Source organism: Methylomarinovum caldicuralii (assembly GCF_033126985.1).
Taxonomy (GTDB): Bacteria; Pseudomonadota; Gammaproteobacteria; order Methylococcales; family Methylothermaceae; genus Methylohalobius; species Methylohalobius caldicuralii.
In genome coordinates this window covers 2291781-2347224 of record NZ_AP024714.1, presented here as the reverse complement: position 1 = coordinate 2347224, position 55444 = coordinate 2291781, and the positions used below count along the sequence as shown (strand labels likewise).

General features: G+C 65.7%; 54 protein-coding genes (2 of these 54 only partly in view). 28 read left to right on the top strand and 26 right to left on the bottom strand.

The features are described 5' to 3' along the window. Both pheT and MCIT9_RS11850 read left to right on the top strand, forming a co-directional pair. On the top strand, positions 1-729 hold the 3' end of the coding sequence (gene pheT, locus MCIT9_RS11855; protein ID WP_317705087.1) for a phenylalanine--tRNA ligase subunit beta. 1662 nt of this gene lie to the left of the window's left edge; only the last 729 of its 2391 coding nucleotides appear in the window; its start codon lies off the left edge, out of view; its stop codon occupies positions 727-729. Positions 730-733: 4 nt separating this feature from the next. Then, complete coding sequence (locus MCIT9_RS11850) at positions 734-1060, top strand: integration host factor subunit alpha (protein ID WP_317705086.1); 327 nt, start codon at positions 734-736, stop codon at positions 1058-1060. A 43-nt stretch (positions 1061-1103) separates the two neighbouring features. Here MCIT9_RS11850 and MCIT9_RS11845 read toward each other — a convergent pair whose 3' ends face one another. The 3 genes from MCIT9_RS11845 to MCIT9_RS11835 form a co-directional block, all read right to left on the bottom strand. After that, on the bottom strand, positions 1104-1364 hold the full coding sequence (locus MCIT9_RS11845; protein ID WP_317705085.1) for a ComEA family DNA-binding protein: 261 nt from the start codon (positions 1362-1364) through the stop codon (positions 1104-1106). A 97-nt stretch (positions 1365-1461) separates the two neighbouring features. Then, positions 1462-2829, bottom strand: a complete 1368-nt coding sequence (locus MCIT9_RS11840; RefSeq protein ID WP_317705084.1) for a sigma-54-dependent transcriptional regulator — start codon at positions 2827-2829, stop codon at positions 1462-1464. Then, complete coding sequence (locus MCIT9_RS11835) at positions 2826-4430, bottom strand: two-component system sensor histidine kinase NtrB (protein ID WP_317705083.1); 1605 nt, start codon at positions 4428-4430, stop codon at positions 2826-2828. The genes MCIT9_RS11840 and MCIT9_RS11835 overlap by 4 nt, the downstream gene beginning before the upstream one ends. 65 nt (positions 4431-4495) lie before the next feature. Here MCIT9_RS11835 and sucC point away from each other — a divergent pair, with 65 nt between their 5' ends. From sucC to MCIT9_RS11820, 3 genes are read left to right on the top strand one after another with little or no spacing between them, the layout of a single operon-like run. Further along, complete coding sequence (sucC, locus tag MCIT9_RS11830; protein ID WP_317705082.1) at positions 4496-5668, top strand: ADP-forming succinate--CoA ligase subunit beta; 1173 nt, start codon at positions 4496-4498, stop codon at positions 5666-5668. Continuing rightward, positions 5665-6534 carry a succinate--CoA ligase subunit alpha gene (gene sucD, locus MCIT9_RS11825; RefSeq protein WP_317705081.1) on the top strand — a complete coding sequence of 290 codons (870 nt, stop codon included), beginning with the start codon at positions 5665-5667 and terminating at the stop codon, positions 6532-6534. The genes sucC and sucD overlap by 4 nt, the downstream gene beginning before the upstream one ends. Beyond that, on the top strand, positions 6531-8156 hold the full coding sequence (locus tag MCIT9_RS11820; protein ID WP_317705080.1) for an NAD+ synthase: 1626 nt from the start codon (positions 6531-6533) through the stop codon (positions 8154-8156). The genes sucD and MCIT9_RS11820 overlap by 4 nt, the downstream gene beginning before the upstream one ends. Here MCIT9_RS11820 and trhA read toward each other — a convergent pair. Next, positions 8123-8815 carry a PAQR family membrane homeostasis protein TrhA gene (trhA, locus tag MCIT9_RS11815; RefSeq protein WP_317705079.1) on the bottom strand — a complete coding sequence of 231 codons (693 nt, stop codon included), beginning with the start codon at positions 8813-8815 and terminating at the stop codon, positions 8123-8125. The two genes, MCIT9_RS11820 and trhA, sit on opposite strands and share 34 nt — an antisense overlap. Before the next feature lie 177 nt (positions 8816-8992). On the opposite strand from trhA, the gene MCIT9_RS11810 reads away from it, so the two are divergent. Further along, positions 8993-10114, top strand: coding sequence for an ISAs1 family transposase (locus MCIT9_RS11810; protein WP_317705078.1), 1122 nt, complete (start codon positions 8993-8995; stop codon positions 10112-10114). Here the strand turns inward: MCIT9_RS11810 and MCIT9_RS11805 are convergent. Genes MCIT9_RS11805 through MCIT9_RS11795 form a run of 3 tightly spaced genes read right to left on the bottom strand, consistent with a single transcriptional unit; the run spans position 10093 to position 12235 of the window. Next, on the bottom strand, positions 10093-10350 hold the full coding sequence (locus MCIT9_RS11805) for a hypothetical protein (protein WP_317705077.1): 258 nt from the start codon (positions 10348-10350) through the stop codon (positions 10093-10095). The two genes, MCIT9_RS11810 and MCIT9_RS11805, sit on opposite strands and share 22 nt — an antisense overlap. 1 nt (position 10351) lies before the next feature. Further along, a complete protein-coding gene (ssb, locus tag MCIT9_RS11800) occupies positions 10352-10840 on the bottom strand; it encodes a single-stranded DNA-binding protein (protein WP_317705076.1) in 489 nt (162 codons plus the stop codon). Positions 10841-10843: 3 nt separating this feature from the next. Next, positions 10844-12235: an MFS transporter gene (locus MCIT9_RS11795; RefSeq protein ID WP_317705075.1), complete on the bottom strand. Its 1392-nt coding sequence runs from the start codon at positions 12233-12235 to the stop codon at positions 10844-10846. Between the two features lie 106 nt (positions 12236-12341). Here MCIT9_RS11795 and MCIT9_RS11790 point away from each other — a divergent pair, with 106 nt between their 5' ends. The 4 genes from MCIT9_RS11790 to MCIT9_RS11775 are packed head-to-tail and all read left to right on the top strand — an operon-like array spanning position 12342 to position 17598. Next, on the top strand, positions 12342-12947 hold the full coding sequence (locus MCIT9_RS11790; protein WP_317705074.1) for a HupE/UreJ family protein: 606 nt from the start codon (positions 12342-12344) through the stop codon (positions 12945-12947). Positions 12948-12953: 6 nt separating this feature from the next. Then, entirely contained in the window at positions 12954-15833 is a 2880-nt protein-coding gene (gene uvrA, locus MCIT9_RS11785; RefSeq protein WP_317705073.1) for an excinuclease ABC subunit UvrA, read from the top strand. Next, positions 15796-16359, top strand: coding sequence for a Uma2 family endonuclease (locus MCIT9_RS11780; RefSeq protein WP_317705072.1), 564 nt, complete (start codon positions 15796-15798; stop codon positions 16357-16359). The genes uvrA and MCIT9_RS11780 overlap by 38 nt, the downstream gene beginning before the upstream one ends. 27 nt (positions 16360-16386) lie before the next feature. Beyond that, a complete protein-coding gene (locus MCIT9_RS11775) occupies positions 16387-17598 on the top strand; it encodes a glycosyltransferase family protein (protein WP_317705071.1) in 1212 nt (403 codons plus the stop codon). Here the strand turns inward: MCIT9_RS11775 and MCIT9_RS11770 are convergent. From MCIT9_RS11770 to djlA, 3 genes are read right to left on the bottom strand one after another with little or no spacing between them, the layout of a single operon-like run. Beyond that, positions 17595-19295, bottom strand: coding sequence for an alpha-amylase family glycosyl hydrolase (locus MCIT9_RS11770; RefSeq protein WP_317705070.1), 1701 nt, complete (start codon positions 19293-19295; stop codon positions 17595-17597). The genes MCIT9_RS11775 and MCIT9_RS11770 overlap by 4 nt on opposite strands. Further along, the gene (locus MCIT9_RS11765) at positions 19292-19621 is read right to left on the bottom strand and encodes a DUF6763 family protein (RefSeq protein ID WP_317705069.1); all 330 of its coding nucleotides are present in this window, start codon (positions 19619-19621) and stop codon (positions 19292-19294) included. Before MCIT9_RS11765 ends, MCIT9_RS11770 begins: the two co-directional genes overlap by 4 nt. Before the next feature lie 45 nt (positions 19622-19666). Next, positions 19667-20503, bottom strand: coding sequence for a co-chaperone DjlA (gene djlA, locus MCIT9_RS11760; protein ID WP_317705068.1), 837 nt, complete (start codon positions 20501-20503; stop codon positions 19667-19669). 65 nt (positions 20504-20568) lie between these two features. Here djlA and MCIT9_RS11755 point away from each other — a divergent pair, with 65 nt between their 5' ends. Continuing rightward, positions 20569-21462 carry a phosphoribosylaminoimidazolesuccinocarboxamide synthase gene (locus MCIT9_RS11755; protein ID WP_317705067.1) on the top strand — a complete coding sequence of 298 codons (894 nt, stop codon included), beginning with the start codon at positions 20569-20571 and terminating at the stop codon, positions 21460-21462. Here MCIT9_RS11755 and radC read toward each other — a convergent pair. Next, positions 21459-22136: a RadC family protein gene (gene radC / locus MCIT9_RS11750; RefSeq protein WP_317705066.1), complete on the bottom strand. Its 678-nt coding sequence runs from the start codon at positions 22134-22136 to the stop codon at positions 21459-21461. The genes MCIT9_RS11755 and radC overlap by 4 nt on opposite strands. 15 nt (positions 22137-22151) lie before the next feature. Here radC and coaBC point away from each other — a divergent pair, with 15 nt between their 5' ends. From coaBC to argB, 5 genes are read left to right on the top strand one after another with little or no spacing between them, the layout of a single operon-like run. Next, positions 22152-23372 carry a bifunctional phosphopantothenoylcysteine decarboxylase/phosphopantothenate--cysteine ligase CoaBC gene (coaBC, locus tag MCIT9_RS11745; RefSeq protein ID WP_317705065.1) on the top strand — a complete coding sequence of 407 codons (1221 nt, stop codon included), beginning with the start codon at positions 22152-22154 and terminating at the stop codon, positions 23370-23372. Beyond that, positions 23338-23796: a dUTP diphosphatase gene (gene dut, locus MCIT9_RS11740; protein ID WP_317705064.1), complete on the top strand. Its 459-nt coding sequence runs from the start codon at positions 23338-23340 to the stop codon at positions 23794-23796. Before coaBC ends, dut begins: the two co-directional genes overlap by 35 nt. A gap of 2 nt (positions 23797-23798) precedes the next feature. Further along, positions 23799-26249: a phosphohexomutase domain-containing protein gene (locus MCIT9_RS11735; protein ID WP_317705063.1), complete on the top strand. Its 2451-nt coding sequence runs from the start codon at positions 23799-23801 to the stop codon at positions 26247-26249. Positions 26250-26297: 48 nt separating this feature from the next. Continuing rightward, complete coding sequence (locus MCIT9_RS11730) at positions 26298-26981, top strand: zinc ribbon domain-containing protein (RefSeq protein WP_317705062.1); 684 nt, start codon at positions 26298-26300, stop codon at positions 26979-26981. Then, the gene (argB, locus tag MCIT9_RS11725) at positions 26982-27893 is read left to right on the top strand and encodes an acetylglutamate kinase (RefSeq protein ID WP_317705061.1); all 912 of its coding nucleotides are present in this window, start codon (positions 26982-26984) and stop codon (positions 27891-27893) included. On the opposite strand, the gene MCIT9_RS11720 is transcribed toward argB, so the two are convergent. The 7 genes from MCIT9_RS11720 to pilB are packed head-to-tail and all read right to left on the bottom strand — an operon-like array spanning position 27837 to position 35186. After that, positions 27837-28877 (bottom strand): DUF4124 domain-containing protein, encoded by a 1041-nt coding sequence (locus MCIT9_RS11720; RefSeq protein ID WP_317705060.1) that lies wholly within the window; start codon positions 28875-28877, stop codon positions 27837-27839. The two genes, argB and MCIT9_RS11720, sit on opposite strands and share 57 nt — an antisense overlap. A 31-nt stretch (positions 28878-28908) precedes the next feature. After that, positions 28909-29550, bottom strand: a complete 642-nt coding sequence (gene pyrE / locus MCIT9_RS11715) for an orotate phosphoribosyltransferase (RefSeq protein WP_317705059.1) — start codon at positions 29548-29550, stop codon at positions 28909-28911. A 47-nt stretch (positions 29551-29597) separates the two neighbouring features. Further along, positions 29598-30746: a radical SAM family heme chaperone HemW gene (gene hemW / locus MCIT9_RS11710; RefSeq protein WP_317705058.1), complete on the bottom strand. Its 1149-nt coding sequence runs from the start codon at positions 30744-30746 to the stop codon at positions 29598-29600. Between the two features lie 4 nt (positions 30747-30750). Beyond that, positions 30751-31359, bottom strand: coding sequence for a dephospho-CoA kinase (gene coaE / locus MCIT9_RS11705; RefSeq protein ID WP_317705057.1), 609 nt, complete (start codon positions 31357-31359; stop codon positions 30751-30753). After that, positions 31360-32226, bottom strand: coding sequence for a prepilin peptidase (locus tag MCIT9_RS11700; protein WP_422880179.1), 867 nt, complete (start codon positions 32224-32226; stop codon positions 31360-31362). It abuts the gene before it with no gap. Continuing rightward, positions 32226-33458 (bottom strand): type II secretion system F family protein, encoded by a 1233-nt coding sequence (locus MCIT9_RS11695; protein WP_317705056.1) that lies wholly within the window; start codon positions 33456-33458, stop codon positions 32226-32228. Before MCIT9_RS11695 ends, MCIT9_RS11700 begins: the two co-directional genes overlap by 1 nt. A gap of 3 nt (positions 33459-33461) precedes the next feature. Beyond that, complete coding sequence (gene pilB / locus MCIT9_RS11690; protein WP_317705055.1) at positions 33462-35186, bottom strand: type IV-A pilus assembly ATPase PilB; 1725 nt, start codon at positions 35184-35186, stop codon at positions 33462-33464. A gap of 89 nt (positions 35187-35275) precedes the next feature. Between pilB and MCIT9_RS11685 the strand changes: the two genes are divergently transcribed. Together MCIT9_RS11685 and MCIT9_RS11680 are read left to right on the top strand one after the other, a co-directional pair. Continuing rightward, complete coding sequence (locus MCIT9_RS11685; RefSeq protein ID WP_317705054.1) at positions 35276-36052, top strand: exodeoxyribonuclease III; 777 nt, start codon at positions 35276-35278, stop codon at positions 36050-36052. Further along, positions 36036-37265: an AmpG family muropeptide MFS transporter gene (locus MCIT9_RS11680; RefSeq protein WP_317705053.1), complete on the top strand. Its 1230-nt coding sequence runs from the start codon at positions 36036-36038 to the stop codon at positions 37263-37265. Before MCIT9_RS11685 ends, MCIT9_RS11680 begins: the two co-directional genes overlap by 17 nt. Before the next feature lie 48 nt (positions 37266-37313). Here MCIT9_RS11680 and nhaD read toward each other — a convergent pair whose 3' ends face one another. Beyond that, a complete protein-coding gene (gene nhaD, locus MCIT9_RS11675; protein WP_317705052.1) occupies positions 37314-38684 on the bottom strand; it encodes a sodium:proton antiporter NhaD in 1371 nt (456 codons plus the stop codon). A gap of 204 nt (positions 38685-38888) precedes the next feature. On the opposite strand from nhaD, the gene MCIT9_RS11670 reads away from it, so the two are divergent. Together MCIT9_RS11670 and MCIT9_RS11665 are read left to right on the top strand one after the other, a co-directional pair. Beyond that, on the top strand, positions 38889-40538 hold the full coding sequence (locus MCIT9_RS11670; RefSeq protein WP_317705051.1) for a nitrite/sulfite reductase: 1650 nt from the start codon (positions 38889-38891) through the stop codon (positions 40536-40538). Beyond that, entirely contained in the window at positions 40525-41019 is a 495-nt protein-coding gene (locus MCIT9_RS11665) for a DUF934 domain-containing protein (protein WP_317705050.1), read from the top strand. The genes MCIT9_RS11670 and MCIT9_RS11665 overlap by 14 nt, the downstream gene beginning before the upstream one ends. 77 nt (positions 41020-41096) lie before the next feature. Here MCIT9_RS11665 and MCIT9_RS11660 read toward each other — a convergent pair whose 3' ends face one another. Together MCIT9_RS11660 and MCIT9_RS11655 are read right to left on the bottom strand one after the other, a co-directional pair. Further along, positions 41097-42407: a S41 family peptidase gene (locus MCIT9_RS11660; protein WP_317705049.1), complete on the bottom strand. Its 1311-nt coding sequence runs from the start codon at positions 42405-42407 to the stop codon at positions 41097-41099. A gap of 93 nt (positions 42408-42500) precedes the next feature. Continuing rightward, complete coding sequence (locus MCIT9_RS11655) at positions 42501-43619, bottom strand: murein hydrolase activator EnvC family protein (RefSeq protein WP_317705048.1); 1119 nt, start codon at positions 43617-43619, stop codon at positions 42501-42503. A gap of 113 nt (positions 43620-43732) precedes the next feature. Here MCIT9_RS11655 and MCIT9_RS11650 point away from each other — a divergent pair, with 113 nt between their 5' ends. The 4 genes from MCIT9_RS11650 to MCIT9_RS11635 are packed head-to-tail and all read left to right on the top strand — an operon-like array spanning position 43733 to position 46015. Continuing rightward, positions 43733-44056, top strand: a complete 324-nt coding sequence (locus MCIT9_RS11650) for an ArsR/SmtB family transcription factor (RefSeq protein WP_317705047.1) — start codon at positions 43733-43735, stop codon at positions 44054-44056. Between the two features lie 25 nt (positions 44057-44081). Next, positions 44082-44537, top strand: coding sequence for a rhodanese-like domain-containing protein (locus MCIT9_RS11645; protein WP_317705046.1), 456 nt, complete (start codon positions 44082-44084; stop codon positions 44535-44537). 9 nt (positions 44538-44546) lie between these two features. After that, positions 44547-45002 (top strand): protein-export chaperone SecB, encoded by a 456-nt coding sequence (gene secB, locus MCIT9_RS11640; RefSeq protein ID WP_317705045.1) that lies wholly within the window; start codon positions 44547-44549, stop codon positions 45000-45002. A gap of 8 nt (positions 45003-45010) precedes the next feature. After that, positions 45011-46015, top strand: a complete 1005-nt coding sequence (locus MCIT9_RS11635; protein ID WP_317705044.1) for an NAD(P)H-dependent glycerol-3-phosphate dehydrogenase — start codon at positions 45011-45013, stop codon at positions 46013-46015. 150 nt (positions 46016-46165) lie between these two features. Here the strand turns inward: MCIT9_RS11635 and bioD are convergent, their stop codons facing one another. From bioD to tviB, 5 genes are read right to left on the bottom strand one after another with little or no spacing between them, the layout of a single operon-like run. Next, the gene (gene bioD, locus MCIT9_RS11630; RefSeq protein ID WP_317705043.1) at positions 46166-46801 is read right to left on the bottom strand and encodes a dethiobiotin synthase; all 636 of its coding nucleotides are present in this window, start codon (positions 46799-46801) and stop codon (positions 46166-46168) included. Then, positions 46794-48038 (bottom strand): molybdopterin molybdotransferase MoeA, encoded by a 1245-nt coding sequence (gene moeA, locus MCIT9_RS11625; RefSeq protein WP_317705042.1) that lies wholly within the window; start codon positions 48036-48038, stop codon positions 46794-46796. Before moeA ends, bioD begins: the two co-directional genes overlap by 8 nt. Then, positions 48022-48534 carry a molybdopterin-guanine dinucleotide biosynthesis protein B gene (mobB, locus tag MCIT9_RS11620; RefSeq protein ID WP_317705041.1) on the bottom strand — a complete coding sequence of 171 codons (513 nt, stop codon included), beginning with the start codon at positions 48532-48534 and terminating at the stop codon, positions 48022-48024. The genes moeA and mobB overlap by 17 nt, the downstream gene beginning before the upstream one ends. After that, positions 48531-49541: an NAD-dependent epimerase gene (locus tag MCIT9_RS11615; protein WP_317705040.1), complete on the bottom strand. Its 1011-nt coding sequence runs from the start codon at positions 49539-49541 to the stop codon at positions 48531-48533. Before MCIT9_RS11615 ends, mobB begins: the two co-directional genes overlap by 4 nt. Continuing rightward, complete coding sequence (gene tviB, locus MCIT9_RS11610) at positions 49538-50815, bottom strand: Vi polysaccharide biosynthesis UDP-N-acetylglucosamine C-6 dehydrogenase TviB (RefSeq protein ID WP_317705039.1); 1278 nt, start codon at positions 50813-50815, stop codon at positions 49538-49540. Before tviB ends, MCIT9_RS11615 begins: the two co-directional genes overlap by 4 nt. An 83-nt stretch (positions 50816-50898) precedes the next feature. Between tviB and MCIT9_RS11605 the strand changes: the two genes are divergently transcribed. The 4 genes from MCIT9_RS11605 to prsR form a co-directional block, all read left to right on the top strand. Continuing rightward, positions 50899-51357 (top strand): Crp/Fnr family transcriptional regulator, encoded by a 459-nt coding sequence (locus tag MCIT9_RS11605; protein WP_317705038.1) that lies wholly within the window; start codon positions 50899-50901, stop codon positions 51355-51357. A gap of 94 nt (positions 51358-51451) precedes the next feature. After that, positions 51452-52843, top strand: coding sequence for a TIGR03013 family XrtA/PEP-CTERM system glycosyltransferase (locus tag MCIT9_RS11600; protein ID WP_317705037.1), 1392 nt, complete (start codon positions 51452-51454; stop codon positions 52841-52843). Position 52844: 1 nt separating this feature from the next. Beyond that, positions 52845-54926 (top strand): XrtA/PEP-CTERM system histidine kinase PrsK, encoded by a 2082-nt coding sequence (gene prsK / locus MCIT9_RS11595; protein WP_317705036.1) that lies wholly within the window; start codon positions 52845-52847, stop codon positions 54924-54926. Next, a protein-coding gene (gene prsR, locus MCIT9_RS11590) for a PEP-CTERM-box response regulator transcription factor (protein ID WP_317705035.1) crosses the window boundary here: on the top strand, positions 54923-55444 show its beginning. It continues 834 nt past the right edge of the window; 522 of the gene's 1356 nt are visible here — the first part of the coding sequence; it begins with the start codon at positions 54923-54925; its stop codon lies off the right edge, out of view. The genes prsK and prsR overlap by 4 nt, the downstream gene beginning before the upstream one ends.

Here is a 55444-nt window from a genome sequence, read left to right as displayed (position 1 = left end):
TTGTTGCAGGCGCTGCGTCACAACCTCAACCGCCAGCAGAACCGGGTGCGCCTATTCGAGGCTGGTCTGCGCTTCTGTCGCGAGGGGGAAACAATCCGCCAGGAAAAGATGCTGGCGGGAATCGCCTGCGGCCCGGTGTGGCCGGAGCAGTGGGGGGCGAAGACGCGGCCGCTGGACTTCTACGACCTCAAGGGGGATGTGGAGGCCCTGCTGGCGGCCACCGGGCGGCGGGATTTCGCTTTCGAGGCCCGCCGGCATCCCGCCCTGCATCCCGGCCAAAGTGCGGCGCTAATCGAAACCGCCACGGGCCAGGTGGGCGGCTGGTTGGGGATGCTGCATCCGCAGATTGCAGAGACGCTGGGCATCGAGACGAACGTGTTTCTGTTCGAAATGGCCCAGGCGGTGCTGGAGGAGAGGAAGGTGCCCGCCTTGCGGCCGCTTTCCCGCTTCCCCTCGGTGCGCCGGGATCTCGCCGTCGTCGTCGGGGAGGACGTGCCGGCGGGCGCGGTGGTGGCGGCGGTGCGGGAGGCAGCCGGAGAATGGCTGGTCGATGTGGTGCTGTTCGATGTCTATCGCGGCGCCGGCCTCGAAGCCGGGGAAAAGAGTCTCGCCCTCGGTCTGGTGCTGCAGCATCCGGAATGCACCCTGACCGACGAAGAGGTCGACCGCACCGTGACCCGGGTGGTCGAGACCCTGCGACAGCGTTTCGCCGCCAAACTGAGGAGTTGACCCCATGACCCTGACCAAGGCCGACATCGTCGAGAAACTGTTCGAGGACATCGGGTTGCACCGCAAGGAAGCCAAGGCGCTGGTGGACCTGTTCTTCGAGGAGATCAAGCGGACGCTGGAGGCGGGGACACCGGTGAAGCTGTCCGGATTCGGCAACTTCGATCTGCGGGATAAGAACGAACGCCCCGGACGCAATCCCAAGACGGGGGAGGAAATTCCCGTCAGCGCCCGGCGGGTGGTGACCTTCAAGGCCGGTCAGAAACTCAAGAGCCGGATCGATGACTATTCGCGCCGGATCGCCGCGCAGCCGGTGGAGGGCGAGGACCGTTGAGGGCGGGAAGGTGAGGGGATGCCCCCACCTTCGCTTCCGAGCCTCAGAACTGCAGCCTGTCCTTGTTCTTCTTAACGGTCGCAGGTCCGATCCCCTTGACCCGGGCCGCGAGATCCCTGCCGTCCTTGAACGGCCCGTTCTTCTGCCGCTCCTTGACGATCGCCTCCGCTTTGGTCTTGCCGACCCCCTTGAGTTCCTCGGCGATGGCGGCGGCGTCGGCCTTGTTGACGTTGACCGCCAAGGCGAAGGGGCTGGCGAGCAGCAGCGCGGCCGAGAGCATAACGGACGGGATGATTCGACGCATTGCATTCCTCCTTTTCTGATTGGGTTCCCAAGGAAGGGTAGCCGCTGCGATCCGGATCTTCCGTGAAGCCCGTCACACATCGACCGTTTGGGTCTTGTCAGTCCTCCCCGCCGTCGAGCCCCCATTTCTGCAACCGGTATTTGAGTTGCCGCAGGGTCATCCCCAGGCGACGGGCGGCCTTGGAGCGGTTCCAGCGGGTCTGCGCCAGGGCGTCGAGGATGGCGCGGCGCTCGATTTCCCCCAGATAATCCTCCAGCGAGAAGGGACCCTCGGGCAGGGGCGTGCCCGCCTCTGAGGGGATGGTGGAGACAGGCGCCGAGGCGCTCGGAAGATGCAGATCGTCGGCGTCGAGGACTTCCCCCTCGCACAGAGCGGCGGCCCGTTCCAGGATATTTTCCAGTTCGCGGACGTTGCCCGGGAAGTCGTAACGGCACAGCGTCTTGAAGGCGCGTTCGGTAAGCTTAAGGGGGGGCAGGCCGTTATCGCGAGCGATACGGTTGAGGATGCGGTCGGCCATCAGGGGAATGTCCTCGCGGCGCTGACGCAGGGGGGGGACGGTCAGTTCGATGACGTTGATGCGGTAATACAGATCCTGGCGGAAGCGGCCCTCGTCCACCAGGGCTTTCAGATCTTTGTGGGTGGCCGAGAGGATGCGTACGTCCACGGGGATTTCCTCATGGCCGCCGACCGGGCGGACGCGCTTTTCCTGGATCGCCCGCAGTAGCTTGACTTGCAGGTGCAGAGGCAGGTCGGCAACCTCGTCGAGAAACAGGGTACCGCCGTCGGCGGCCTGGAACAGGCCGGGATGGTCGGCGACCGCGCCGGAAAAGCTCCCCTTCTTGTGGCCGAAGAATTCGCTTTCCATTAGTTCCGCCGGAATGGCGCCGCAGTTGACGGCGACGAAGGGCTTGCCGGCCCGCGGGCTCTTGGCGTGGATCAAGCGGGCCACCAGCTCCTTGCCGGTACCGGATTCGCCGTGAATGAACACCGGCGCCTGGGTGCGCGCCAGCCTGACGATCTTGCCGCGGATGTCGCGCATCGGCGCCGAATCCCCCAGGAGGACATCGCGGGAACGGCGGTCCCGGGGGGATTCGGCGTCGGTCAGCTGGATGGCGCTGCCCACCAGTTTGCGCAGGATCTGCAGGTCCACCGGTTTGGAGACGAAATCGAAGGCCCCGCATTTCAGTGCCCGCACCGCCGCCTCCATGTTGCCGTGGGCGGTGATGACCGCCACCGGGAGGTTGGGGAAGCGTTCCTGGATGTAGGCGACCAGGTCGATGCCGTCGCCGTCCGGCAGGCGCATGTCGGTGAGACAGAGCTGGAAGGGTTCCCGGCCGAGCCAGGTCTTGGCCTCTTCCAGGGTGGCGGCGCAGCGGGCCTGGACGTTCATGCGCGCGAGCGTCAGTTCCAGCAGTTCGAGGATGTCCGGTTCGTCGTCGACGACAAGGGCGGTGGCTTGATTCATGGCGCCAGGATGACCTCGTTAATGGGCGTGAGAAGAATGCGGAAGCGGCTGCCCCGGGGGCCGTTGTCGTATTCCAGCCGGGCCTGGTTGAGCTGGGCCAGTTCCCGGGCGATGTAGAGGCCCAGCCCGGTGCCGCTGCCGGAGGTGGTGAAAAAGGGTTCGAAAATCTGGGACAAGTGTTCGGTGGCGATGCCGGGGCCCTGGTCGATCACCTCGATGCAGGGATGCCGGTCTTCCTGGATCAGGCGTATCCGGACCGCGCCGCCTCCGTATTTGAGCGCGTTGCTGCACAGGTTGCTCAGAATCTGTTTGAGCTGGCCGGGATCGATCAGGGCGGAAATTTCCTCATCGGGCAGCTCCAGGTCGACGGATTGGCTGCGGGTTTCCTCCTCGAAGTCGGTGCGGAAGCGCTGCAGCCAGGCGCGAAGTTCCAGGCGCTGGCGTTTGGCCGCGCTGCGCCGAGAGAGCTGCAGGACATTGTCGATGGTTTCGTCCACCCGGCGGACGTGCTTGCGGATGATCGCCACCAGCCGCAGGTCCTGGGGATCCAGATGGGGGCTTTCCTCCAGGAGCTGGGCGGCATGGCCGATGGCGCCCAGGGGATTGCGAATCTCATGGGCGATGCCGGCGGTGAGGCGGCCCAGGGAAGTGAGCTTGCTTTCCTGGACCCGCTTCTGGTGCAGGCGGTCGTCCTCCAGCAAGACCAGGGTCAGGGTCTCCCCCTCCAGGGACAGGCGGCTGGCGCTCAGATGCAGCGGGCCGTGATCGGTCGTCAACACAGCCTGGTGCTCCGGATCGCCCCGGGCCTGCCATTCCCGCAGGCTGGCGCTGAGCAGTCCAGGCAACCCGCTGGCGTCGCCAGGTGGCTGCGCCAGTCCCAGCAGTGCTAGGGCGGCCTGATTGGTGAGGCGGAGGCGGCGCTGGTCGTCCAGAACCAGAATCCCCGCTTGCAGGTGTTGGACGATGGAGGCGTTGAGGCGCTGGAGATTGGCCAGGTCCACCTGGCGGCGTTCGGCCAGGGCGGTGCTCTCTTCGGCCCGCTGGGCGAGGGCGACGGCCAGTCCGGCGATGGCGAAATAGGCGATGCCGAGCATGGCGGCATAGGTGTAGTGGCTCGCCTCGAAGCCGCCGCGCCAGTCGGCGTAGCCTTCCACTCCAAGCACCGCCAGGGCGGCCAGGGCAGCATAACCCAGGGCGCAGCGGCCGCCGATCAGCAGCCCTGATGCGGCCACCGACACCGCCAGCAGGATGCCGAAGCCGCTTCCCAGGCCGCCGCAGGCATAGATGATGCCGGGGAGCACGACCAGGTCCAGTCCCAGGCGTCCGGCGGCCTGCCAGCGGTAACCGGGACGGTTCAGCCACAACAGCGGCAGGCTGAACCAGGTGGCGGCGGCATAGACGGCGGCCAAGGCTCCAAACAGATCCGGGGCATGAGCGCCCAGCTGGGTAGGGCCGCGATGGGTGAAAAACAGGATGCACAGCAGGGAAGCCGCCGTCAGCTGATACAGGGCGAACACGCGCAACAGCCGCCGGGCCGGCGCGGTTTCGATCCGGTAGGCCGAGTACGGGCAGGGTTGCAGATAGGCGGCGCTGTCGGTCATGGACTCGCCTCGATCCGGGTGTTGGCATAGAATGATGACGCTTTACAAATTATAGGCGGCTTGCCATGAACATCCACGAATATCAGGCCAAGTCTCTGTTGGCCGAATACGGCATTCCGGTACCGGCGGGGGAGGTGGCCGAAACTGCGGCGGCGGCGCGGCGGGCGGCCGAATCGCTGTCTCCCGGCCCCTGGCTGGTCAAGGCTCAGATTCATGCCGGCGCCCGTGGCAAGGCCGGTGGCGTGGTTCTGGCCCGCACACCCGAGGAAGTGGCCGAAGCCGCCGCCCGGCTGCTCGGCAAGCGTCTGGTGACCGCCCAGACCGACGCCCGCGGTCTGCCGGTCCATCGGGTGCTGGTGGAGCGGGCCACCGACATCGCGCGCGAGCTGTATCTCAGCTTGACGATCGACCGCAGCGCCGAGCGCATCGGTGTGGTCGGCTCGGCCTCAGGTGGCATGGACATCGAGGAGGTCGCGCGCCAGCAGCCGGAGGCGATTCAGCGTTTCCACATCCATCCGGCCGCCGGCTTTCAGCCCTACCAGGGCCGGGAGATGGCCTTCGCCATGGGGCTCGACGCCGCCCAGGCCCGCCGCTTCGTCCAGATAATTGACGGTCTGCAGCGACTGTTCCGGGACAAGGACGCCAGCCAGATCGAGCTCAATCCGCTGGCGGTGACGGCGGACGGCGATCTGGTGGCCCTCGACGCCAAGCTCAACTTCGACGACAACGCCCTTTACGCCCATCCCGACATCGAAATCCTGCGCGATCCCGCCCAGGAAGACGAGAAGGAACGCCGCGCCCGCGAACACGGCCTAAGCTACGTGGCCCTCGACGGTGACATCGGCTGCATGGTCAACGGCGCCGGACTGGCGATGGCGACCCTGGACCTGGTCAAGCAGTGCGGCGGCGAGCCGGCCAACTTCCTCGACGTGGGCGGCGGGGTGACCGCCGAGCGGGTCGCCGGGGCCTTCAAGATCATCCTCTCCGATGCCAAGGTCAAGGCCATTCTGGTCAACATCTTCGGCGGCATCGTGCGCTGCGATCTGATCGCCGAGGGCGTGATCGACGCGGTCCGCGAGGTGCACGTCAGCGTGCCGGTGGTGGTGCGCCTGGAGGGCACCAACGCCGACACCGGCCGCCGTCTGCTGCAGGCGGCGCATCTGGACATCGTCCCCGCCGCCGATCTGCTGGAGGCGGCCCGGAAAGCGGTCGCCGCGGCCAAAGGAGAACTGTCATGAGCGTGCTGGTCGATCGCAACACCCAGGTCATCTGTCAGGGGTTTACCGGCAAACAGGCCACCTTCCACAGCCGGCAGGCGTTGGAATACGGCACCCGCCTGGTCGGCGGGGTGACGCCGGGGCGCGGCGGTCAGACTCATCTGGGGCTGCCGGTGTTCGACACCGTGCGCGAGGCTGTGCGGGAAACCGGCGCCGAGGCCAGCGTCATCTACGTCCCGCCTCCGTTCGCCGCCGACGCCATCCTGGAAGCGGCCGATTGCGGCCTGCGCCTGGTGGTGTGCATCACCGAGGGCATTCCCACCCTGCACATGCTCAGGGTCAAGGCGGCGCTGAAGGACTACGACTGCATCCTCATCGGCCCCAACTGTCCCGGCATCATCACCCCGGACGAATGCAAGATCGGCATCATGCCCGGTTTCATCCACCGCCGCGGCTGTGTCGGCATCGTCTCCCGCTCCGGCACCCTGACTTACGAGGCGGTGTGGCAGACCACCCGCGAGGGATTGGGCCAGAGCACCTGCATCGGCATCGGCGGCGATCCCATCCACGGCATGACCTTCATCGACGCCCTGGCCCTGTTCGAAGCCGACCCGGAAACCCGCGGCATCATCCTGGTGGGAGAGATCGGCGGCGAGGAGGAGGAAATGGCGGCTGAATACATCCAACATCACGTCACCAAGCCGGTGGTGGCCTACATCGCCGGCCGCACCGCGCCCCCAGGCCGGCGCATGGGCCACGCCGGCGCCATCGTCAGCGGCGGGCGCGGCACTGCCGAAGCCAAGGTGGCGGCCCTGCACCGGGCCGGGGTGGCCGTGGTGGATCTTCCCACGGACATGGGCCGGCGCATGAAGGAGGCGCTGTCATGACCCGGCTGCGTGTGGCGCTGGCCCAGCTCAACTATCTGGTGGGGGACATCGACGGCAACGTCGCCAAAATCATCGCCGCCGCGGAACGGGCCCGCGACGCGCTGCAGGCCGATGTGGCGGTGTTCACCGAACTGGCGGTGTCCGGCTATCCGCCCGAGGATCTGCTGTTACGTGCGGATTTCATCCGCGCCTGCCGCGATGGCCTCGAGCGCATCCGCCGTCAGGTGGGCGGGATCGATCTGATCGTCGGTTTTCCCGAACGGCACGACGGGCGACTGTACAACAGCGCCGCAGTCCTGCGCGACGGCGAGATCCGGCTGATTTACCGTAAGCATTGCCTGCCCAACTACGGCGTCTTCGACGAAAAACGCTATTTCCATCCGGGCCAGGAACCGGGCCTGTGTCTCATCCGGGGTGTGCCGGTGGGGCTGTCGATCTGCGAGGACATCTGGCATCCCGGCCCTGTGGAGGCCAGTGTTCGCGCCGGTTCCCGCCTCATCGTCAACCTCAACGCCTCTCCCTTTCACGTTCGCAAGATCGCCGAGCGCGAAGCCGCGGTCCACGCCCGCATCGCCGCCACCGGGGTGCCGGTGGTGTATGTGAACCAGATCGGCGGCCAGGATGAACTGGTGTTCGACGGCGCCTCCTTCGTGATGGACCGGGAGGGCCGGGTGGTGCGGCGGCTGCCGGAGTTCGAGGAGGCGCTGGAGGTGGCCGAGTTCCGCTGGGAGGGGGAACGGGTCGTGCCGGAGGGTGGCCTGGTGACGCCGGTGGCCGAGGAAATTCCCAGCATCCGCCGGGCCATCGTCCTGGCGATTCGCGATTACACCCGCAAGAACGGTTTCAACGGCGCGGTGCTGGGCCTGTCCGGCGGCATCGATTCGTCGGTGGTGCTGTGCCTGGCGGTCGAAGCCCTGGGGGCGGAGAACGTCGAGGCGGTGATGATGCCCTCGCGCTTCACCTCGGAAATCAGCCTGGCCGATGCCAAGGCCCTGGCTGCCAACCTGGGGGTGAACTATCGGGTCATCCCCATCGAGCCGGCTTTCCAGGCGTTTTTGCAAATGCTCGAACAGGAATTCGCCGGCAGACCCTGGGACGTGACCGAGGAGAACATCCAGGCCCGCTGCCGCGGCGTCACCCTGATGGCGATCTCCAACAAGTTCGGCCGTCTGGTGCTGTCCACCGGCAACAAGAGCGAGATGAGCGTGGGTTATGCCACCCTCTACGGCGACATGGCCGGCGGCTATGCGCCGATCAAGGACGTGATGAAACTCAAGGTCTACGCCCTGGCCGAGCACCTCAACGCCGAAGGGGAGATCATCCCCGGACGGGTGCTGGTGCGGCCGCCTTCGGCGGAGCTGGCCCCGGATCAGAAGGACGAGGACAGCCTGCCGCCGTATGCGGTGCTCGATCCGATTCTCGAGATGTACGTGGAGCAGGATCTGTCGGTGGAGGAAATCGTCGCCGCCGGCTTCGACGAAGCGGTGGTGCGGCGGGTGGTCAGCCTGGTGGAACGCAACGAGTACAAGCGCCGCCAGGCCCCTCCCGGGGTGCGGATCACACCGCGGGCCTTCGGCCGTGAGCGGCGCTATCCGATCACCAACGGCTTCCGCTCCGGCTGACGCTGCGGCAGTCGGCTGTAGAAGAACCACCAGAAACAGCCGATTCCTCCCAGAACCCCCAGGTGCATGACCTCGTGGGGGCCGACCACGCCCGGAACCAGCACCGGCCAGCGGGCGAAGTCGGCGACGGCACCGAGGGTGTAGGCCAGCCCGCCCCACACCAGCGGCGCGATGAAGCGGAAGCCGTGACGCCGCCCTAACGCGATGCCCGATCCCAGTCCCAGCCAGCCCAGCCCCAGATACAGGCTCAGCCCCAGGGCTTCGGGGATGGCGTTGAAAAAGGTCACCTTCAGCACGATGCCGGCAATGGCCAGCGTCCACACCAGCACCAGCACGCCCCAGCGCCCCCAGCCGCTGCGGAAGAACAGCGGTTGCAGCGGGGTGAAGCTGCCGGCGATGAGGGCGAAGATGGCGGCGTGATCGAGGCGCAGGAACACCTCGTGGGCCGCCCCTTTGGTGGCGAGCAGGTGATAGACGCCGCTCATGGACAGCAGCAGCACCACGGTGAAGGAAAACACTGCCGTGGTGCTGCGGCACAGCCGGCAGCCGCCGCAACGGCGCCACAAGGGAACCGCCAGCAGGGCGAAAACCCCGGCGCCGATCAGATGGGTGAGGGAGCTGACCGGATGGGTGAAACCGGGAATTGGCTGAATGTCCATCTCGTCTGAATCCTAACGCAATTCGTCCTCCAGTTCCCGAAACTGCGCCAACGCCGCAGGGCAATCGCATGAATATACCCCACGAAGATGATGGTTTAAGATTCGATGACTTGCAGCAGATTACTTGCAGATTAGAGACTTCTTCTCTGAGGAGCATGCTTTTTGTGGGAGGCACAAATGTTGGAAAAGCCCCTGGCGCTGAGCGGGGTGTTCGTATCGATTCCGGACCCGCGACAATCATCGAAGGTAACCTACGATCTGGTGGAAGTGCTGGTGGTTGTGGTGTGCGCGGTGATCTGCGGTGCCGATACGTTGGTGGAGATTGAACTTTGGGGCAAAGAGAAGCTGGATTGGCTGCGTCGATACGTGCCCTTGCCGCATGGGATTCCGTCCCACGACACCCTAGGGAGGATTTTGGCGATGATCGATCCGGAAGCGTTCGGATCGGCCTTCCAGCGCTGGGCGGTGAGCGTGGTTCCGGCATTGGAAGGTCAGGTGATCGCCATCGACGGCAAGACCAGTCGGCGTAGCCGGTCCAAGGGGCAGGATCCCCTGCATCTGGTCAGTGCCTTTGCGGCTCAGTACCGGTTGGTGGTCGGTCAAGAGGCGGTGGCCGACAAATCCAACGAGAAGACGGCCATTCCCGCCCTGCTGGAGACCCTGGCCTTGAAAGGATGCGTGGTGACCCTCGATGCCATGGGGACCGATCCCAAGATTGCCAAGGCCATCCGTGACCGGGGGGCCGACTATGTGCTGGCGGTCAAGGACAACCAGAAAGGTCTGGCCGAATCGATCCGGGATTTCTTCCAGGCCTTCCAGGACGCGCCGGACAAAACCCCGCATCAGCAATGCGAGACGGTCGACAAGGCGCATGGTCGCCTGGAAGTGCGCCGCTGCTATGTGTTCGACCAGCTCGACAGCCTGGACCGGCCCCAGCGCTGGCCGGATCTGGCCTGCTTTGCCGTGGTCGAGTCCGAACGCACCGTCGCCGGCAAAACCACCCGGGAACGGCGTTTCTACATCAGCAGCCTGCCGGCCGATGCCGAACGGCTGGCCTCGGCGGTGCGCCAGCATTGGGCGGTGGAGAACCCGCTTCACTGGTGTATGGATGTCGTATTCAACGATGATCAGATGCGCCTTCGAACCCGACATGCGGCTCATAACCTGGCGCTGCTCAAACAGATGGTGCTCAATCTCTTTCGCCTCGACTCCACCAAACGCCGCGGGGGTATCAAGGCAAGACGGCTCCTGGCCGCCTCCAGTGACCATTATCGGGCTCAGTTGCTTGGATGGACGTAGCGTTCATGCGATTGCCCTGGGGTGACCCCCGCTTTCTTCGCCTCGATGACGCCGGCGGCCTTGCCGTCGACGTACAGCAGGTAATCCGCGAAGCCGTGGCCGGATTTGAGCGGAAACTCCCGGATGGCGACGCCGCGGCAGGCGTGGATGTTGGCGTTGGCTGCATCCACAACCTGCCAGCCGCTTTGGCACAGGAGGCGGTCGATGGCCTCTCTGGCCCGTCGTTCCGGGTCCATTTTAGAACGGAATGTCGTCGTCCTCGAAGCTGTCGTCCAGGGGCGGGGCGCTCGGGGCCGGTTGCGCCGCCGGCCGCTGCGGGGCCTGGGGACGCGGGGTGGTCTGGGCGGGTTCGTCCGCGGCGAACGGGGCGCTGCCGGTGTCGCCGCCGCGGCCGCCGAGCAACTGCATCTCGCGGGCGACGATTTCGGTGGTGTAGCGGTCCTGGCCGTCCTGGCCCTGCCACTTGCGGGTGCGCAGCTGGCCCTCGATATAGACCTGGCGGCCCTTCTTGAGGTATTCGGCGGCGATCTCCGCCAGGCGGCCGAACAGCACCACCCGGTGCCACTCGGTGCGTTCCTGCTGCTGGCCGGTCTGTTTGTCCTTCCAGGTCTCGCTGGTGGCGACGCGCAGGGTGGTGACCGCATCGCCGCTGGGCATGTAGCGGGTTTCCGGATCGGCGCCCAGGTTGCCGAGCAGGATGACTTTATTGACGCCTCTTGAGGCCATGGTTCAACTCTCCATCGGTTGAGGTTCAGGGGAGGGCGGGGCGAAGCGGGCGACCAGGGCTTCCAGGCGCTCGCGGTTCACCCGCTGTTTGTCGATCTTCAGATAGGCGACCCCTTCTTCCGGGACCACCACCGCCTCGACAACGCCGGGCAGCTTGCGCAGTTTGTGGGCCAGTTGCTGCGCCTGGCGCCGGTCGCTCACCTCGACGTGCAGCAATAGACTGCTCACCGGCCGGGGTGGCTTCATCCCCAGGGCGACCAGGCCCCACAGGCCCGCCAGGGCGGCACAGGCGGCGAACACCGCCGCCAGTCCGTAATGTTCGTGGACCCAGCCGCCCAGGGCGCCGCCGAGGAAGGCGCCGAAGAACTGGCTGCTGGAATACACTCCCATGGCGGTGCCCTTGAGATCCACCGGCGCGGTCTTGGAGATCAGCGACGGCAGCAGCGCCTCCAGCAGGTTGAAGCCGGTGAAGAACACCAGCAGCCCGGCGACGATGCCGGCCAATTCGGTGTGGTAGCGCAGCAGGCCGAGCTGGGCCAGGGCGATGAGGCCGATGGCGGTCAGGAACACCGCCTTCATCTTGCGGCGCTTTTCCGCCGCGATCACCAGCGGCACCATCAGCAGGATGGACGCCGCCATCACCGGCAGATAGACATAACTGTGGCGCAGCGGCGGCAGGCCGGCGTACTGTTTCAGAGCCAGCGGTACGGCGATGAAGGTGGCGGTGAGTATGGCGTGCAGACACAGGATGCCGAAATCCAGCCGTAGCAGGTCGGCGTTGGTGAGCACGCTGGTGAAGCGGGCCGGCTGGACCTCGGCATCGCGGTGGAAGCGCACCACCGCCGGTGTCGGCACCACGGTGACCAGAATGATCAGCCCCAGCACAGCGAGCGCGGCGGTGGTCCAGAACAGACCGGACAATCCCAGCCAGTGCCCCACCACCGGGCCGGCCACCATCGACGCCGCAAAGGCCAGGCCGATGCTCATGCCGATCATGGCCATGACCTTGGTGCGCTGTTCCTCCCGGGTCAGGTCCGCGGCCAGCGCCATGATCGCCGCGGCGATGGCGCCGCTGCCCTGGAGGGCGCGGCCGGCGATCACCTGCCAGATGTCGTGGGCCGCGGCGGCCACCACGCTGCCGGCGGCGAACAGCAGCAGGCCGGCGGCGATCACGGTCTTGCGGCCGATGCGGTCCGACAGCAGCCCGAAAGGAATCTGCAGCAGCGCCTGGGTGAAGCCGTAGGCGCCGATGGCCAGCCCCACCAGTTTGGGGGTGGCGCCTTCCAGCTCGCCGGCAAACAGGGCGAACACCGGCAGGATCATGAACAGCCCCAGCATCCGCAGGGCGAAAATCAGCGCCAGACCGACGGCGGCGCGTTTTTCGGTTCTTGTCATGGGTGTTCAGCTGGTGGATGGATTACGTCATTTTAACAGAAGGGGAACGGCACCGGTCCGGGACAGTCTTGTTAGAATGATCGATTTCGATGTAGGAGGACGGGTTGTGTTGAAACGGGATTTGCTGCGTACCGCGATCGTCTGCCTGTTGTGGCTGCCGGGGCTGGCCGAGGCCCATGCCGTCAGCGGCAGCGGCTTCACCTCGGGACTGCTGCACCCGATTCTGGGGCTGGACCATCTGCTGGCGATGGTCAGCGTCGGCATTCTCAGCGCCCAGCTCGGCGGGCGGGCGATCTGGCTGGTGCCAGCGGCTTTCGTCAGCTGCATGATTCTGGGCGGGGTCCTGGGCATTCTGGGGATTTACTGGCCGTTCGTGGAGCTGGGCATCACGATGTCGGTGATTCTGCTCGGCATCGCCCTGGCGGCCCACGGTCACATCCCCGTGGCGGTGGGGCTGGGGCTGGCCGGCTTTTTCGGCATCTTTCACGGCCATGCCCACGGCACCGAGATGCCGGAAGTGGCCGAACCGGTCTGGTTCACCCTCGGCTTTGTCACCGGCACCGTCGCCATGCACCTGACCGGGGTCGCCATCGGTCTGGCCGCCGAGCCCCTGCCTTCCGGGGATCAGTGGCTTCGCTACCTCGGCGCCGGGGTGGCCGGGATCGGGGTGCATATCCTTTACGAGCTGCTCATGCCCATGGAGATGCTCTGACCGGCGATGGATCACATCCGTATCCGTGGGGCCCGCACCCACAACCTCAGGAACATCGATCTGGATCTGCCGCGCGACAAGCTGATCGTCATCACCGGGCTGTCCGGCTCGGGCAAGTCGTCCCTGGCCTTCGACACCCTCTACGCCGAGGGTCAGCGCCGTTACGTGGAGTCGCTGTCGGCCTACGCGCGCCAGTTTCTGTCGATGATGGAAAAGCCCGATGTGGATCACATCGAGGGGCTGAGTCCGGCGATCTCCATCGAGCAGAAATCCACCTCCCACAACCCCCGTTCCACCGTGGGCACGGTGACGGAAATCTACGATTACCTGCGGCTGCTGTTCGCCCGCGCCGGAACCCCCCGCTGCCCCGAACACGGCATCCCCCTGGAGGCCCAGACCGTCAGCCAGATGGTGGACGCCATCCTCGCCCTGGAGGCGGGAAGCCGCTGGATGCTGCTGGCGCCGGTGGTGCGCGGGCGCAAGGGGGAATACGTGCAGTTGCTGGAGGAGCTGCGCGGCCAGGGGTTCATCCGTGCCCGCATCGACGGTGAGATCTACGACCTGGACGACCCGCCCCGGCTGGATCTGCGCAAAAAGCACACCATCGAGGTGGTGGTGGACCGTTTCCGCATCCGCGCCGATCTGGGCCCGCGGCTGGCCGAGTCCCTGGAAACCGCCCTCAAGCTCACCGGCGGCATCGTTACCGTGGTGAGCATGGACGATCCCTCCCGGGTGCTGACCTTCTCCGACCAGTACGCCTGTCCCGAATGCGGTTACGCCCTGGAGGAACTGGAACCGCGCATCTTCTCCTTCAACAATCCCAAGGGGGCGTGTCCGGCCTGTGACGGTCTCGGGATGCAGCCCTATTTTGATCCCGACAAGATCGTCCCCAATCCCAGGCTGAGCCTGGCCGCGGGGGCGATCCGCGGCTGGGACCGGCGTAACGCCTTCTACTTCGCCCTGTTGCGCTCCCTAGCGGCCCACTACGGCTTCGATCTGGAAGCGCCGTTCGAGCAGTTGCCCGAGGCCGTGCGCCGGGTGATTCTCTACGGCAGCGGCGGGGAGGTGATCGAATTCCGCTACTTCGGCAGCCGCGGCAAGGTCAAGCGCCATCCCTTCGAGGGGGTGATCCCGATCATGGAACGGCGCTACCGGGAAACCGATTCCAACGTGGTACGCGAGGAGCTGGCCAGGTATCTGGCCTCACGGCCCTGTCCCGAGTGCGGCGGCGCCCGGCTGGGGTTGGCGGCGCGCCACGTCTTCGTCGCCGACCGCAGCCTGCCGCAGCTGACTGCCCTGTCGATCCGTGACTGTCTGGCCTTCTTCGAGGCTCTGCGCCTGCCCGGCCGCCGCGGTCGGGTGGCGGAGAAGATCGTCCAGGAGATCCGCACCCGCCTGTCGTTCCTGGTCAACGTCGGCCTCGACTATCTGAGTCTCGACCGCAGTGCCGACACCCTCTCCGGCGGTGAGGCCCAGCGCATCCGCCTGGCGAGCCAGATCGGCGCCGGTTTGGTGGGGGTGATGTACGTCCTCGACGAGCCTTCCATTGGTCTGCACCAGCGCGACAACCAGCGCCTGCTCGACACCCTGATCCAGCTGCGCGATCTGGGCAATACCGTGATCGTGGTGGAGCACGACGAGGACGCCATCCGCGCCGCCGATCACGTGGTGGACATCGGCCCCGGCGCCGGGGCTCACGGGGGGCGGGTGGTGGCGGAAGGCCCGCCCGAGGCCGTCTGCGCCGTGCCCGAGTCCCTCACCGGCCGCTATCTGAGCGGGGCCGAACGCATCGAGGTGCCGCATTCCCTGACCCCTCCCGACCCCAGGCGCCAGCTGGTGGTGCGCGGCGCCCGCGGCAACAATCTCCAGGGCATCGACGTGGCCTTCCCCGTGGGCCTGTTCACCTGCGTCACCGGCGTTTCCGGTTCCGGCAAGTCCACGCTGGTCAACGACACCCTGTATCCGGCGGCGGCCCGCCGCCTCAACGGCGCCGACCTGACCCCGGCGCCCTGCGACGGCATCGACGGCCTCGAGCATCTGGACAAGGTGGTGGACATCGACCAGAGTCCCATCGGCCGCACGCCCCGTTCCAATCCGGCCACCTACACCGGCCTTTTCACCCCCATCCGCGAGTTGTTCGCCGCCACCCCCGAAGCCCGCGCCCGCGGTTACACCCCGGGGCGCTTCAGTTTCAACGTCAGGGGCGGACGCTGCGAGGCCTGCAAGGGGGACGGCGTCATCAAGGTGGAGATGCACTTCCTGCCGGACATCTACGTCCACTGCGACGTCTGCAAGGGGAAGCGCTACAACCGCGAAACCCTGGAGATCCGCTACAAGGGCAAGACCATCCACGAGGTCCTGGAAATGACCGTGGAGGAGGCGCTGGACTTCTTCGACGCGGTGCCGGTCATTGCTCGCAAGCTTCAAACGCTGATGGACGTGGGGCTGGGTTACCTCACCCTGGGGCAGAACGCCGTCACCCTCTCCGGCGGCGAGGCCCAGCGGGTCAAGCTGGCGCGCGAGCTGTCCAAGCGCGACACCGGCCGCACCCTCTACATCCTCGACGAGCCCACCACCGGCCTGCATTTCCACGACATCCGCCAGCTCCTCGCGGTGCTGCACCGCCTGCGCGACCAGGGCAATACCGTGATCGTCATCGAGCACAACCTCGATGTCATCAAGACCGCCGACTGGATCGTCGATCTGGGGCCGGAGGGCGGGGCCGGGGGCGGCCGGGTGATCGCCGCCGGAACGCCGTGGCAGGTGGCGGAAAACCCGGCTTCCCATACCGGCCGTTTTCTCCGTCCCAAACTGTTAGAATGGCGGCAAACGTCTGCGGAGGGGTGCGATGACCGCGGTCAAGCAAGCATCCAGGCCCACGGTTGAGGAATACCTCGACTTCGAGCAGAAAAGCTTCGAGATCAAGCACGAATACCTGGCCGGCGAGATCTGGGCCATGGTGGGCGGCACTGACCGCCACAATCTCGTGGCCTTGAATCTGGCCAGTTTCCTGAAGGCGAAATTGCGCGGCACCCCCTGCCGCACCTTCATGGCGGACATGAAACTGCGCATCGATGCCGCCGATGCTTTCTTCTATCCCGACGTCTTCGTCACCTGCGACCGGCGCGACCGCGACGAGCGCCTCTACAAGCGCCACGCCCTGTTCGTCGCCGAGGTGGTCTCCCCTTCCACCGAGCTTTTCGACCGCGGCCGCAAGTTCCATTGCTACCGCCAGTCGCCCAGTCTGCAGGAATACTGGCTCATCGATCCGAATCGCATCGCGGTGGATGTCTATCGCCGTTTCGGCGACGACTGGCTGCTGCACGGCTACGACGCCGACGACGGGGAGATCCCGCTGGCCGCCCTGGAACTGACCATCGGCGTGGGCGAGCTGTATGAAGACGTGTTGTGACCGGCTGTAAATGCAACGGAGGACTGAATGGGAGATTTCTTTCAGAACGGCGTCGTTACCACCCTGCACCGCCTGTCGGACCGGCCGCTGGAGGCGCTGGAGGAGGAGCTGATCCGCTTTTCCCGCCACCGGCCCATGTCGCTGGTGCTGCCGTCGCTGTATTCGGAGCTGGAAGGGCGGGCGCTGCCGGCGATCCTGGAGGAACTGGCCCGGGTGCCGTATCTGAATGAGATCGTCATCGGTCTCGACCGGGCCGACGAGGACCAGTTCCGCCACGCCCGGGAATTTTTCGGCCGCCTGCCCCAGCATCACCGCATCCTGTGGCATGACGGGCCGCGCCTGCGGGAACTGGACCGGCTTCTCGCCTCCCAGGGGCTGGCGCCCCAGGAGCCGGGCAAGGGGCGCAACGTCTGGTACTGTTACGGCTACGTCATCGCCTCCGGCAAGGCCGACGTCATCGCCCTCCACGATTGCGACATTCTCACCTACAGCCGCGAGATGCCGGCGCGGCTGTTCTATCCGGTGGCCAACCCGGCCCTCAACTACCGTTTCTGCAAGGGCTATTATTACCGCGTCGCCGGCGGCCGCATCCACGGCCGCGTCACCCGCCTGATGCTGACGCCCCTGGTGCGGGCCCTGAAGACCGTCATCGGCCCGCTGGACTATCTGGAATTCCTCGACAGCTTCCGCTATCCCCTGGCGGGGGAGTTCTCCATGCGCGTGGACGTGGTGCGGGAGATCCGCATCCCAAGCGACTGGGGCCTGGAGATCGGGGTGCTGTCGGAAGTCCACCGCAACCACGCCCACAGCCATTTCTGTCAGGTGGAGATCGCCGATGCCTACGATCACAAGCACCAGCCGGTGTCCCAGGACAATCCGGAGGCCGGTCTGGCGAAGATGAGCATGGACATCTGCAAGGCGCTCTACCGCAAACTGGCGACCATGGGCTGCGTCCTCCACCAGGAAACCTTCCGCGCCCTCAAGGCCACCTACTACCGCATCGCCCTGGATTTCGTCGACCGCTACTACAGCGAAGCTCGCATCAACGGCCTGGCCTTCGACCGTCACGCCGAGGAGCAGATGGTGGAACTGTTCGCCCAGCACATCTGGCTCGCCGGCGAACAGTTTCTGGAAAATCCGATGGAAACCCCCTTCATCCCCAGCTGGAACCGGGTGGTGAGCGCCTTGCCCGATTTTCTCGACCGGCTCTACCAGGCGGTCGAGGAGGACAACGCCTAGGCCTGCGCCAGCCAGGCCACCCCATAGGGCGGCAGGGCGATTTCCGCCTCCACCCGTTCGCCGCTCAACAGCTCATGCCACTGGCCGCCGGGCAGCGGGATCAGGCGGGGCTGGGCGGTGACGTTGTGGAGCGCCAGCAGGGTCTGGCTTTGCGTCTGGCGGCGGACGGCGAAGACGGCGGGCCCCAGGTCGAGGACCTGCTGCGGGGCGTCGGGGTGGAAGGCCGGTTGCCGGCGGCGCATTCCGGCCAGACGGCGCAGCTCGGTGAACACCCGGGCCTGGGGGGAGTGGGGATCGGCCAGGCGGGTCTGGAGCGCATTCCAGTCCCATTTGTGACGGTTGATGGCCCGGGGGGCGCCGGTTTGCTCGACGCCTTCGCGGTCGTTTTCGGTGCCCAGTAGGCTGAGGATGTAGAAGGCGGCGATGCCCTGCAGCGCCAGCATGATGGCGTGGGCGCAGCGGTGCCGTTCGACGGCCAGGCCGTCGCGGCCCTTGACGGTACCCTGCATGGCGCTGAACCAGGCGATGTTGAGCTCGTAGGGGGCGCGGCCGCCGTCGGGGGTGGCGCGCCAGGAAACCAGCCCGTCCAGTTCCTGCATCCCGGCCACCAGGCGGTCGATTTCCTCCGACGGGACGATTCCCTCCAGAGGCCGCAGGCCGATGCCGTCGTGGCAGGCGAGGAAGTTGAGGAAGGTGCAGCCCGGAGGCGGCGGTTCCAGATTCGCCGCCCAATGGTTGAGATAGCCGGCATCGCCGGTGTAGAGGGCGTGAAGCACCAGGGGTGGCAGGGGGAATTGATAGACCACGTGCGCCTCGTCCCCCTGACCGAAATAGCGGATGTTCTCGGCGTGGGGGACGTTGGTTTCGGTGATGAGCAGGGTGTCCGGGGCCGCCTGTTCCACCACGTCCCGCAGCAGTTTGACCACCTCGTGGGTTTCCGGCAGATGGATGCAGGGGGTGCCGATCTTCTTCCACAGATAGGCGATGGCGTCGAGGCGGATCAGCCGGGCGCCCTTGCCCAGATAGTACAGGAGGATGTCCAGGTATTCGAACAGGACCTTGGGGTTCTGGAAGTTGACGTCGATCTGGTCCGGGCTGAAGGTGGTCCAGACCCAGCGCGGGCCGCGCACGGTTTCGAAACGGGTCAGCAGTGGGGTGGTGCGGGGGCGGACCACCTGCGACAGGTCGGTGTCGGGATCGACTTCGATGAAATAGTCGCGGCCCGGGTCCAGGTCGCGCAGATAATTCTGGAACCAGGCGTGCCGGCTGGAGACGTGGTTGATGACCAGGTCCGTCATCAGGCGGAAGTCGCGGGCGATGGCCTCCACCTCGGGCCAGTCGCCCAGTGCGGGATTGACCCGCAGATAGTCGATGACCGCAAAGCCGTCGTCGGAGCTGTAGGGGAAGTAGGGCAGGATGTGGACGCTGCTGACCGTGTCGCCCAGATGCGCGGTCAAAAACCGGTGCAGGGTGCGCAGCGGCGTTTCATCCGGCTTGCGGATGCTGTCGCCGTAGGTGATGAGCAGCAGGTCGTGCTCGCGCCACAGCGAGGACGGCGCCGGGTGGGGTTCCGGGGCGAAACCGGCCAGCTTTTCCAGCAGGTGGTCGGTGAGCGCCTCGGCCTGCGCCTCGCCGTAGAGGAACGCCAGGCGTTTGCGGATTCGCTGGCGGTATTCGGAGGGGAAGCGGCCGTTCATTCGCGCTCTTCGTGGAAGGCGTCGTCATCGCCGCGGGCAGGGAAGTCCTCATCTTCCCATTCCTCGCTGCCTTCCTCCAGGCCCATCTCCGAATAGGGAATGTCGTCCGGCTCCACGTCGTCCAGGGGGGCGGCCCAGTCTTCCGGGGGTTCGATGGGCTCCAGGTTCAGCGCCTGCCAGGCGTCGAAGTCCAGTTCGTCGATGTTGCCGTCGTGGTATTGGATTTCGATGGCGCCGGAATCCTCGTCGACGGCGACGACCTCGAATTTCTGATCGGTTTCCAGGTCCAGATACCAGTTGCCGACGATCGGATCGAGTTCGTTCATGGCAGCCTCCGTAATCGAGGGGGGTTCCGCTTAATATAGCACAGCTCAGCGCCGTTGCCGATGGTTGCGGATGATCTCGTAGGCTTCGCGGATCTTCTGGGTTTTTTCGGTGGCGATCCTGACCATCTCCTCCGGCAGCCCCTTGGCCACCAGCTTGTCGGGATGATGCTGGCTCATGAGACGGCGATAGGCTTTCTTGATTTCGGCGTCGCTGGCATCGGGGGAGACGCCGAGCAGGGCGTAGGCGTCGCTCAGGCTGGGCTGCTGGCGCCGGGGGGGCGGACGGTGGCCGTGGCGCTGCTGGTACTGATGCTGGGCGTAAGCCTGGGTAAAACGCAACTGGGCCTCGATGAAGGCGCGCAGGGCCTGGAACTCAAAGCGGGAGAAGCCCAGCCGCTGGCAGATGTGCAGCAGCAGGCGCTCCTCGGTGGGGTGGAGACGGCCGTCGGCGTAGGCGGCCTGGAGCTGGATCTCCAGAAACAGGCGGATCAGCGACGAGCGCCGTCCCACTTCCTGACGGAACTGGTCGAGGGTGGCGTCGAGGGGAAAGTTCGGCGACTTTCCCTCGCGGAACAGGCGGATGGCGGTTTCCCGCAGATGCGGCGGCAGGTCCATGCGGTCCATGATCTGGCGGGCGACGGCGATCTCCTCCTCGGTGACGCGGCCGTCGGCCTTGGCCAGATGGCCCATGACCGAGAAGGTGGCGGTGAAGAAGGCCATCTGGATGCGTTCCTGCTGTCCGGCGTCCATGCGCGGCAGCGATTCGAACTCGCCCAGGCCGCGGTCGAACTGATGGCCGACGACGGCGCCCAGCAGCGCGCCCAGGGGGCCGCCGAGCATGAAACCGAAGGTGCCGCCCAAAACTTTGCCTAACCAGCTCATCGGTGCTTGCAATCTCCAGTAAAATCAGCATTATGACACGTTTGCCCGACCAGGAAAAAACGCCCATGCCCCCCGAGACCCTGTTCGAATCCCATCTCAAATCCCTCAAGCTGCTGGGCCGCGGCAAGGTCCGCGACATCTATGCCATCGACGCCGAGCGTCTGCTGATCGTCACCACCGACCGGCTGTCCGCCTTCGACGTGGTGTTCCCCGATCCGATCCCCCGCAAGGGGCAGGTGCTGACGGCGGTGTCCAGCTTCTGGTTCCGGCGTCTGTCGCACCTGATCCCCAACCATCTGCTCGACGTGCCGCTGGCGGACATTCTCCCGGACGCGGCCGAGCGCGACCAGGTGGAAACCCGGGCGGTGGTGGTGCGCCGCCTGAAGCCGTTGCCGGTGGAGGCCATCGTGCGTGGCTACCTGATCGGTTCCGGCTGGAAGGATTATCAGCGCACCGGCAGCGTCTGCGGCATCGAACTGCCGCCGGGACTGCGCCTGGCCGAGAAGCTGCCCGAGCCCATCTACACCCCTTCCACCAAAGCCGAGATCGGCACCCACGACGAGAACATCGACTTCGAGCGCACCGTCGAACTGCTGGGCCGGGAAACGGCCGAGAAAGTGCGCCAGGTCAGTTTGCGGATCTATACCGAGGCGGCGGCCTACGCCTTGGAGCGCGGCATCATCATCGCCGACACCAAGTTCGAGTTCGGCCTCGACGAGAAGGGCGAACTGTACTGGATCGACGAGGCCCTGACGCCGGATTCCTCCCGTTTCTGGCCGGCGGAGCAGTACCGGGTCGGCGTCAGCCCGCCGAGCTTCGACAAGCAGTTCGTGCGCGATTACGTCGAAGCCATCGGCTGGAACAAACGGCCCCCGGCCCCCAGGTTGCCGCCGGAGATCATCGCCAAGACCGCGGAGAAGTACCGCGAGGCCCAGCGGCGGCTGCTGGGGGAGGGCTAGAGCCAGCCGTGTTCGGCGAAGGAAAAGGTTTCCCCGTCGCCGACCACCACGTGGTCGAGCACGCGGATGTCGAACAGCCCCAGCGCCTGCACCAGACGGGCGGTGATCTGGCGGTCGGCGCCGCTGGGGCTGGGATCGCCGGAAGGGTGGTTGTGGGCGAAGATGACGGCGGCAGCGTTCAGTTCCAGAGCCCGGCGCGCCACCTCGCGGGGATGGACGCTGGCCCCGTCGATGGTGCCGCGGAACAGCGGCTCGTAGGCGATCAGGCGGTGGCGGGTGTCGAGAAACAGGGCGGCGAAGACCTCGTAGGGCTGATCGCGCAGCTGGCGCAGCAGGAAGGCGCGGGTCACCTGCGGCGAGGTCAGGGCTTCGCCCCGCTGCAGGCTCTCGTACAGATGGCGGCGGGCCATCTCCAGCGCCGCCTGCAGTTGCACGTATTTGGCGCTGCCCAGCCCCTTGCAGGCGGTGAAAGTCTTGGCGTCGGCCTGAAGCAGGGCACGCAGGGAGCCGAAGCGGGCCAAGAGTTCGCGGGCCAGGTCCACGGCGGTCTTTCCCGGGATGCCGGTGCGCAGGAAGATCGCCAGCAGTTCGGCGTCGGACAGGGCCTGGGGGCCGCGTTGCAGCAGTTTCTCCCGCGGGCGCTCGCCCTCGGGCCAGTCGCGAATCGTTTTCATAGTTTGCAAGCATAGATGGAATTTCAAACGCTGTCCCGGCGCCGGATCCTGCTCGGCATCAGCGGCGGCATCGCCGCCTACAAGGCCGCCGAGCTGGTGCGGCTGCTGCGGCAGGCCGGCGCCGAGGTCCAGGTGGTGATGACCGAAGCTGCCACCCGCTTCATCACCCCGTTGACCCTGCAGGCCCTGTCGGGGCGGCCGGTGCGGACCGGCCTGTTCGACTCCCGGGCGGAGGCGGCCATGGGGCACATCGAACTGGCGCGCTGGGCCGAACAGGTGGTGATCGCCCCGGCGAGCGCCGATTTTCTGGCTAGACTCAAAGCAGGGATGGCCGATGATCTTTTGGCCACCCTGTGCCTGGCGACCGAAGCGCCCATCGCCGTGGTGCCGGCGATGAACCGGGTCATGTGGCAGCATCCGGCGACCCGGGAAAACATCGCCGTGCTGCGGCAGCGGGGCGTCGAAGTCTGGGGCCCGGCCAGCGGCGGCCAGGCTTGTGGCGAGGAAGGACCGGGACGGATGCTGGAGCCGGCGGAGATTCTCGCCCGTCTCGGCGCCCGCCGCAACGGTGCCCTGGCCGGCAGGCGGGTGTTGATCACCGCCGGCCCGACCCGCGAGGCCATCGATCCGGTGCGTTTCCTCAGCAATCGCAGCTCCGGCAAGATGGGCTACGCTCTGGCCTGGGCCGCCCGGGAGGCCGGGGCCGAGGTGGTGCTGGTGAGCGGCCCGGTGTCTCTGACTCCGCCGGCCGGTGTCGAGGTGGTCGCGGTGGAAAGCGCGGCGCAGATGTATGCCCAGGTAATGGCGCAGGTAACCGACTGCGACGTTTTCATCGGCGCGGCGGCGGTGGCCGATTACACGCCGGTGACGGCGGCGGGGCAGAAGATCAAGAAGCACCGCGACCGGCTGCAGCTGGAACTGGTCAGGACCCCCGACATTCTGGCCGCGGTCGCCGGCCATCGACCGCGCCCTTTCACTGTCGGTTTCGCCGCCGAAACCGAGCGGGTGCGGGAGTACGCCCGTGACAAGCTGGCGCGCAAGGGATTGGATCTGATCGCCGCCAATCCGGTCGGGCCCAGTCAGGGATTCGACCGGGACGACAACACCCTGTGGGTATTGTGGCCCGGCGGGGAACGGGATTTGGGCACGGCCTCCAAGCGGGAGCTGGCCCGGCGACTGATAACCTTGATCGGCGAACGTTATGGACAAGAAAATTCAACTGAAAATTCTCGATGACCGTCTGGGGCGGGAGATCCCCCTGCCGCACTACGCCACCGAGGGGGCGGCCGGGCTGGATCTGCGGGCCTGTCTGCAGGCGCCGCTGACCCTGGCACCCGGGGAAACTGCCTTGATCCCCACTGGGCTGGCCATTCATATCGGCGATCCCTCCCTGGCAGCGGTGCTGCTGCCCCGTTCCGGCCTCGGCCACAGGCACGGCATCGTCCTCGGCAATCTCGTGGGGCTGATCGATTCCGACTATCAGGGCGAAGTGATGGTGTCGTGCTGGAACCGGGGTTCCGAGCCCTTCACCATCGAGGTGGGAGAGCGCATCGCCCAGATGGTGTTCGTGCCGGTGGTGCAGGTGGCGTTCGAAACCGTCACCGACTTTCCCCCCAGCCGGCGCGGTGGCGGCGGTTTCGGGCACACCGGGCGGCACTGACCATGAGTCTGGCACGCTGGTTGATCGTCCTCCTCGTCGTCGCCGTGCTGGCGCTGACGCTGGCGGTGGGCGGGGTGTATGTCCTCTCCTGGCGCCAGGCCCAGGAAGATCGGGCATCGCACTGGGCCGCCTACGCCAAGGCGGTTGCCGCCCAAGTCGGCGCCCGGGCCGAGGGCATGCAGCAGCTGGTCGATGCCCTGGCGCGCGATCCCCGCTGGGAAACCGAACTAGTCCAGCAGCCCTGGGAGGCCATCGAAGTCCGGTTGCAGCGGATGCTCCCGGACGCCCTGTGGGTGCGTCTGCTTCCCGCCGGCAGCGATGCCGGCCAGGGCGCGCTCAGTTTCGCCGATCTGGACCTGGCCCAGCGGGCCGTGAGCGCCACCCCACCATTGGCGATGCACGGTCTCGGCACTCCAGAGCGGCATCTGGCCCTCGCCCGCGCGATCCGCAGCGGCGACCAGGTGTTGGCGGTGCTGCTGGTGGCGCTGGACCCGAAATGGCTGCAGCGCGCTCTGACACCGCCGCCTGCCGGCGCCTACGCCCTGATGCAAGGCCAAGCGATGCTGGCGTTTCGGGGTGATATTGCGCTCAAAGCTATGAAGCCAGGCAGCCGGTTTCCGGTGGTGGGGACGGAATGGGAGGTTGTTTACTGGCCTGTCTGGACAGCTCCAAATCCGGTTTACGCGCTGGCTTTCTGGGGTGTGGCGATGGCGGTCATTGCATTGATCGGCTATTTGGGATGGCGCTGGATCACCCGATCGTTACAAGCGGATGTGGACATACTACTGCGTTTCATCGACGACTGGCGTTTGGGGAAACGGCAGGAGTTCTATCCGCTCAAGGCTAAAGAACTGCAGCCATTGATCGACCGATTGCTGCTTTTGTCGCCTCCCGTCGACCGTGTGGAGCTCAAGGAGGAAGATGAGGCGTTGCGTCGGGAAGTCGAGCGAAAAACGCAAACCAATTCCACTACCGGAGAGGCAAGTGCAGACAGTACCGGATCCGGGGATGTGGCGGTGTCCGAGACCACCATCCACGTTCCCGCAAAGCGTGTTTTCCAACCCTGCGACCTCAGGGCGCCGTTTGCGGAACTGCCGGTGGAGGCATTTCAGGCCCTTGGCCAGGCGATCGGCACCGAAATCCAGGCCCAGGGCGAGCAGGCCGTGGTGGTGGGGCGGGACCGGCGTGAGGGCAGCGAGGCGCTGGCTGCCGCCCTCATCGAGGGGTTGCGCGCCAGCGGCCGGGATGTCATCGACCTCGATGCCGTTCCCGCTCCCCTGGTCCACTTCGGCTGTCATTATCTCAACGTCCGTTCCGGCCTGGTGGTCACGGGCGGGAGCTGCCCCCTGGAATACGGCGGCCTCAAGCTGACCATCGCCGGGGAGAGATGGTCCGGCAAGCGTCTTGCGGAACTGCGGCAGCGTCTGGCGGAAGGACAGTTCGCCAGCGGGATGGGACAGGTGGAAAGCCGTGACCTGCTGGCCGACTACATCGGCGCGGTGATGGACGACGTCCAGCTCGGGCGGCCGCTCAAGGTCATCGTCGATCTCGGTATCGGCACCGTCGGCGAGACGGTGACCGCCCTGTTGCGCACCCTGGGGTGCGAGGTGGAGGAAATCCGCAGCGAGGGACTGTTCGACCCGGCCCGACAGGGCGCGCTTGCGGCGCTGGGACAGCGGGTGGCGGCCGACGCGGAGGCCGAACTGGGGCTGGCGTTCGATGCCGACGGTGACCGACTGGCGGTGGTTGACGCCCGGGGGCGCTGGGTGCCCGCCGACCGGGTGCTGATGCTGCTGGCGGGGGACGTGTTGTCGCGGGAGCCGGGCAGCGATATCGTGGTCGACACCGAGTGCAGCCGCCATGCCTCCCGCTACGTGGTTCAGCACGGCGGCCGGCCGGTGACGGCATCGCCCCTGCCGTGCCGGCTGCAGGCCAAGCTGCAGGAAAGCGGGGCGGCGCTGGGGGGCGGCTTCAGCGGCCATCTGTGGTTCCGGGAACGCTGGATCGGCAGCGACGACGCCATCTATGGCGCTGCCCGGCTGGTGGAAGTGCTCTCGGCCGATCCCCTGGCTTCGGACGAGCTCTTCGCCGAACTGTCCCAGAGCGTCGTCAGTCCTTATCTGGAGACCCCGTTGGAATCGCTGGAGGAAACCGAGCGCACGCTGAAGCTGCTCCAGCAGACGGCGGACAGGTGCTTCGATGATGCCAAGGTCGATGCCAGTTTCGGGGTGCGCATCGATTTCGCCAGCGGCTGGGGGGCGGTGCGGGCGGCCTATGCCCGGCCGGCGCTGCAATTCCGTTTCGAGGCCGACGATACCGTGGCGCTGGAACGCATCCAGGGACGTTTCCGGGATTGGTTCGAAACCATCGAACTGGCGCTGCCGTTGCCATTTGACCAAATTGCGCCGCGCAAGCCCCCGCCTTCAGGCGTGGGGATAAGCGGCGCTCTGTAGCGGGTGTATACTATCGCTATGTCCAAGCGCAGCCAATCGCCCTCGTTCGTGTTGGAACTGCCCCTTCGGGTCGATGGAGCGGCGGATCGCACGTTGAAGGCCCGCTTCGAGGCGGCCCGGCAGGTGTACAACGCCTGCCTGGGGGAAACCCTGCGGCGGCTGGACCGGATGCAGTCCTCCGAGGATTGGCAGGCGTTGTTCAGCTACCGGGCGCTGCAGAAGCGGTATGGCCGCAGCATCCGCGACCGGGCGCCGTCCATGTTTCTGAACCTGCTGAACCGCAAGGCTGAAAGTGCTGTCGGGAAGCTGGTGGAATTTCCGACCCGCACCACCTGTTTGAGCCAGGTGTGCCACTGCGGGTCGAGGCATAAAAAGCCCCTCTCCCAACGCATCCATGCCTGTGGGTGTGGCGTGGTGATGCAACGCGATTTGTACAGCGCGTTTCTGGCCCGCTGCGTTGAGGGAGAGGACCTCCACGTGGGGCTGGCACGTAAACGCTGGCCGGCTGCGGAACCGCTCCTCCGGGCGGCGTGGAGGCAGGCAACCTGCAATGGCAGGGGCAAGGTTCCTGCCACCTTCGGGGCTTTTCGGAGGCGGAGCGGGTCGTCCGGGGAAGGTGGGACAGCCAAAGCCGAGGCTTCCATTCCCGGAAGGGATGGAAGAGAGGCGGCGGTGGTTCCCGCCAGAACCCCCGCCTTTAGGCGTGGGGAGGTTCAGCAGGGAGAAAAGTGAATGGAAAGCCAGAAACCGTTATCCGAACGCTACGCCGATCAGATCGCCCACGTTCTGATCGAGGCGCTGCCCTACATCCGCCGTTTCCGGGGCAAGACCCTGGTCATCAAGTACGGCGGCAACGCGATGGTGGACGACGCCCTCAAGCACAGCTTCGCCCGCGATGTGGTGCTGCTGAAGCTGGTGGGCATCAATCCGGTGGTGGTGCACGGCGGCGGGCCGCAGATCGGCCACCTGCTCGAGCGCCTGGGAAAAACCAGCCGTTTCGTCGCGGGCATGCGGGTGACCGACCGGGAGACCATGGACGTGGTGGAAATGGTCCTCGGCGGTCTGGTCAACAAGGAGATTGTCAACCTGCTCAACCAGCACGGCGGTCATGCCGTCGGCCTGACCGGCAAGGATGGCGGCCTGATCCGGGCGCGCAAGATCGTGCTGAAGCCCAGGGATCCTGCGGTGGATGCCTCGGAGATCATCGATCTGGGACACGTCGGTGAGGTGGAAAGCATCGACCCTGCCGTGGTGGACATGCTCGTCCACGGTGATTTCATTCCGGTCATCGCCCCCATCGGGGTGGGGGAGGACGGGGTGTCCTACAACATCAACGCCGATCTGGTGGCGGGCAAGCTCGCCCAGGTGCTGCAGGCGGAAAAGCTGATTCTGTTGACCAACACCCGCGGGGTGCTGGGCAAGGACGGGGAACTGCTGACCGGTCTGACCGCCGCGGAGGTGGAGAAGCTGATCGCCGACGGCACCATTTCCGGCGGCATGATTCCCAAGATCCGCTGCGCCCTGGACGCCATCGCCGGCGGCGTGCGCAGCGTCCACATCATCGACGGCCGGATCGAGCACGCGGTGCTACTGGAGCTTTTCACCGACCGGGGTATCGGCACCCTGCTGGGAGGAAAGGCTTAGGCCCGCTTCGATGAAGGGCGGAAATTCCGCCCGCAGCTGTCTGACCTTGTCGCTGTGGCACAGCGCCTGGCCGACGCTGGAGAGTTTGCAGCGCACGTCCAAAAACAGCGTATCCTTTTCCTTGCCGCGGATACGGGCGACGGTCAGGGCGATGTCGTCGTCCTGGCGGGGATCCTGGGTGTGGATGATGGCGGGGCTGCTGATGAAGATGGGCGTGGTGGCGTGGGTCTGTACGTAGATGCGCGCCAGCTGCCAGGCCCGCTCGCAGTCGATGCGGGGCCGGCAGGCGGCGATGCTGAGGATGACCCGCTGCTTGGCCGAAGGCTGGCTGTCGGGGCGGGTGGTGGCCACCGCATCGGCCTGGAAGTGCCGGCGCAGGCGGCGGAAGCGCTCCAGATCCTGGGTGAACTTGCGTTCCAGGGTTTCGCGGCTTTTTCTCTCGCTGGCGATCTTTTCCTCCGTCAAGCGGATCTGCTGCCGGATCGCCGCGATTTCCCCGGCCAGCGCCTTGGGAACCTTGCGGCCGTCGCGTTCGATTTGCGCCGCTTTGTGGATCTTCTGCTGCAGCAGGGCATCGAGGCGCCTGCGGTTGGTCTTCAGGACCCGGATGCGGGCGTCGATGGTGTTCAGCTGTCCCTGACGCGCCAGCTGCAGATCTTCCTCGCTGCGATAGGTGCGCAGCAGGGCACGGTCGCGGGCCAGCTGTTCCTCCAGCAGCCGTTTTTCCTCCCGGCGCAGCCGGGCGAGGTGGGCTTCGCGGGCCAGCTCCTCGGGGGTTTTGGGTTTGTCGACGACCTCGAGTTTGCGCAGCTGCTGCTTGTCGTAGATGATGCGCCGCTGGCGGGCCGCCTCTGCCGGCACCGTGTCGGAATAGTGAACCTTGCCGTGCGCGTCCACCCAACGGTAGAGCCTGGCGCCGTCTTTTTCGCCGAAGGCGGGCGCGGCCAATGCGATACCGAGGAAGAGCAGGGCGATACGATACATAACTTTAAGCGTAGACCTTTCCCGCGGCCGATCAAGCGCCGTAGTCGCGGCGGTAGGCGCGGATGGCTTCCAGCTCCGCCTGGAAACGCCCGCTTTCGGCCAGCCAGGCGATGACGTCATTCATGGTGACGATGGCCTGCACCGGCAGGCCGTAGTCCCGTTCGATGGCGGCGATGGCGGACAGGCCGTCGTCGGTCCGCTCCTGGCGGTCGAGGGCGATCAGCACCCCGCAGGGTTCGGCGCCGGCCCGGCGGATGATTTCCACCGATTCGCGCACCGAGGTGCCGGCGGTGATGACGTCGTCGACGATCAATACCCGGCCCTGGAGCGGGGCGCCCACGATGAGCCCGCCCTCGCCGTGGTCCTTGGCCTCCTTGCGGTTGAAGGCGTAAGGGTAGTCCTTGTCGTAGCGCTGGGCGAGGGCGATGGCGGTGGCGCAGGCGAGGGGAATGCCCTTGTAGGCCGGTCCGTACAGCATGTCGCAGCTCAGGGGGCTGTTTTCCAGGGCGTCGGCGTAGAAACCGCCGAGCTGGCGCAGGCGTTCGCCGCTGTTGAACAGGCCGGCGTTGAAGAAGTAGGGGCTGATCCGCCCGGACTTGAGCTGGAAGCGGCCGAAGCGCAGGGCCCCGGCGTGGATGGCGAATTCGATGAACTGGCGTTGATAGGGGTACATCGGTGATGCGGATCGGGTTGAGGGAAGCCTATCTTACCGCGTATCGCTCAGGTGGTGAGACGGGTCAGCACGGTGTCGAGAAAATTCCAGCCCGTGGCGCTGCAGCGGAACGTGTCGCCATCGCCTTCGAGCAGGCCCTGTTCCTGCAGGGGCGCCAATGCCGGCGCCAGGTGGGAGAAGGGCAGGCCGGTGCGGGCTTCGAATTCGCCGCGGCGAAAGCCCTCCCGCAGCCGCAGGGCGTTCATCAGAAACTCCAGCGGCCGCTCGGTGGGGGCGATGTCCTGCCGGCCGCCGAGGCGGGCGGGGGTCCCGGACTTCTCCAGGTAATGCCGCGGGTGACGGATCTTATGGCTGCGGACGATCCGGTTTTCGGCGGCGAAGGTCAGCTTGGCGTGGGCCCCGGCGCCGATGCCGAGATAGTCGCCGAAGCGCCAGTAGTTGAGGTTGTGGCGGCAGCGCTGGCCCGGGCGGGCGTAGGCGGAAATTTCGTAGCGCTCAAAGCCTGCCCGGGCCAGACGTTCCAAGCCGGCCGTCTGCATCGCCCACAGGCGGTCGTCGTCGGGCAGCGGCGGGGGATACTTGGCGAACAGAGTGTTGGGTTCCAAAGTCAGCTGATACCACGACAGATGGGTCGGCTCCAGAGCGAGGGCGGTGTCGAGATCGTGGCGCGCGTCGGCCAGCGTCTGTCCGGGGAGGCCGAACATCAGGTCGAGGTTGATGCGTTCGAATCCCGCCCGCCGGGCGGTCTCCACCGCCTGGACGGCCTCTGCGGCCGTGTGGATCCGTCCTAGGCGCCGGAGTTTGTCGTCCTGGAAGGACTGGACGCCCAGTGACAGCCGGTTGATGCCAAGCGCCCGGAAGGCCTCGAATTTGGCGCTTTCCACCGTGCCGGGGTTGGCCTCGAGGGTGATCTCGATGTCGTCGGCCCAGGGCAGCCGGGCCCGGATGCCCGCCAGCAGGCGGGAGAAGGATTCCGGGGAGAACAGGCTGGGGGTGCCGCCGCCGAAGAAAATGGCGATCAACGGCCGCGCCCCGAGGGTTTCAAGGTCCTGGTCCAGATCGGCCAGCAGGGCCTCGACGTAGGCGCGCTCCGGCAATTCCCCGGCTACGGCGTGGGAGTTGAAATCGCAGTAGGGGCATTTGCGCACGCACCAGGGGAGGTGGACATACAGGCTCAGGGGCGGGGTCTGCAGCATGTCTTCAGGGATCGTCGCGTTCCGCGCTGAGACGCAGATACAGGCGGTGGAGTTCCGCCACCTGGCGCGCCAGATGGGCCAGATCCCGGTCGTTGACGATGACGTCGTCGGCGACAGCCAGCCTTTCGAGGCGGCCGGCCTGGCTGGCCAGGATCCGGCGGATCAGCGCCTCGTCCCAGCCGTCGCGGTGTCTGACCCGTTCGATCTGGAGGGCTTCGGGGCAGTCCACCACCAGAACCCGGTCGACCCGCCCCCGGGCGCCGGTTTCCACCAGCAGGGGGATGGCGATGACCACGTAAGGGGCTTTGAGCGCCTGCAGGCGGCGTTCCAGTTCCGAGAAGATGCGGGGGTGGAGGATGGCCTCCAGGCGGGCCTTGGCGGCAGGATCGCTGAAGACGAGCTCGCGCAGGCGGGCCCGGTCCAGCCGGCCGTCTGCGGTCAGGATCCTGGGGCCGAAGGCATCGACCAGGGCGCCCAGGGCCGGACGGCCCGGCCGCACCAGGTCACGGGCGATCTCGTCGGTGTCGATGACAGGAACGCCGTGACGTTGGAACAGCCGGGCCACGGTGCTCTTGCCGCTGCCGATGCCGCCGGTCAGGACAATCTTCAGCATTCAGGCGATGCCGGTCAGGTGCAGATACCACTGGGTCAGTTCCCGGCCCCAGAGCAGGGCGATCCAGCCGGCCACCGCCAGATAGGGGCCGAAGGGAATGGGCTGGCCGCGGTCCCGCCCCTGCAGCAGGATCAGGGCGATGCCGGCGATCGCGCCCACCAGGGAGGAGATCAGGATGATCAGGGGCAGCATCTGCCAGCCGAGCCAGGCGCCGAAGACGGCCAGCAGCTTGAAGTCTCCATACCCCATGCCCTCCTTGCCCGTGAGCAGGCGGAAGACCTGATACACGCTCCACAGGACCAGGTAACCGGCCGCAGCGCCAATGACTCCCGAACGCAGGTCGGTGAACAGACCGGCGACGTTGAGGAGCAGTCCCAGCCACAACAGCGGCAGGGTGATGGCGTCGGGGAGCAGCTGGTGGTCGATGTCGATGGCGCTGAGGGCGACGAGACTCCAGGTCAGCACCAGTCCCCACAGGGTCTGGAACGAGACGCCGAAACGCCAGGCGACCGCCAGGGACACCAGGGCGGTCAACAACTCGACCACGGGATAACGCAGGGAGATCGGCGCCCGGCACTGGCTGCAGCGTCCCCGCAGCAGCAGCCAGCTGAGCAGGGGGATGTTCTCCCAGGCGCGGATGGGATGGCCGCAGTGGGGGCAGTGGGAAGCCGGCCGGACCAGATCGAAGCGCTCCGTGACCGGCTCTTCCTGAAGGCCGAGAAAGGCCCGGCATTCCTGGCGCCAGCGCCGTTCCAGCATCACCGGCAGGCGGTGGATGACCACGTTGAGGAAACTGCCCACCAGCAGGCCGAGAACGAACACGGCGCCGTAGAACAGGGCCGGCACCTGCTGCAGCAGCGCCAGCATCAGACGACGGATCCCAGTTTGAAGATCGGCAGGTACATGGCGACCACCAGGCCGCCGACGACGATTCCGAGGAAGGCCATGATCATCGGTTCCATCAGGCTGCTGAGGTTGTCGACGGCATTGTCCACTTCTTCTTCGTAAAAGTCAGCCACTTTCGACAGCATGCTGTCGATGGAGCCGGATTCCTCGCCGATGGCGACCATCTGCACCACCATGTGGGGGAACAGATTGGTCTGGCGCATCGCCTGCTGCAGCTGCTGGCCGGTGGCGACCTGCTCGCGGATCTCCAGGATGGCGTCGCTGTAAACGGCGTTGCCGGCGGCCCCGGCCACCGACTCCAGCGCCTCCACCAACGGTACGCCGGCGGCCGACATGGTAGCCAGGGTGCGGGCGAAGCGGGCGATGGCGGACTTGTGCAGGATCTGCGGGCCGATGATGGGGATTCTCAGGAACATCCGGTCCAGGAAATGGCGGAAGGCCTGGGAGCGTTTGTAGACGTAGTTGAAACCGAAGACGGCGGCGACCAGGGCCCCGAGCAGGTAGTACCAGTTGGCCTGCATGAAGCGGGACATTTCGATCACCAACTGAGTGAAGGCGGGCAGATCGGCGCCGAAGCCCTTGAACAGCTCCTCGAACTGCGGCACCACGAAGATCAGCAGGATGGCGGTGACGATGCAGGCGACCACCACCACCGCGGCCGGATAGGTCAGGGCCTTTTTCACCTTGGCCTTGAGGGATTCGGTCTTTTCCTTGTAGGTGGCGATCTTGTCCAGCAGGGTTTCCAGCACCCCGGCCCGTTCCCCGGCTTCCACCAGGTTGCAGAACAGGTCGTCGAAGTAGAGGGGATGTTTTCGCAGGGCTTCGGTCAGGGTGCTGCCGGCCTCGATGTCGGCCTTGATCCCCAGCAGCAGTTCCTGCATGCTGGGATTTTCATGGCCGCGGCCGACGATGTCGAAGGCCTGCACCAGCGGCACCCCGGCGGCGAGCATGGTGGCCAGCTGGCGGCTGAAGACGGCGATGTCCTTGGTGGTGATCTTCTTCTTGCGGGCGCCGAACAGGGGTTTGGGTTTCTTCCTGACCTTGACCGGCTTGATGCCCTGCTGGCGCAGCTGGGCTTTGACCAGGGTCTCGCTCTTGCCGGGCTGCTCGCCCTTGACGCGCTTGCCGCTTTTGTCGAGCCCCTCCCAGGTGAAAATCTCCAGGGTTTCCTTTGTGGGTGCTTTGGCTGCCATGGCTTATTCCTGTGTCACACGGTCGATTTCTTCCAGGGTGGTGATCCCCTCACGGACTTTGTTGAGGCCGGAGGCGCGCAGGTCGTTGATGCCCTCCTGACGGGCCTGGTCGGCGAGCTGCATGGCGTTGGCGCCTTCGATGATCAGCCGTTGGATCGGGGGGGAGATCGGCATGACCTGGTAGATGCCCACCCGGCCTTTGTAACCCTTGGTGCAGTGGTCGCAGCCTTCCGGGTTGGCGCTGAAGAGGACCAGATCGTCCAGCTCGTCCTCCCGAAAGCCCGCCTGGACCAGAACCTCCGGCGGGAGCCGGGCTTCCTGTTTGCAGTATTGGCACAGACGCCGGGCCAAGCGCTGGGCCAGGATCAGATTGATCGACGAGGCGATGTTGAACGGCGGGACCCCCATCTGGGCCAGGCGGTTCAGGGTCTGGGGGGCGTCGTTGGTGTGCAGGGTGGAGAGCACCATGTGGCCGGTCTGGGCCGCCTTGACGGCGATTTCGGCGGTTTCCAGGTCGCGGATCTCCCCCACCATGATGATGTCCGGGTCCTGGCGCAGAAAGGCGCGCAGGGCCTCGGCGAAAGTCAGGCCGGCCTTGGGGTGGACGTTGACCTGGTTGATGCCGGGGACGGTGATTTCCACCGGATCCTCGGCGGTGGAAATGTTGCGGTCCGGGGTGTTGAGGATGTTGAGGGCGGTGTAGAGGGTCACCGTTTTGCCGCTGCCGGTGGGGCCGGTGACCAGGATCATGCCGTAGGGCTTGTGGATGGCCTTGAGGAACAGTTCCTGTTGGTCCGGTTCGAAGCCCAGCTTGTCGATGCCGATCTGGGCGCTGGTGGGATCCAGGAGACGCAGCACCACCTTCTCCCCGAACAACGTGGGGCAGGTGTTGACACGGAAATCGATGGCCTTGTTGCGCGACAGCTTCATCTTGATGCGCCCGTCCTGGGGCAGGCGGCGTTCGGCGATGTCCATGCGCGACATCACCTTGATGCGGGAGATGATGCGGGTCGCCAGGGAGGGGGGTGGGGAGGCGACCTCGTGGAGAATGCCGTCGATACGCAGGCGGATGCGGAAGCTTTTTTCGTAGGGCTCCAGGTGGATGTCGGAGGCCCCTTTCTTGATGGAATCCAGCAGGACCTTGTTGACGAAGCGGACGATGGGGGCGTCTTCCAGCTCGGATTCGCTGATGCTGACCGCGGCGGTTTCTTCCTCTTCGTTGGTGACCTGGAGGTTGTCCAGGTCCTCGTCGAGGAGATCCTGCATGCTGCTGTCGGCCGCTTCCAGGGCGACATCGATGGCCTTGGCGAGCTTGTCCTCCTCCACCACCACGGTTTCGGTATTGAGGCCGGTGTGGAACTTGATCTCGTCCAGCCCCTGGAAATTGGTCGGGTCCGAGACGGCCACGAACAGGTGGTTGCCGCGCCGGAACAGGGGGAGCACGTGGTGCTTCTGGATCAGCTTGTCGCTCACCAGATCGATCGGGGCCTGCGCCATGTCCATGGCGTTCAGATCGAACAGGGGGACTCCGAACTGCTGGGAGGCGGTGCGGGCGATTTCCAGCGGCGCCAGAACCTTGTTGGCGACCAGATAGGTGCTCAGCGGGATCTGTTGCCTGCGTGCCTGTTCCTGGTGCTGGCCGGCCGCTTCTTCGGTCAGCAGCCCGGCATCGACCAGACACCGGGCCAGGCCGCTGAGGAGTGGGGGCGTTGCCGTCGCTGTCGCCATGTTTGGGTTTCTGGGGCTGGTGTGTCAGGATTTAGGTGTTTTTTAACTATAGATGATATGGTGACTTTGTCCATTGTCCAGGAGCATCCATGCGCGTCATCACCCTGAACGTCAACGGTATTCGGGCGGCGGCCCGGAAGGGCTTCTTCACCTGGCTGGCCGGGCAGAACACCGATCTGGTCTGCCTCCAGGAGATCAAGGCCCAGCTGGCGCAGCTGCAGGATCCGGTCTTCTGGCCCGAGGGGTTCCATTGTTATTACTATCCGGCCCAAGACAAGAAGGGCTACGGTGGCGTGGCTCTTTACGCCCGCAAGGAGCCGGACGAAGTCATCTACGGTTTCGGCTGGCCCGACGTGGATGTGGAGGGACGCTATCTGGAAGGCCGCTTCGGGCGCTTGAGCGTGGCCTCGGTCTATGTGCCTTCCGGCACCTCCGGGGAGGAACGGCAGGCCTTCAAGTTCCGTTTTCTGGAACGGTTTCTCGAATTCCTGCGCCAGTGCGCCCGCAGCGGCCGCGATTACATTTTCTGCGGCGACTTCAACATCGCCCACAAGCAAATCGACATCAAGAACTGGCGCGCCAACCAGAACCGCTCCGGTTTCCTGCCCGAGGAGCGGGCCTGGATGGACCGGGTCCTGGAACAGGAGGGCTGGGTGGACGCCTTCCGTGTCCTCAATCAGGAACCGGACCAGTACACCTGGTGGTCCAACCGGGGCCGGGCCTGGGAGAAGAACGTAGGCTGGCGCATCGACTATCAGATCGTCTCCCCTTCGCTGAAGGACAAGATCCGGCGGGTGGAAATCTACAAGGAACAGCGCTTTTCCGATCACGCGCCCCTGATCATCGATTATGACTACCCCTTCTGAGTCCCGTCCCTGGCGGGTGCTGTGGAGCCGCCGCATGGCGGTGGCCTTTTTCATGGGCTTCTACAGCGGCCTGCCGCTGCTCCTCACCGGTTCCCTGCTGCAGGCGTGGATGCGCGAGTCCGGGGTCGATCTGGCCACCATCGGTCTGTTCGCCCTGGTGGGTCTGCCCTATACCGGCAAGTTCCTGTGGGCGCCGCTGTTCGACCGTTACGCCTTGCCGCTGTTGGGGCGGCGGCGGGGCTGGCTGTTGCTGGTGCAGCTGGCCTTGGCCGGGGCTATCGCCGGTTTGGGGTGGGTGGATCCGGCCCATGCCCCCTGGGGGGTGGCGCTGGCCGCCCTGCTGGTTGCTTTCCTGTCGGCGAGCCAGGACATCCTCATCGACGCCTATCGGCGCGAGTCCCTTGCCGAGCTGGAACAGGGGCTGGGGGCGTCGTTGTACGTCAACGGCTATCGTCTGGGGATGCTGCTCACCTCCGGCGGCGGGCTGATCCTGGCCGATTTCATCGGTTTCCGCCAGGTCTACGCCTTGTGCGGCCTGCTGATGGCGAGCGGGGCCGTGATCACGCTGTGGGCCCGTGAGCCGCAGAGCGCCCACGGTGTCCCCAGGACCCTGGCGGAGGCGGTGGTCCAGCCTTTCCTGACGTTCTTCCGCCGTGAGGATGCGCTCTGGATTCTGGCCTTCATCCTGCTCTACAAGATCGGCGACACCATGGCCAGCCATATGACCATGCCCTTCTACCTCGACCTGGGGTTCAGCAAGACTGAGATCGGGGCGGTGGTCAAGCTGTTCGGCTTCTGGGCCACCATCGCCGGCGGGCTGATCGGCGGGGTGCTGATCCTGCGCCTGGGGCTGTACGCCTCCCTGTGGGGTTTCGGGGTGCTGCAGGCGCTGTCCACCGCCGGTTTCGTCCTGTTGGCCTGGTGGGGGCGCGATCTGCTCGGGCTGATGGGGGTGGTGACCTTCGAGAACCTGTCGGCCGGACTGGGAACCGCCGCCTTCGTCGCCTTCATGGCCAGCCAGACCGACCGCCGTTTCACCGCGACCCAGTACGCGCTGTTGTCGAGCCTGATGGGGATTCCCCGGGTGATCGTCGCCGCCCCCACGGGGCTGCTGGCCGAATGGCTGGGGTGGCCGGGGTTTTTCCTCTGCTGCGCCCTGATCGCACTGCCGGGCCTGCTGATACTGCTGCGTTTCCGCCACTGGCTGGCATAAAAAACCCCGGCACTGGGCCGGGGTTCGTGGCGGTTTTTGCGAAAGCGGTTACGGGGCGTTGAGCCAGTAATGGACCGCGATACTGGCGAAATAGCCGGCCATGATCGCCGGCGTCCAGCGCAGGTGGGAGAAGAAGGTGTATTTGCCCTTCGAGATTCCCATCAGCGCCACCCCGGCGGCAGAGCCGATCGACAGCATCGAGCCGCCGACACCGGCGGTCAGGGTCACCAGCAGCCACTGGTACAGATCCATGTCCGGATCCATGGTCAGCACCGCGAACATCACCGGGATGTTGTCGACGATGGCCGACAGGAAACCGACCAGGATGTTGGCGACGGTCGGTCCCAGATCGCCGTACATCCATTCCGCCACCAGATCCATGTAGCCGATGTGGTCGAGGCCGGCGACGCAGAAAATGACGCCGAAGAAGAACAGCAGGGTGTCCCATTCGGCATCCCGGACCATGTCGAAGATGTCGAAACGCTTGTCGTGGGGAAGGTCGTGCTCCTGGAACTTGATCCAGTAGCCGTAGATGGCCAGGATGCCCCAGCCCAGCATCATCCCCATGAAGGGCGGCAGGTGGAGAACCTGATGGAAGCTGACCGCCAGGGCGATGGTGACGCCGAACAGGCCGCAGACGGTGTAGGCGCCGATCTTCAGGGGCACCAGCCCGGTGGTGGACTGTTCCGGCATTTCATCGGGAACCGCCATGCTCATGGCGATGGCGGGAACGAGATAGTTGACCACCGAGGGGATGAACAGCCCGAAGAACTGGAAGAAGGTGGCTTTCTCCGCCTGCCATACCATCAGGGTGGTGATGTCGCCGAAGGGGCTGAAGGCGCCGCCGGCGTTGGCGGCGATCACCAGGTTGATGAGCCCCAGGGCGACGAAGCGGGGGTTGTCCTTGCCCACCGCCAGCACCACCGCGCCGATCAGCAGCGCCGAGGTCAGGTTGTCGGCCACCGCGGACAGGAAGAAGGTGATGACGCCAGTGATCCAGAACAGCTTGCGGTAGCCGAAATTGCGGATCAGCAGCCAGGAACGCAGGCGCTCGAAGACGTTGCGGTCGGCCATGGCATTGATGTAGGTCATGGCCACCAGCAGGAACAGCATCAGTTCCGCATATTCCGCCAAAGGGTGGACGATGGCGCCGTCCAGCTGTTCGACCCTTTCCGGCCCTTGGGTGGCGGCCATGTAGGCCACTTCCCCCCAGATGATGATGGCGGCGATGATGACCGGCTTGGATTTCTTCAGCTCGGTGAACTCTTCCGACATCACCAGCACGTAGGCGATGACGAAGATGAGCACGCAGTACAGGCCGCGTTCGGTGGCGACCAGTCCCAACGGCTCCAACTGGGAGGCGGCGGCGATGCCGGGCAGCGCCAGCAGGGTGATGAGTGCGAGTATGAACCTGATCAAGGTGGATCCCCCTTCAACGTGTTGGAATATCTTGGATGCAAGCGCAACAAGCCGTATATCATAGGCAATTTTAGCCGCCCGGCGGAAGCCCGAAGCTTGCGTTATTACGATTCGTTTTGGAAATATCCCGTTTCCAGTGTTTTTTTTCATAAGGAAGCCGCGCATAATTGACTGTCCCAGTCAGGATTGCGGGACAGCCGAACCATGTACACTTACGACGAACACGATCAGCGTCTGGTCGACGAGCGGGCAGCCCAGTTCCGCGACCAGACCCGCCGCTATTTCGAAGGCAAGCTGACCGAAGAGCAATTTCTGCCCCTGCGGCTGCAGAACGGCCTCTACATCCAGCGCCACGCGCCGATGCTGCGCATCGCCGTGCCCTACGGGCATCTGGCGGCCCGCCAGCTGCGCATGGTCGCCCACATCGCTAGGGTCTACGACAAGGGTTACGTCCACTTCACCACCCGCCAGAACATCCAGCTCAACTGGCCCAAAGTCGAGGATGTGCCGGTGATTCTCGAAGATCTGGCCAGCGTCCAGATGCACGCGATCCAGACCAGCGGCAACTGCATCCGCAACACCACCTCCGATCCCCTCGCCGGGGTCTGCGCCGACGAGGTCGAGGACCCGCGCCCCTATTGCGAGATCATCCGCCAGTGGTCCACCCTGCACCCGGAATTCGCCTTTCTGCCCCGCAAGTTCAAGATCGCCGTCACCGGCGCCCCCAGCGACCGGGCGGCGGTGCGGGTCCACGACATCGGCCTGCGCCTGGTCAGGAACGCGGCGGGTGAGGTGGGCTTCGAGGTCATCGTCGGCGGCGGTCTGGGGCGCACTCCCATCATCGGCAAGGTGATCCGGGAGTTCCTGCCCAAGCGGGATCTGCTCACCTATCTGGAGGCGATCCTGCGGGTCTACAACCTCCACGGCCGCCGCGACAACAAATTCAAGGCCCGGATCAAGATCCTGGTCAAGGAAATGGGGGTCGAAGCTTTCCGTGAAGCGGTGGAGAAGGAATGGCAGGCGATCCAGGGTACCTTCCCACTCGAAGATGACATCATCGCCTGGTACCAGGCCCGCTTCGTCAGGCCGCAATACGATCCCCGCGCGGCGGAAAAGGACTGGGAGGACGAGCGCGGCCGGCAGGCGGAATTTTCCGCCTGGTACGCTCACAACACCGTGTCCCACAAGGTGCCCGGTTACCGGGTGGTGTTCCTGTCCCTCAAGCCGCCCGGGGTGGCCCCCGGGGATCTGACCTCCGAGCAGCTGGAGCGGGTGGCCGATCTGTGCGAGCGCTACAGCTTCGGCGTCACCCGCACCACCCACACCCAGAACCTGGTGTTCGCCGACGTCCGCCAGACCGATCTGTTTGAACTGTGGCAGGCGCTCAAGGAAATCAACCTCGCCACCCCCAACATCGGCAAGCTCACCGACATGATCTGCTGTCCGGGGTTGGACTACTGCGCCCTGGCCAACGCCAGCTCGATCTCGGTGGCCGGGGACATCTACCGGCGCTTCGAGGATCTCGACTACCTCTACGATCTGGGCGATATCCGCGTCAACCTGTCCGGCTGCATGAACGGCTGCGGGCACCACAGCGTCGGCCACATCGGCATTCTCGGTGTCGACAAGAAGGGCGAGGAGTGGTATCAGATCACCCTTGGCGGCTCGTCGGCCGATGACGCCAGCCTCGGCGAGCGCCTGGGGCCGGCGGTGGCCAAGGATCAGGTGGCCGACACCGTCGAAGCCATCATCAAAACCTACGTGGATCTGCGCCTGGAGGACGAGCCGTTTCTGGCCACCGTGCGCCGTGTGGGCGTGACCCCGTTCAAGGAGCGTGTCTATGCGAATCATTAAGGACCGCCAGATCATCGAAGACGCCTGGGTGCATCTGAGCGACGAGGTGGCACCCCCCAACGGCAAGGTGACCGTCCCCTTCAGCCGCTGGCTGGTGGAACGGGAATCGCTGCTGCAGCGTGAGGGCGAGATCGGGGTGCGCCTCGACTGCCAGGCGCCGGAGGAACTGGACGTGCTGGCCCCGGATCTGCCCCGGATCCAGCTGGTGATGCTGGAGCTGCCGCGCTTCGCCGACGGTCGGGCCTTTTCCATCGCCCGGCTGCTGCGGCAACGGTACGGATTCACCGGGGAAATCCGGGCCGGCGGCGACTTCCTCTACGACCAGATGTTCTATCTGGCCCGGGTCGGTGTCAACGCCTTCGAATACCGGGGGCCGGAACCCCTCGAGGACGCCCTGAAGGCCTTCGAGACCTTCTCGGTGAAATACCAGCCGGCCGCCGACGGGACGGGATTGATACAGCAGCGGCGGCTGTCGGCCTGAAAAACAAAAACCGGATCGGCATACCCCGATCCGGTTTCTGGCCTGAAAAAAGGGGGCAATATCGCCCCCTTTTTGCGTTACCGCCTGCCGGCTTCCCTGGCGATGTTGATGCCCTTGAGAACGTTCAGGGCCTCGTGGAGGTAGTAGTCCCTGAGCAGGGCCTCGCTCTCTTTGCGGCCGTCCTTTTCCTTCGCCTCTTTTTTAGCGCCGTTTTCCAGATGACGGCTCAGGCTGGCTTCGGTGACCGGTTTGAACTCCTCCGCCTCCTTGACCGGCTCCAGACGCACGATGCCCAGAACGATGTCGGGCACGATGCCTTCGGCCTGGATCGAGCGTCCCGACGGGGTGTAGTAACGCGCCGTGGTGAGCTTGATGGCGCCGCCGTTGCTCAGCGGCAGGATGGTCTGCACCGAGCCCTTGCCGAAGGATTTCTGCCCCATGACGATGGCGCGGCGATGGTCCTGCAGGGCGCCGGCGACGATTTCCGAGGCCGAGGCCGAACCGGCGTTGATCAGCACCACCATCGGCACGCCCTTGATGAGATCGCCCGGCGTGGCCTTGAATTCCATCTTGGCCTCTTCGATCCGGCCGTCGGTATAGACGATCTTGCCCGATTCCAGGAATGCGTCGCTGACCGCCACCGCGGCGTTGAGCACGCCCCCGGGGTTGTTGCGCAGATCGAGGATCAGTCCCTTGAGCGCTCCGTCCTTTTTCAGTTCGGCGATGGCCTTGTGCAGCTGCTCACCGGTACGGGACTGGAAGCTGGTGATGCGCACGTAGCCGTAGCCGGGCTGCAGCAGTTTGTGCTTGACGCTTTTGATCTTGATGATCGCCCGGGTGAGGGTGATCTTGAGCGGTTTGTCCACCCCTTCGCGGACGATGGTCAGGGTGATCTTGGTGCCAGGCTTGCCGCGCATGATCTTGACCGCCTCCTGCAGGGTCATGCCCTTGACCGGCTTGTCGTCGAGGCGGATGATCAGGTCACCCGCCTTGATGCCGGCCCGCTGCGCCGGGGTGTCATCGATGGGGGAGATGACCTTGATGAAGCCGTTCTCCATCCCTACCTCGATGCCGAGACCGCCGAACTGGCCGGTGGTGCCGATGCGCAGCTCCTTGTACTCGTCCGGGCCCAGATAAGCCGAATGGGGATCGAGCCCCGAGAGTATGCCGCGGATGGCGTTCTCCAGCAGCGTTTTGTCTTCCACCGGCTCCACGTAGTCGCTTTCGATGCGGCTGAAGACTTCCGTGAAGGTCCTAAGTTCGGTGAAGGGAATGGTGTCGGCCTGGCGGGCGCCGCGCTCGGCCAGAACGCTGCCGCAGGTACCCAACAGGATGCCCAGGAAGGTGCCCAGGGCCAGCAGGAACAGGTTGCTTTTGGTACTACGCATCGATGCTTCCTTCATTCGAATTCTTGGCGGGGGTCGAAAGGCCTGCAGAGGGCGTTTTCAACCTCCTGTTAGTATGACACATTTTCCCCGTCTTCAGCCTCTCCGCCCGTGTCTGTTGCACCAGCGTTCCGGATCGACGGGGCGGCTGCCGCGGCGGATGGAGAAATAGAGGCCGGGGCGGGTGCGCCCGCCGCTGTTGCCCACGGTGGCGATCGTCTCTCCTGCTTCGACGCGGTCGCCGGTCTGCTTGTACAGCTCGCGGGTGAAACCGTACAGCGTCAGAAAGTCGTGATCGTGGCGGATGATCAGCAGGTTGCCGTAGCCCGGCATCCAGCCGGCGAAGATGACCTTGCCAGCGTGGACCGCCTTTACCGGGGTGCCTGCAGGCGCTTTCAGGACCACCCCCTCCCAGCGGCCGCTGCCACGTCTGGCGCCGAAGCGGACGGCCAGTCTGCCGGCGACCGGCCACGGCAGCTTGCCCTTGCGATGGAGAAAGCCCGTCTTGGGCGCGGAAGCCGCCGCTGTCCGGTTGACCGCGCGCACCAGCTGCTGCAGCCGGTTCTGGTCCGCCCCGAGCTTGCGCAGGCGGGTGCGGCGGTCGGCCAGTTGCCGCTGCAGCGCGGTGAGCGCCTGGCGGCGCGCCTGTCGCTGTTGTTTCAGGGCGGTGAGGGTCTCCCGGCGTTGGGCCGCCAGCGTCTCCAGGCGGGCGAGGAGCTGCCGGTTGCGCGCCTCCAGGGTCTGCAAGCGGTTCAGTTGGGTCTGCAGCTGTTGCAGCCGGGTGGCCTGGGCCTGGGTCAGATGGCGGTAATAGACCAGCAGTCGTTGGATCTCGCCGGGGCTGCGGTCGCTGAAAAGCAGCGGCAGGCCGCCGCGGCGCTGGAGCAGGTAGGCGGCGCGAATCTGGGCCGCCAGCCAGCGGCGCCGGTCGCGCAGTTTTTGGCGCAGGGTTTCCAGTTCCCGGTGCAGCTGCCGTTGGCGTCGTTGCAGTCCGTGGCGTTCCTGTTCCAGCTCGCCGAGGCGGCGATTGAGCCGGGCGATTTGCTTTTCGGCCCGGGCCAGTTCCCTTTCCGCCTGGTGCTGTTCGTCGGTCAGGTGCCGGATTTCCCGGGTGAGCCGTTGGACGGGGGCCGACGCGTCGGACGTTTTGCTCCATCCGCCGGGGAGATACAGCGACAGGGCCAGCAGGGCCGGGAGGAGGCGACGGACGATCACGGTTTGGCTGGGGCAGGGATGGGGAAACCGTTATAATACCCGATTCGGGTTGAAAGCCGCCGATCTCGGAGGAGAAAACGCGCGCGAGGGCTTTATGAGTGAAACGCTGATTTATGAGTGAAACGCTGATCGCCGAGGAGGAGGACATCGCCAAGGCGGCCAAATGCCTGAAGGCGATGTCGCATCCCTTGCGGCTGAAAATTTTGTGCATCCTGGGGCGCGGGCCGGCCAGCGTGCAGGAGATCGTCGAGCAGGTGGGGACGACCCAGAGCAACGTCTCCCAGCACCTTGCCGTCTTGCGGGACAAGGGGCTCTTGACCTTCGACAAGCGGGCCAATCGCGTCTTTTACCGTATCGACGACCAGCGCACCCTGAAGCTGATCGAGATGATCCGCGACGTCTTCTGCCGGCACGACGGGTCCGCCGCTATCGATTGACTGACACAGAGAAACGAACAACGACATGGACGGAATCACCTTGGAACGGCTGTTTGAATTCGTCGGGAATCATCTGTATCTGGTCATCGCTTTCGTGGTGGTGACGGTACTGCTGATCCGGGATCTGGTCGAGAGTCTGCTGCGCAAGTATGAGGTGGTCACCCCGCTGCAGGCGGTGCTGCTGATCAACAACGAAGACGCCGTGGTCCTCGACGTGCGCGAGCCCCACGAGTGGGTCAAGGGGCACGTGGCCGATGCGGTGCTGATCTCCGTGGGGGATCTGGACAAGAAACTGGGGGAATTGGAGCCGTACCGGGAGCGGCCGATCATCGTCACCTGCCAGTCCGGAAACCGGTCGATCACGGCCTGCGGGAAGCTGGTTGCCGCCGGTTTTCCCAAAGTGTATCTGATGAAAGGGGGCATGACGGCCTGGGAAGAGGCTGGTCTGCCGGTGGTCAAATCGAAACAACAGAGCAAATAAGGATTTTACATGGCGGAAGAAAAACAGTTTGCGATCCAGAAAATCTACGTCAAGGACGTTTCCTTCGAAACGCCCAACTCCCCGGATATCTTCCGGGAGAAGTGGGAGCCGGGGGTGGAGTTCAACCTCTCCAGCAGCGCCACGCCGCTGGCGGAGGAAAATTTGTTCGAAGTGGTGCTGACGGTGACGGTCACCGTCAAGCTGGGCGACAAGACCGCCTATCTGGTGGAAGTGGCCCAGGCGGGCATCTTCGCCATCCAGGGGTTCGCCCAGGAGGAAATGGGGCCGCTGCTCGGCATCTACTGCCCCAACGTGCTGTTCCCCTACGCCCGTGAGGTGGTGTCCGACCTGTCCCTGAAGGGCGGTTTCATGCCCATGGTGCTGCCGCCGGTCAACTTCGAGGCCATCTACGCCCAGAAGATGCAGCAGGAAGCCCAGCAGCAGGCGGCTTCGAAGCCCAACTGAGTGCCCTGATGGCGATCTCCTCGGTCTGTGTGCTTGGGGCCGGCTCCTGGGGAACCGCGCTGGCCAATCTGATCGCCTGCAACGGCTTTGCCGTCAGCCTGTGGGACCGCAGCGCCGAGCGCATCGAGGCGATCGCCGAAACCCGCCGCAACGACCGCTATCTGCCTGGTCTTACGCTTTCCGACGCCATCGTCTGTGAGGCGGAGCTGGCGCGTGCCGCAGCAGGGCGCGAGCTGATGCTGCTGGCGGTGCCGAGTCACGGCTTCGCCGACTGTCTGGCCAGGCTGCGCGCCTGCCTGCAGCCGCCTTACCGGCTGGCCTGGGGAACCAAGGGCCTGGACCCGCACAGCGGCCGTTTCCTGCATCAGGTGGCCCGCGACTGTTTCGGGCCCGAGGCTTCCCTGGCCGCCCTGTCGGGGCCAACCTTCGCGATCGAGGTCATGAAGGGGCTGCCGACGGCGATCACCGCCGCCTCCCCGGACATGGCCTTTGCCGAGGCGGTGGCGGCGCTGCTGCGCAATGCCTTCTTCCGGGTCTATACCAACGACGACCTGCTGGGCGTCCAGCTCGGCGGGGCGGTCAAGAACGTCCTGGCGATTGCCGCCGGGGTGTCGGACGGCATGGGATTCGGTGCCAATGCCCGGGCGGCCCTCATCACCCGGGGGCTGGCGGAGATGATGCGCTTAGGTAGCGCCCTGGGCGCCAAGCCCAAGACCCTGATGGGGCTCGCCGGCGTCGGGGATCTGATTCTGACCTGCACCGACGACCAGTCGCGCAACCGCCGTCTCGGGCTGGGGCTGGGGCAGGGGCGCGACCTCGAAACCGTGAAGGCGGAAATCGGCCAGGAGATCGAGGGCATCGGCACCGCCCGGCTGATCTGGGCCCTGGCCCGCCGCCACCGGGTGGAGATGCCGATCGTGGAACAGGTCCATGCCCTGCTCTACGAAGGCGTGGCGCCCCAGATCGCGGTGCGCAAGCTGCTGTTGCGCGAACCCAAGCCCGAGGCGCTCTGAAAAACGCTGTTCCTGTTGGGGGCGGTGGGGGGGCCGGGTCATGGGTTTTCGGGGACGCTGTGAATCCATCCCTGGATGCTCGAAACCCGGCCATCCAGGCCGGGTACGCCCCGAAAACCCATGACCCGGTCCCCTTTCCTCTGACCGGCTTTAGCGGCTGACGACGAGGTCTGCCAGCGCCGGGATTTGGCTGACGACCGGCACACAGGTCCACTGCCGCAGTTCGGCAGCGTTGTTCAGCTGCGGAGGCGGTGGCGCGATGGCGTTGAGGAAGACGGCGGTTGTCGTCAGGCCGCGGCGTTCGATGGCCTCCAATGTCAGCAGTACCTGATTGACGGCTCCCAGCCGGTCGGGGGCGACCACCAGCACCGCCAGCCCCAGGGCGGCCGCCAGATCGGCGTTGAGACCGTCGCCGGCGATGGGGGAGCAGAAGCCGCCGGCGCCTTCCACCAGGCGCCAGCGTGCCTCTTGCGGGTGGCAGGCATCCAAAAGATCCCGTAGTTGCAGGGTTTCGCCCACCAGCGCCGCCGCCCGTGGCGGTGAGGCGGCGGCGGCGTAGCGATAAGGGCAGATGGCCGCCAGCGGTTCGTCGCTGCCGGCGGCCTGTTTCAGGGCCAGGGCATCGGCGGGAACCAGGCCGGCATCCCCCTGGCGGCAGCCGCTTTCCACCGGCTTGCGGACCTGCACCGCCATGCCGCGTGCGACCAGATGGCGCAACAGGCGGCAGGCCACCCAGGTCTTGCCGACGCCGGTGTCCGTGCCGGTGACGAAAAGCCCGTCAGTCATCGAAAAGATCGGTGGTGAACGGCTCCACGGTGACGGTTTCTCCGGCGCTCACCCCGCGGCTGTCGGCCGGCAGGACGATGTAGCAGTTGGCGCGGCAGAGGGCGGCGAGCTGGTGCGAGCCCTGGCCGCTCAGGGCGGTGACCACCAGCTTCCCGTCGCTGTCGTAATGCAGCCGTCCCCGCTGGAATTCCAGGCGGCCGGGTTCTTTCCTCAGGGGCTGGGTGCAGGGAACCTGGAGGCGCAGGGGCCGGTACGGCCGGCCGCCGGTCAGGCGCCAGATGGCGGGGCGGACGAGCTGCTGGAAAGTCACGTGCACCGAAACCGGATTGCCCGGCAGGCCGAAATACCAGGCCCTGCCCACACGTCCGAAGATCAAAGGCTTGCCGGGCTTGAGGGCCAGGCGCCAGAGGTGGATTTCCCCCCCGGCCAGGATCAGGGCCTGCCGCAGCAGGTCCGCCTCGCCTACGGAAGCGCCGCCCGTGCTGATGAGGACGTCGGTATGTTCCGCGGCCAGGCGCAGGCAGGCGCCCAGGCGTTCGAGGTCGTCCGGCTGGGCGCCGAGATCGCAGGCGACGACGGGCAGTTCCCGCAGCAATCCTTTGAGGGCGTAACGGTTGCTGTCGTAGATCTGCCCCGGCTGCAGGGTTTCGGTCAGCGGGCGCAGTTCGTCGCCGCTGGAAAAGAAGCCGACCCGGGGCCGCAGGCGCACCGGCACCTGGCTCACCCCGGCGGCGGCCAGCAGCCCCAGGTCGGCGGCCTGCAGCCGCTTGCCTTCGGGGAGCAGCACCGCGCCGCGCTCGAGATCCTCGCCGGCGCGGCGCACGTTCTCCCCCGGGCGCACCGGAGCGCTGAGGCTGACGGTGTCCCCTTCCCGCACGACCTGTTCCTGCATGACCACGGCGTCGGCTCCTTCCGGCAGGGGCGCGCCGGTGAAGATGCGCACGCAGGTACCCGCCTCGACCCGGCCCGGAAACGCTTTGCCCGCCCAGGCGGTGCCGATGATCTTCAAGCGGCCGCGGTCCTGTGCCCTGACGGCGTAACCGTCCATCGCCGCATTGGTGAAGGCGGGCAGCGGCATCGGCGCCTGCAGGTCACAGGCCAGGATGCGGCCGCCGGCGTCGTGCACCGGGACCCATTCGTCGTCCGGCAAAGGCACGATGCCACCCAATATCTGCTTTAGAGCCTGCTCCAAGGGTACCAGCCCGGGGCGGCGGCAGGGATCAGCGGAGGAAGTCATGGCGGATGAAGGCGGCGATCTGCAGCGGCTGGTTGAGATCGAGCTGCGGCAGCGGGCAGGGGCAGGACAGGGGCGCATCGCTGGCGACTGCGATGACATGGGGATCCTCGGGAAACAGCAGCGGTTTTCCCAAGGCCGGGCGGTGCAGCTCGATCTTGGGGATGGGGGCGCGCTTGAAACCTTCCACCAGGATCAGGTCGAGACCGGTGGTATCCAGATAGGCCAGCTGGGAGAACAGGTCCACCTCACCCTCGTCGGGATACTCGTACACGATCGCCCGCCGCCGCCGGGAAACCACCATCACCGGCGTGGCCCCGGCCCGGCGCAGTTCGTAGCTGTCCTTGCCGGGGTGGTCGATGTCGAAGGCGTGGTGAGCGTGCTTGATCAGCCCGACCTTAAGTCCCCCGGCCTTCAGCAGGGGGATCAGGCGGGTCAGCAGGGTGGTCTTGCCGGTGCCGCTGAAGGCGGCCAGTCCCAGCAGGGGAACCTCGTTCATCGGTTGCCGTAGTACTCCAGATACCAGGCCACGAAGCGGGGAATGCCTTCCTCGATCGTCACCGAGGGGGCGTAGCCCACGTCCCGCATCAGATCGCTGACGTCGGCGTAGGTGGCGGGCACGTCACCCTTCTGCATCGGCAGGAAGTTCTTCTGCGCCTTTTGACCTAAGGCGTCTTCGAGGACCTCGATGAAGCGCATCAGTTCCACCGGATTGTGGCAGCCGATGTTGTAGATCCGGTAGGGGGCGCGGCTGGTGCCCGGGTCGGGGCGGTCGCCGGACCAGTCCGGATCGGGCTCGGCCACGTGGTCGAGGGTGCGGACCACGCCCTCGACGATGTCGTCGATGTAGGTGAAGTCCCGCCGGTGGTGGCCGTGGTTGTAGACGTCGATGGGGCGGCCTTCGAGGATGTTGCGGGTGAACTTGAACAGGGCCATGTCCGGTCGTCCCCAGGGGCCGTAGACGGTGAAGAAGCGCAGGCCGGTGGTCGGCAGGCCGTACAGATGGCTGTAGGTGTGGGCCATCAGCTCGTTGGCCTTCTTGGTGGCGGCGTAGAGGCTCACCGGATGGTCCACGTTGTGATGGACCGAGAACGGCATCTCGGTGTTGGCGCCGTAGACCGAGCTGGACGAGGCGTAGACCAGGTGCTCGACCTCACCGTGGCGGCAGGCCTCGAGGATGTTGCAGAATCCCACCAGGTTGGCGTCGATGTAGGCGTGGGGATTCTCCAGGGAATAGCGCACGCCCGCCTGGGCCGCCAGATGCACCACCCGCTGCGGCCGGTGTTTCCGGAAGGCGGTCTCCACGGCCCGGCGGTCCTCCAGATCGGCGCGGATCTCGGTAAAGCCCGCCCGGGCCTTGAGGCGGGCGAGGCGGTCCTCCTTGAGGCGGACGTCGTAATAGTCGTTGACGTTGTCGAAGCCGATCACTTCGTCGCCGCGGTCGAGCAGGCGGTGGGCGACGAAGGCGCCGATGAAGCCGGCGGTGCCGGTGACCAGTATCTTCATAGCCTGCCGTCCACCTGCTCCTTGGGAAGGATGCCCTTGACGTCGAACAGCACCGCGTTCGGCTTGCCGAAGGCGCGGATTGCCTCAGCGCCCATTTCCCGGAACTGGTCGTGACCGGTGGCGAGGATGATGGCGTCGTAGCGGCCCGGTTCGGGACGCTCGATCAGCTCGATGCCCAGTTCCTCCCGGGCCTCGTCGGCGTGGGCCCAGGGATCGTGGACCGCCACCCGGGCGTTGTAGGTTGCCAGCTCCCGCACCATGTCGATGACCCGGGTGTTGCGGATGTCGGGGCAGTTTTCCTTGAAGGTGACCCCGAGGATCAGCACGTCCGCCTGGCAGACGTGGATGCGGCGCTGGTTCATGAGCTTGACCACCCGCGCCACCACGTATTCGCCCATGGCGTCGTTGATGCGGCGGCCGGCGAGGATGATTTCCGGGTGATGGCCGATCTCCTGGGCCTTGTGGGTCAGATAGTAGGGATCGACGCCGATGCAGTGGCCGCCCACCAGCCCCGGCCGGAAAGGCAGGAAATTCCACTTGCTGCCGGCGGCCTCCAGCACTTCCAGGGTGTCCAGCCCCAGCTTGTTGAACAGCACCGCCAGCTCGTTGATGAGGGCGATGTTGACGTCGCGCTGGATGTTCTCGATCACCTTGGCCGCTTCCGCCACCTTGATGCTGCTGGCCTTGCGGGTGCCGGCGGTGATCACGCTGCGGTAGAGCCGGTCGATGAATTCCGCCGCCTCCGGCGTTGAGCCGGCGGTCACCTTGACGATGTTGGTGACCCGGTGTTCCTTGTCGCCGGGGTTGATGCGCTCGGGGCTGTAGCCGGCGAAGAAGTCCTGATTGAATCTGAGTCCGGATTCCCGTTCCAGTACCGGGACGCAGACCTCCTCGGTGGCGCCGGGATAGACGGTGGATTCGTAGATAACCACGTCCCCCGGCGCCAGAACCCGGCCGACGGTCTCGCTGGCCGAGACCAGCGGGGTCAGGTCGGGACGCTTGTGGCGGTCGATGGGGGTGGGGACCGTGACCACGTAGACGTTGCAGGACGCCAGGTCGTCCGGGTCGGAGGTATAGCGCAGCCGCTCGGCGCGCTGCAGTTCTTCCGGCTCCACTTCCAGGGAGCGGTCGATGCCCCGGCGCAGTTCCTCGATGCGGTGGCGGTTGATGTCGAAGCCGGTGGTCGGATACCGGCGGCCGAACTCCACCGCCAGCGGCAGGCCGACGTATCCCAGGCCGACGACGCCGATGTGGACCCTGTCCAGTGAAAACATGTTTCCTCCTCTATCGCGTGAGCTGGGTGGTTTGAGGCTATGATTTAAGGGTAGTCAGAAATTTGTCGAGTCGGGATGCGGCCATGTTGGAAAACTTGATCCACCAGGGGGAGCTGCAGGAGGGACGCCACTGGCGCCGGCGCACCTTTCGTGTCAATGACGTCATTGTAAGGGAAGGGCAACGTTGCGGGAAAGTCTTCGTGGTGCTGGCGGGTCAGCTGCAGGTGACCGGCTCGCTGGCTCTGGGGGATCGGCTGGTGCGCACCGGGTTTCAGGTTCTGAATGTGGGGGACGTGGTGGGGGAGCTGGCCCTGATCGACGGTCAGGCCCACGGGGCCGACGTCATCGCCCTGAGCGACGGTGAGGTGGCGGAGATCGAGGCGGCGGCACTGCTGACCTATCTGGAGACACACCCGGAAGCGGGCGCGCACGTTTACCGCCATCTGGCCGAGGTGTTGGCCGCCCGTCTGCGGCGCACCGACGGCAAGATGCTGTCACTGTTCGGCTGGGGATTGCGGTCCCGCGGTTACGATGAGATCTGAGCCTGTTTGCCATCACGCTTAGGTTTTTTGTTAGCATAAACATTCTCCACCTGTCGTCTTTACGCGGCCCGCCTGGACAAGCACAGGATCATCCATGCCGACCATACGCATCTTTCGTCATTACGTTTCCACCGCCTATCTCGGTCTGATGGTGGTGGAATTCCTGCTGTATCTGGGCGCCATCTACATTGGAGGCAGCCTGCGTTTCCTCCGCAGCAACGACTGGCGTCCGGAGGACGACTGGCTGCTGGTGGCCTTCCTCTTCGCCGTCACCGTGCTCCTCTGCAACGTGGGCGTCGGGCTGTACCAGCGTGCCGCCCAGTGGAGTGTCTCCAGTCTGGTGCTGCGGCTGGGCGTCAGTATCTTCCTGGCGGCGGTGGCGATGAGCCTGGTGTTTTACGCCTTACCCGACTTGTTCATCGGTCGCGGCGTGTTCGGTTTCGCCCTGCTGGTTTCCTTCACCGCCACGTTGCTGCTGCGCTATCTGTTTTACCGTCTGGTCGACAACCGGCGCCTGCGTCGTCGCATCCTGGTGCTGGGCGCCGGGGACAATGCCAGGAAGATTCTGGATTTCCAGGGCCGCCTGCCATACGGCAATCTGGCCTTCGCCGGCTTCGTGCGCATGGGGCAGGAGAACTGCCGGGTGCCTTCGGAATATCTGGTAAGCCTGGATGTGCCGCTGCGGGAGTTCGCCGATCGGGAGGACATCGACGAGATCGTCGTGGCGCCGGACGACCGCCGCCGGGGTTTTCCCGTGGACGAGATCCTCGACTGCAAGATGAGCGGCTTCGACGTCGTCGATCTGCTGACCTTCTTCGAGCGCGAGGCCGGCATCGTCAAGATCGACTGCCTGCATCCCAGCTGGCTGGTGTTCTCCGACGGTTTCCGGATGAAAAGCGGTATGTTCGTCAAGCGCCTGTTCGATATCGGCGCCAGCCTGGCGCTGCTGGCGGTCGCCTGGCCGGTGATGCTGGCGACCGCGGCGGCGATCAAGATCGAGAGCCGTGGCAGGTACCCGATTTTCTACCGCCAGACCCGCGTGGGCAAGGACTGGCGCCTGTTCCAGGTGCTCAAGTTCCGCAGTATGCGCCCGGATGCGGAGAAGGATGGCGTCAGGATGGCCAAGGCCAACGACGACCGGGTGACCCGGGTGGGCCGTTTCATCCGCAAGACCCGGATCGACGAGCTGCCGCAGCTGTGGAACGTTTTCCGGGGCGACATGAGCTTCGTGGGACCGCGTCCGGAACGGCCCGAATTCGTCGAGCGCTTCGCCGAAACCATCCCCTACTATTCCGAGCGCCATCGGGTTAAGCCCGGCATCACCGGCTGGGCCCAGGTCTGTTATCCCTATGCGGAGAACGAGGCGGACACCCTGGAAAAGCTCCAGTACGATCTGTATTACGTCAAGAACTACAGTCTGTTCCTCGATTTTCTGATCCTGCTGCGGACCGTGGAGGTGGTGCTGTGGGGCAAGGGGGCGCGCTGAGGTGAACGGCTGGATCGGTGCGGTCAGCTACGGCATCGGAGCCGCCGCCTATCTGGTGCTGGGGTTGACGCTGGCGGCGGGGTGGCGCGGCCGCCGGCACGGCGGTCTGTTGCTGCTGGCCATCGCCGGCACGGCCCTGTGGGCGGCGGTGAACGCCTGGCAGCTGGCCTATCACACCGTGCCGCTCGCCTGGCTGTGGTCGCTGGAGACCGGGCATCTGCTGCTGTGGCTGGTGTTTCTGTGGCAGCTTCTCCCCGACGGCGGGCGGCTGCGCCGCTGGCGTTTCGCCAGTTACGTCCTGGGGGGAATGCTGCTGGCCTATCACTGGAGCGCCCCTTGGGTCGACGGTTTCCTGGGGGCCTGGCAGGTGACGGAATGGCCGTTGATGGGCCAGCTGCTGCTGGCGTTGACCGGGCTGGTGCTGCTGGAGCAGTTGTACCGCAACCTCCATCCGGAGCGGCGCTGGGCGGTCAAATTCCTGTGCCTGGCGCTGGGGACCCTGTTCGCTTACGAATTCTATTTGTACGCAGACGCCCTCCTGTTCAAGCGCATCAATGCCGAACTGTGGCAGGCGCGGGGGCTGATCAGCGCCCTGCTGGTGCCGCTGCTGGCGGTGTCGGCGGTGCGCAATCCGGACTGGTCGATCGATGCCTTCGTTTCTCGCGACGTGGTCTTTCATTCCACCGCCCTGTTCGGTGCCGGCCTGTATCTGCTGACGATGGCGGCCGCCGGCTATTACGTGCGCCTCTATGGCGGGGAATGGGGGCGGGTGTTACAGGCGGCGTTTCTGGTCGCGGCGCTGGTGCTGCTGGCGGTGCTGCTGTTCTCCGGCCAGTTGCGGGCGCGGCTGCGGATATTTCTCAACAAGCATTTCTTCAACTACCGTTACGATTACCGCAAGGAATGGCTGCGGATCACCGCGGTCCTGTCCCAGGACGACGACGGCACGCCGCTGGGAGAGCGGGTCATCCGGGCGCTGGCGGAATTGGTGGAAAGCCCGGGAGGAGCGCTGTGGGTGCGCAGCGACAGCGGCCGTTACCTGCAACGGGCCGACTGGGGCGGTCAGACAGGGGAAATTCCGTGGATCGAGGCGGACGATCCCGCCATCGCTTTCATGAAACGGCGGGAATGGGTCATCGACCTGGACGAGCTGCAGCGGCTTCCCGAACTCTATGAAGCTCTGTCCCGGCCGCCGTGGCTGGCGGACTGCCGCGACGCCTGGCTGCTGGTGCCGCTGTTCCACGGCCATGAGCTGTGGGGCATGGTGCTGTTGCTGCGCCCCCGGGTTCCCCTGGACTGCAACTGGGAGGTGATCGACGTGCTCAAGACCGCCGGCCGCCAGGCCGCTGGCTTCCTGGCCTTCGAAGAAACCGCCGCCCGGCTGCTGGAGGCGCGCCAGTTCGAGGGCTTCAACCGTCTGTCGGCGTTCGTGGTGCACGACCTGAAGAACCTGATCGCCCAGTTGTCCCTGGTGGTGCGCAACGCCGAGCGCCATGCCGGCAACCCGGAATTCTTTCGCGACGCCATGACGACGGTCGAGCACGCCGTCGGCAAGATGAGCCGGCTGCTGGAGCAGCTCAAGAGCATGGGCAAGGCCCAGCAGTCCGAACGGATCGCCCTGCGTCCTCTGCTCGAGGAAGTGGTCTCGGCCCGGGCCGGGCAGTTGCCCCGGCCGCAGTTCGTCTGCGAAACCCGTGAGGAGATGTGGGTCGAAGGCCAGGCGGAACGCCTGGCGTCGGCGTTCGAGCACGTGATCCAGAATGCTCAGGAGGCGGCCGGCAAGCGCGGCCGGGTGCGGGTGAGACTGGCAAGGCAGGGCCGGCAGGCTATAGTTGAAGTGGAGGACAACGGTCCGGGTATGGATGCGGCCTTCATCCGCCAGCGTCTGTTCAAGCCTTTCGAAACCACCAAGGGGCTGACGGGGATGGGCATCGGTGCCTACGAAAGCCGCGAATACGCCCGCCAGATGGGAGGGGATCTGGTGGTCCGGAGCGCACCCGGTGAAGGGAGCTGTTTCCGCTTCGTCCTGCCCCTGGCCGTGCAAGAGAACCATACCGATTGCGACAAGAAGGTGCCTGCGTGAGCGACTTCACTTTGTTGATCGTCGAGGACGATCCCGGCCTGCAGAGCCAGCTCAAATGGAATTTCGCCGACCGCTACAAGGTGGTCACCGCCGGTGACCGGGAATCCGCCCTGGCGGTGGTGAAGAAGCGCCCTCCGGCGGTGGTGACGCTGGATCTCGGCCTGCCGCCCGATCCCGGCGGCGTCAGCGAGGGGTTCGCCACCCTGGAGGCCATTCTCCACCACAGTCCCCATACCAAGGTTATCGTCATCACCGGCAACGATCAGGTGGACAATGCCGTCCGTGCCATCGGCATGGGGGCCTACGACTTCTACCAGAAACCGGTGGAACCGGACATGCTGGCCTTCGTGGTCGAGCGGGCGATGCGCCTCTACGAACTGGAGGAGGAGAACCGCAAACTCGCCCGCTCCCAGGTGAACCACCCGCTGGACGGGGTGATCGCCGCCAGTCCCAGGATGGTGGAGATCTGCCGGCTGCTGGAGCGGCTGGCGACCACCGATCTGAGCGTGTTGCTGCTG

Coding starts and splice junctions, on each gene's coding strand:
- MCIT9_RS11850 (WP_317705086.1), top strand. CDS start 734: ATGACCCTGACCAAGGCCGACATCGTCGAGAAACTGTTCGAGGACATC.
- MCIT9_RS11845 (WP_317705085.1), bottom strand. CDS start 1,364: ATGCGTCGAATCATCCCGTCCGTTATGCTCTCGGCCGCGCTGCTGCTC.
- MCIT9_RS11840 (WP_317705084.1), bottom strand. CDS start 2,829: ATGAATCAAGCCACCGCCCTTGTCGTCGACGACGAACCGGACATCCTC.
- MCIT9_RS11835 (WP_317705083.1), bottom strand. CDS start 4,430: ATGACCGACAGCGCCGCCTATCTGCAACCCTGCCCGTACTCGGCCTAC.
- sucC (WP_317705082.1), top strand. CDS start 4,496: ATGAACATCCACGAATATCAGGCCAAGTCTCTGTTGGCCGAATACGGC.
- sucD (WP_317705081.1), top strand. CDS start 5,665: ATGAGCGTGCTGGTCGATCGCAACACCCAGGTCATCTGTCAGGGGTTT.
- MCIT9_RS11820 (WP_317705080.1), top strand. CDS start 6,531: ATGACCCGGCTGCGTGTGGCGCTGGCCCAGCTCAACTATCTGGTGGGG.
- trhA (WP_317705079.1), bottom strand. CDS start 8,815: ATGGACATTCAGCCAATTCCCGGTTTCACCCATCCGGTCAGCTCCCTC.
- MCIT9_RS11810 (WP_317705078.1), top strand. CDS start 8,993: ATGTTGGAAAAGCCCCTGGCGCTGAGCGGGGTGTTCGTATCGATTCCG.
- MCIT9_RS11805 (WP_317705077.1), bottom strand. CDS start 10,350: ATGGACCCGGAACGACGGGCCAGAGAGGCCATCGACCGCCTCCTGTGC.
- ssb (WP_317705076.1), bottom strand. CDS start 10,840: ATGGCCTCAAGAGGCGTCAATAAAGTCATCCTGCTCGGCAACCTGGGC.
- MCIT9_RS11795 (WP_317705075.1), bottom strand. CDS start 12,235: ATGACAAGAACCGAAAAACGCGCCGCCGTCGGTCTGGCGCTGATTTTC.
- uvrA (WP_317705073.1), top strand. CDS start 12,954: ATGGATCACATCCGTATCCGTGGGGCCCGCACCCACAACCTCAGGAAC.
- MCIT9_RS11780 (WP_317705072.1), top strand. CDS start 15,796: ATGACCGCGGTCAAGCAAGCATCCAGGCCCACGGTTGAGGAATACCTC.
- MCIT9_RS11775 (WP_317705071.1), top strand. CDS start 16,387: ATGGGAGATTTCTTTCAGAACGGCGTCGTTACCACCCTGCACCGCCTG.
- MCIT9_RS11770 (WP_317705070.1), bottom strand. CDS start 19,295: ATGAACGGCCGCTTCCCCTCCGAATACCGCCAGCGAATCCGCAAACGC.
- MCIT9_RS11765 (WP_317705069.1), bottom strand. CDS start 19,621: ATGAACGAACTCGATCCGATCGTCGGCAACTGGTATCTGGACCTGGAA.
- djlA (WP_317705068.1), bottom strand. CDS start 20,503: ATGAGCTGGTTAGGCAAAGTTTTGGGCGGCACCTTCGGTTTCATGCTC.
- MCIT9_RS11755 (WP_317705067.1), top strand. CDS start 20,569: ATGCCCCCCGAGACCCTGTTCGAATCCCATCTCAAATCCCTCAAGCTG.
- radC (WP_317705066.1), bottom strand. CDS start 22,136: ATGAAAACGATTCGCGACTGGCCCGAGGGCGAGCGCCCGCGGGAGAAA.
- coaBC (WP_317705065.1), top strand. CDS start 22,152: ATGGAATTTCAAACGCTGTCCCGGCGCCGGATCCTGCTCGGCATCAGC.
- dut (WP_317705064.1), top strand. CDS start 23,338: ATGGACAAGAAAATTCAACTGAAAATTCTCGATGACCGTCTGGGGCGG.
- MCIT9_RS11735 (WP_317705063.1), top strand. CDS start 23,799: ATGAGTCTGGCACGCTGGTTGATCGTCCTCCTCGTCGTCGCCGTGCTG.
- argB (WP_317705061.1), top strand. CDS start 26,982: ATGGAAAGCCAGAAACCGTTATCCGAACGCTACGCCGATCAGATCGCC.
- MCIT9_RS11720 (WP_317705060.1), bottom strand. CDS start 28,877: ATGTATCGTATCGCCCTGCTCTTCCTCGGTATCGCATTGGCCGCGCCC.
- pyrE (WP_317705059.1), bottom strand. CDS start 29,550: ATGTACCCCTATCAACGCCAGTTCATCGAATTCGCCATCCACGCCGGG.
- hemW (WP_317705058.1), bottom strand. CDS start 30,746: ATGCTGCAGACCCCGCCCCTGAGCCTGTATGTCCACCTCCCCTGGTGC.
- coaE (WP_317705057.1), bottom strand. CDS start 31,359: ATGCTGAAGATTGTCCTGACCGGCGGCATCGGCAGCGGCAAGAGCACC.
- MCIT9_RS11700 (WP_422880179.1), bottom strand. CDS start 32,226: ATGCTGGCGCTGCTGCAGCAGGTGCCGGCCCTGTTCTACGGCGCCGTG.
- MCIT9_RS11695 (WP_317705056.1), bottom strand. CDS start 33,458: ATGGCAGCCAAAGCACCCACAAAGGAAACCCTGGAGATTTTCACCTGG.
- pilB (WP_317705055.1), bottom strand. CDS start 35,186: ATGGCGACAGCGACGGCAACGCCCCCACTCCTCAGCGGCCTGGCCCGG.
- MCIT9_RS11685 (WP_317705054.1), top strand. CDS start 35,276: ATGCGCGTCATCACCCTGAACGTCAACGGTATTCGGGCGGCGGCCCGG.
- MCIT9_RS11680 (WP_317705053.1), top strand. CDS start 36,036: ATGACTACCCCTTCTGAGTCCCGTCCCTGGCGGGTGCTGTGGAGCCGC.
- MCIT9_RS11670 (WP_317705051.1), top strand. CDS start 38,889: ATGTACACTTACGACGAACACGATCAGCGTCTGGTCGACGAGCGGGCA.
- MCIT9_RS11665 (WP_317705050.1), top strand. CDS start 40,525: ATGCGAATCATTAAGGACCGCCAGATCATCGAAGACGCCTGGGTGCAT.
- MCIT9_RS11660 (WP_317705049.1), bottom strand. CDS start 42,407: ATGCGTAGTACCAAAAGCAACCTGTTCCTGCTGGCCCTGGGCACCTTC.
- MCIT9_RS11650 (WP_317705047.1), top strand. CDS start 43,733: ATGAGTGAAACGCTGATCGCCGAGGAGGAGGACATCGCCAAGGCGGCC.
- MCIT9_RS11645 (WP_317705046.1), top strand. CDS start 44,082: ATGGACGGAATCACCTTGGAACGGCTGTTTGAATTCGTCGGGAATCAT.
- secB (WP_317705045.1), top strand. CDS start 44,547: ATGGCGGAAGAAAAACAGTTTGCGATCCAGAAAATCTACGTCAAGGAC.
- MCIT9_RS11635 (WP_317705044.1), top strand. CDS start 45,011: ATGGCGATCTCCTCGGTCTGTGTGCTTGGGGCCGGCTCCTGGGGAACC.
- bioD (WP_317705043.1), bottom strand. CDS start 46,801: ATGACTGACGGGCTTTTCGTCACCGGCACGGACACCGGCGTCGGCAAG.
- moeA (WP_317705042.1), bottom strand. CDS start 48,038: ATGACTTCCTCCGCTGATCCCTGCCGCCGCCCCGGGCTGGTACCCTTG.
- mobB (WP_317705041.1), bottom strand. CDS start 48,534: ATGAACGAGGTTCCCCTGCTGGGACTGGCCGCCTTCAGCGGCACCGGC.
- MCIT9_RS11615 (WP_317705040.1), bottom strand. CDS start 49,541: ATGAAGATACTGGTCACCGGCACCGCCGGCTTCATCGGCGCCTTCGTC.
- tviB (WP_317705039.1), bottom strand. CDS start 50,815: ATGTTTTCACTGGACAGGGTCCACATCGGCGTCGTCGGCCTGGGATAC.
- MCIT9_RS11605 (WP_317705038.1), top strand. CDS start 50,899: ATGTTGGAAAACTTGATCCACCAGGGGGAGCTGCAGGAGGGACGCCAC.
- MCIT9_RS11600 (WP_317705037.1), top strand. CDS start 51,452: ATGCCGACCATACGCATCTTTCGTCATTACGTTTCCACCGCCTATCTC.